We start from the raw sequence: 54964 nt of genomic DNA, 5'->3' as shown, positions 1-54964 counted from the left end.
TCGCTGACGGCCCTCCCGATCATCGAAACGCAAGCCGGCGACGTGTCCGCTTTCGTGCCAACCAACGTGATCTCGATCACCGACGGCCAGATCTTCCTGGAAACCAATCTGTTCAACGCCGGTATCCGCCCCGCCATCAACGCCGGTATCTCGGTGTCGCGCGTGGGTTCGTCGGCGCAGACCAACCTGATCAAGAACCAGTCGGGCGGTATCCGTACCGACCTGGCCCAGTACCGTGAACTGGCCGCGTTCGCGCAGTTCGCTTCCGACCTCGACGAAGCGACCAGGAAGCAACTCGACCGCGGTGCGCGCGTGACGGAACTGCTCAAGCAAACGCAGTACAGCCCGCTGCCGATCTCGTTGATGAACGCCACGCTGTTCGCAGTGAACAAGGGCTTTATGGACGACATCGACGTCAAGAAGGTGCTGTCGTTCGAACACGGCTTCCATCAGCTGCTGAAGTCGAGCCACGCTCCCCTGCTTGCCACCATGGAAAAGAACGGTGCCAAGTGGGACGTCAAGCCGGCCAAGCCCGACGACAGTGCGGAAAAGCAAGCCTTCAAGAAGGTTTGCCAGGACGCCGAAGCCGAACTGCTGGCAGCCGCCACCTCGTTCAAGAAGTCGTTCGCCTGATCGACCCCTTGACCGACGCAAGAAGGAGCTCTTATGGCAGCTGGTAAGGAAATCCGCGGCAAGATCAAATCGGTGGAGAACACCAAGAAGATCACCAAGGCCATGGAAATGGTCTCGGTTTCCAAGATGCGCAAGGCGCAGGAACGCATGCGCGCGGCCCGCCCCTACAGCGAGAAGATTCGCAACATCGCAGCCAATCTCGGCAAGGCGAACCCGGAGTACACGCACGCGTTCATGAAGACGAACGAGGCGAAGGGCGTCGGGTTCATCATCGTGACGAGCGACAAGGGCTTGTGCGGTGGCTTGAACACCAACTTGCTGCGCGCCGTCACGATCAAATTGCGCGAGGCACAGAGTGCCGGCATCGCGATCGAATCGGTTGCCATCGGCAGCAAGGGTCTCGGCTTCCTGAACCGCATCGGCGCCCGCGTGGTCGCGCATGTCACCCATCTGGGCGACACGCCGCACCTCGACAAGCTCATCGGACCGGTGAAGACGCTGCTCGACGCCTATGCCGAGGGCAAGCTGTCTGCCGTGTACCTGTGCTACACCAAGTTCATCAACACAATCAAGCAGGAGCCGATGGTCGAGCAGCTGCTGCCGCTGGCCGCCGAATCGCTGCAGACCGAGCCCGGCGCGCACTCGTGGGACTACATCTACGAGCCCGATGCACAAAGCGTGATCGACGAACTGCTGGTTCGCTATGTCGAGTCGCTGGTGTACCAGGCGGTGGCCGAGAACATGGCGTCCGAGCACTCCGCGCGCATGGTCGCGATGAAGGCCGCCACCGACAACGCCGGCAACGTGATCGACGAACTCAAGCTGGTCTACAACAAGACCCGTCAGGCCGGCATCACCAAGGAACTCTCCGAGATCGTCTCGGGCGCGGCAGCAGCCGCGGGCGTGTAAGCCAGTTTCACGGTCGTCCCCTACAAACAACTTTTATCGGAGCACACATGGCTCAAGCAAACGCAGTGCAAGGCAAGATCGTTCAATGTATTGGCGCCGTGGTCGACGTGGAATTTCCGCGCGACCAGATGCCGAAGATCTACGACGCGCTCAAGTTCGAAGGCAGCGCGCTGACGCTCGAGGTGCAGCAGCAGCTCGGCGACGGCGTCGTGCGTACCATTGCGCTCGGCTCGTCGGACGGCCTGCGCCGCGGCCTGATCGTGACCAATACGCAAGCGCCAATCACGGTGCCCGTCGGCAAGGCCACCCTCGGCCGCATCATGGACGTGCTGGGCGCGCCGATCGACGAGCGCGGCCCGGTCGACCAGACCTTGACCGCCTCGATCCACCGCAAGGCCCCGGCCTACGACGAGCTGTCGCCTTCGCAAGACCTGCTGGAAACCGGCATCAAGGTGATCGACCTGGTGTGCCCGTTCGCCAAGGGCGGCAAGGTGGGCCTGTTCGGCGGCGCCGGCGTGGGCAAGACCGTGAACATGATGGAACTCATCAACAACATCGCCAAGGCTCACTCGGGTCTGTCGGTGTTCGCCGGTGTGGGTGAACGCACCCGCGAAGGCAACGACTTCTATCACGAGATGGCCGACTCCGGCGTCGTGAACCTCGAGAAGCTCGAGGACTCGAAGGTGGCCATGGTCTACGGCCAGATGAACGAACCCCCGGGCAACCGTCTGCGCGTGGCGCTGACCGGTCTGACCATCGCCGAGTCGTTCCGCGATGAAGGCCGCGACGTGCTGTTCTTCGTCGACAACATCTACCGCTACACGCTGGCCGGTACCGAAGTGTCGGCGCTGCTGGGCCGCATGCCTTCCGCCGTGGGCTACCAGCCGACGCTGGCCGAGGAAATGGGCCGCCTGCAAGAGCGGATCACGTCGACCAAGGTCGGCTCGATCACCTCGATCCAGGCCGTTTACGTGCCGGCCGATGACTTGACCGACCCGTCGCCCGCCACCACCTTTGCCCACTTGGACTCGACCGTGGTGCTGTCGCGTGACATCGCTTCGCTCGGTATCTACCCCGCCGTGGATCCGCTGGACTCGACCTCGCGCCAGCTCGACCCGAACGTGGTCGGCGAAGAGCACTACAACGTCGCCCGCGCCGTGCAAGGCACGCTGCAGCGCTACAAGGAACTGCGCGACATCATCGCGATTCTGGGCATGGACGAACTGGCGCCTGACGACAAGCTCGCCGTGGCCCGCGCCCGCAAGATCCAGCGCTTCCTGTCGCAGCCGTTCCACGTGGCCGAAGTGTTCACCGGTTCGCCCGGCAAGTACGTGCCGCTGGCCGAAACCATCCGTGGTTTCAAGATGATCGTGAACGGCGAAGCCGACCACCTGCCGGAACAAGCGTTCTACATGGTGGGCGGCATCGACGAAGCGTTCGAGAAGGCCAAGAAGGTCTCTTAAAAAGGAATCACCATGGCAGGCACCATTCATGTGGACGTGGTCAGCGCGGAAGAGTCGATCTTCTCGGGCGAAGCCAGGTTCGTCGCGCTGCCCGGTGAAGCCGGCGAGCTCGGCATCTATCCGCGCCATACACCGCTGATCACGCGCATCCGCCCCGGCGCCGTGCGCATCGAAACGGCCGACGGCGGCGAAGAGTTCGTGTTCGTGGCGGGCGGCATTCTCGAAGTGCAGCCCAATACCGTCACCGTGCTGTCTGACACCGCCATCCGCGGCAAGGATCTCGACGACGAAAAGGCGAACCAGGCCAAGGCTGCAGCAGAAGAAGCGCTCAAGAATGCCAGGACCGACATCGACATCGCGATGGCGCAGTCGGAACTGGCCGTGATGGCCGCCCAGCTGGCTGCTTTGCGCAAATACCGCCAGAAGAAGTAGCTCGCCCCCAGGTTGGACTCACTTCGTGTAGTCCGCCCACCCCCTACCGGGGGCAACACCAGCGGCCCGGCGAAGCCGGTTCCGCGGTGTTCCGCGAATGGATCAAAAGCCGCCTTCGGGCGGCTTTTTCTTGGGTCATCGTTTGCGGCGGGCGGTTGCTTCGGTCTGAATTTGGTCGAAGTTGAGCCTTGTCCGGCTGAAGCGGCGCACCTAGTATTCGCCTTCGTGCGGCCCGCAGAGGCCGTGCCACAAGACGGAGACTACATTTGACGCGCTGGAGCGGCCTCACTGCCGATGAGATGCAGTTGCTGGAAGCGACCTTCTGGTCGGCCGGCGGCTCGCGCCACGGCATGGCCGAGCGGCTTGGCTTTTCCAAGAGCAAGGCCAATGGCCTGATCGCCGGCCTGGTCGAACAGGGCCTGCTGGCCGAATCCGGTTTGCAGCCCTCCTCGGGTGGCCGCCGCGCCGAAAACCTCCAGCTCCACGGCGGGCTCGGCGTCCTGATCGGCATCGACATCGGCGCGACGAGCCTTGACGTGGCCGTGCTGCGCCCGGACCTCACGAGCCTCGCGCAGCATGCGGAACCGGCCGATGTGCGCCAGGGTCCCGGCGTGGTGCTGGCCCGCGTGCGCACGCTGATGCGCGAACTGCTGGCCCAGTGCGGCTTTGCCGCCAGGGATGTGATGGGCATCGGCATCGGCGTGCCGGGCCCGGTCGACTTTGCCGGCGGGCAACTCGTAAATCCGCCGCTGATGCCGGCCTGGGACAGCTTCTCGATCCGCGACTACTTGCGCGAGGACTATGCGGCGCCGGTGTTCGTCGACAACGACGTGAACCTCATGGCGCTGGGCGAGCTCTGGCGCCTGCGGCGTTCGCTCAGCAACTTTCTCGTGATCAAGGTCGGCACCGGCATCGGATGCGGCATCGTCTGCCATGGCGAGGTCTACCGCGGCGCGGCCGGTTCGGCCGGCGACGTCGGCCACATCTGTGTCGACCAGGAGGGCCCCCGCTGCCGCTGCGGCAACCTCGGTTGTGTCGAAGCCATGGCGGCCGGCCCGGCGATCACGCGCATGGCCACCGAGGCCGCCGAAGCGGGCCAGAGCGCCGCGCTGGCCGAGTACCTGCGCACCCGCGGGCGCATCGACGCGATCGATGTCGGCGAAGCCAGCCGCGCCGGCGACGCCGCGGCCAACGGCATCGTCCAGCACGCCGGCAACCTGATCGGCCAGATGCTGGCGTCGGTGGTCAACTTCTTCAACCCGTCGCATGTGTTCATCGGCGGCGGCATCACGCGCATCGGGCCGCTGTTCCTGGCGGCGGTGCGGCAAAGCGTCTATCAGCGCTCGTTGGCGCTGTCGACGCGGCATCTGGAGATCCAGTACACGCCGCTCGGCGCACAGGGCGGCCTGGTCGGGGCGGGCGTGCTCGCCATGCACGAAACTCTCAAGGTGAGGGGCATCGCGCCATGAGCACCAAGCCCAGCGTGTCGGTCGAGTTCGTCGACATCGTCAAGGCCTTCGGGCCGGTGCAGGTGCTGCACGGCGTGAGCTTCGCGCTCGAGCCCGGCCGTGTCTATGGACTGCTCGGCGAGAACGGCGCCGGCAAGTCCACGATGATGAAGATTCTCGCGGGCTACGAGCAGCCGACTGCCGGCAACGTGCGCATCAACGGCAGCGTGCAGCACTTTGCGAGCTCGCGCGATGCCGAGGCGCTCGGCATCGTGCTGATCCACCAGGAGTTCAACCTGGCGGAAGACCTCAGCGTCGCGCAGAACATCTTTCTCGGCCACGAAAAGAAGAAGGGCTTCTGGCTCGACGACAAGTCGATGGAGCGCGAGGCCGCAGCGGCGCTTGCCCAGGTCGGCCTGCAGATCGACCCGACCACCAAGGTGCGCCGCCTGATCGTCGCGGAGAAGCAGCTCGTGGAGATCGCGAAAGCTATCGCCCGCCATGCGCGGCTGCTCATCATGGACGAGCCGACCGCGACGCTCACGCCGGGCGAGACTGAGCGGCTTTTCCGGCTCATTGCGCAGTTGCGCGCCGACGGCGTGACCATCGTCTACATCTCGCACAAGCTCGACGAAGTGGAGCAGGTGACCGACGACGTGATCGTCATGCGCGATGGTCGCTTCGTCACGCGCGCACCCACGGCCGAGCTCACGCGCCAGCAGATGGCCAACCTGATGGTGGGCCGCGAACTGGCCGATCTCTACCCGCCGCGCGACCCGGTCGTCGTCAGCAGCGCGCCGGCCCTGCAGGTGCGACAGTTCAGCGTGCCGGGTTGGGCGCAGGACGCGAGCTTCGAAGTGCATGCGGGCGAAATCCTCGGCTTCGCGGGGCTGGTCGGGGCCGGCCGCACCGAGCTGTTCGAAGGCCTGATGGGCCTGCGCCCCGCGAGCGGCGAGGTGCAGATGCTCGGCGAGGCGGTGCATTTGCGGAACCCGCGCGATGCCGCGAAGCACGGCTTCACCTACCTCAGCGAAGACCGCAAGGGCAAGGGGCTGCACGTCAACTTCGGGCTGCGCCAGAACCTCACCTTGATGGCGCTCGAGCGCTACGCACAGCCGTGGCTCAAGTCCGAAGCCGAACGCGCCGCGCTGGCCGAAGCGGTGAAAGACTACGGCATCCGCACAGGCTCGCTCGACGTGAAAGCCTCGTCGCTCTCCGGCGGCAACCAGCAGAAGCTCGCCCTCGCCAAGGTGCTGCAACCGCGGCCGAAGATCGTGGTGCTCGACGAGCCGACCCGCGGCGTCGACGTTGGCGCCAAGCGCGACATCTATTTCCTGATCCAGCGACTGGCCCGCGAAGGGCTCGCCGTGATCGTCGTCTCGTCCGAGCTGATGGAACTGATCGGCCTGTGCCACCGCGTCGCGGTGATGCGCGCGGGCCGGCTCGTCACCACGCTGGACGCAGACCATTTGACAGAAGAGGAGCTCATCGCTCATGCCACCGGAACAGCCAGCACCCCCGCAGTCGCCTGAGGCCGCACAGCAGCAGCACCGCAGCGAGACCAAGCCGCGCTGGACCGAGCGCCTGCATGGCCTCGGCCCCGTCATCGGTCTGGTGCTGCTCTGCATTGCCGGCACCTTGCTCAACGGCGACTTCGCCACGCTAGACAACGCGATGAACGTGCTCACGCGCACCGCCTTCATCGGCATCATTGCGGTCGGCATGTGCTTCGTGATCATCTCGGGCGGCATCGACCTATCGGTGGGCTCGATGGCGGCGCTGATTGCCGGCAGCGTGATCATGTTCATCAACTGGGCCGGGCCGGCCACGGGCTCGCCGCTGCTGGCGGTGCTGCTCGGTGCCGGCATGGCGGTGCTGCTCGGGGCAATGTTCGGGCTGGCGCACGGCCTCCTGATCACCAAGGGGCGCATCGAGCCGTTCATCGTCACGCTTGGCACGCTCGGGATCTTTCGCGCCTACCTCACCTACTTCGCCGACGGCGGCGCGCTCACGCTCGACAACGAGCTGTCGGATCTCTATGCGCCGGTGTACTACGCGAGCCTTGCCGGCATCCCGGTGCCGGTGTGGGTGTTCGTGATCGTCGCGATCATCGGCGGCGTGATCCTGAATCGCACGGCCTACGGGCGCTACGTGCAGGCGATCGGCTCCAACGAGCAGGTGGCGCGCTACGCGGCGGTCGACGTCGACCGCGTGAAGATCCTCACCTATGTGCTGCTCGGCGTGTGCGTCGGCATCGCAACGCTGCTGTACGTGCCGCGCCTCGGTTCGGCCTCGCCGACCACCGGCCTGCTGTGGGAGCTCGAAGCCATTGCTGCGGTGATCGTCGGCGGCACCGCCTTGAAGGGCGGCGCAGGCAGCATCACAGGCACCGTGATCGGCGCGATCCTGCTCTCGGTCATCAGCAACATCCTGAACCTCACCAGCATCATCAGCGTGTACCTCAACGCGGCGGTGCAGGGCTTCGTGATCATCATCGTCGCGTTCCTCCAGCGAGGAAAAAGATGAGCTCGCCCCCAGGCTTCGCGCGCTTCGTGTCGCTTCGCCAACCCCCTGCCGGGGGCAACACCAGCGGCCCGCCTGAGCCGGTTCCGCGGTGTTCCACGAACGAGCCGTGCGCCCAGCTTTTCATTCTCGTTCCATCAACCACCAGGAGACATCCCGCATGACCAACATCACACGTCGCATCGCACTCACGGCCGTCGCGGCCGCTGCGTTCGCCAGCCTGCCGGCGCTTGCCGCCGAGAAGGTCAACCTCGGGGTTTCGATCCCGGCTGCCACGCACAGCTTCATGGGCGGCATCAACTACTGGGCCAACCAGGCGAAGAAGGATCTGGAGAAGGAACACAAGGACTTGAAGATCACGATCAAGACTGCCAGCGGCGCGCCGGAGCAGGCCAACCAGCTGCAGGACTTCACGACAGTGACCAAGATCAATGCGCTCGTGATCTTCCCGTTCGAGTCGGCCGCGCTGACCAAGCCGGTTGCACAGGTCAAGGCCAAGGGCGCCTATGTCACCGTGGTCGACCGCGGGCTCACCGACACCAGCGCACAGGATGCGTATGTGGCCGGCGACAACACCGCGTTCGGCAGGATCCCGGCCGAATACATCGTCAAGCAGCTCGGTGGCAAGGGCAACGTGGTGGCGCTGCGCGGCATTGCGACCACGCTCGACAACGAGCGCATGGACGCCTTCAACGCGGTGCTCAAGGGCAGCCCCGACGTGAAGCTGCTGGACGCCAAGTACGCCAACTGGAACCGCGACGATGCGTTCAAGGTCACGCAGGACTACCTCACGCGCTTCAAGAACATCGACGCGATCTGGGCCGCCGACGACGACATGGCAGTCGGTGTGCTGAAGGCCATCGAACAAGCCAAGCGCGACGACATCAAGATCATCTTCGGCGGCGCCGGCGCCAAGGGCATGGTCAAGACCATCATGGACGGCAAGGACAAGCGCATTGGCGCCGACGTGAGCTATTCCCCGAAGTTCATCTACGACGCGATCAAGCTCACCGCCGAAGCGCGGCTGAAGGGCGAGAAGCTGCCTGCGACGACGATCATTCCGTCGGTGCTGATCACCAAGGAAAACGCGAAAGACTTCTACTTTCCCAACTCGCCTTTTTGATTTGTTGCTCGCCCCCAGTCTTCGCGCACTTCGTGTCGCTACGCCAACCCCCTGCCGGGGGCAACACCAGCGGCCCGGCGGAGCCGGTTCCGCGGTGTTTCACGAAGGAATCGGGGACTCTCCAAATGACTTCTGAAAATACTTCCCGCAAGCTGCGCTACGCCATGGTTGGCGGCGGGCGCGACGCCTTCATCGGGGCCGTGCACCGCAAGGCGATCGCGCTCGATGGCCAGGCCGAGCTGGTGGCCGGCGCGCTCTCTTCGAGCCCCGAGAAGGCACGCGCCTCGGGCCGCGATCTTTATCTGGCCGATGACCGCAACCACGGCGACTGGCCGGGCCTTTTGGCCGACGAGCTGAAGCGGCCGGCGCACGAGCGCATTGACTTCGTCTCGATCGTGACGCCCAACCATGTGCACTTTCCGGTGGCGCAGGCTTTCGTCGAGGCCGGTTTTCATGTGGTCTGCGACAAGCCGCTGGTTCATACCTGCGCGCAAGCCGATGCGCTCGTCGCGGCGGTGAAGCGGCGCGGCACGGTGTTCGGGGTCACCTACAACTACACCGGCTATCCGATGGTGCGGCAGGCCCGCGCCATGGTGCAGGCCGGCGAACTCGGCAACCTTCGCAAGGTCGTCGTCGAATACAACCAGGGCTGGCTCGCGAGCCAGCTCGAAGGCGGTGGCAACAAGCAGGCCGACTGGCGCACCGACCCGGCCCGCAGTGGAGCGGCCGGTGCCATCGGCGACATCGGCTCGCATGCCGAAAACCTGGTCGCGACCGTGACCGGCCTCGCGATCGAAAGCCTGTGTGCCGACCTCAGCAGCCTGGTGCCCGGGCGCGCGCTCGACGACGATGGCAGCCTGCTGCTGCGCTTCGTCGGTGGCGCACGCGGCGTGCTCGTCGCATCGCAGATAAACACCGGCGTTGAGAACGACCTGCGCCTGCGCGTGTCGGGCACCCTCGGCACGCTTGAATGGCGGCAGGAGCAGCCGAGCCAGCTCGTGCACCTGCCGAACGACGGGCCCAAGCGCATCCTCACGCGAGGCTCGCCCTGGCTCCACCCATCGGCGCAGCGCGCCAGCCGCCTTCCGGCCGGCCATCCCGAGGGCTTCATCGAGGCCTTCGCCAACGTGTATGGTGGCGTCATGGCAGACATCCGGGCCCACCTCGACGGCACCCCAAGCACCGACCCGCTCGCGGCCGACTACCCGCGCGTGGAAGACGGCGCGCGCGGTGTGCGCTTCATCGAACGTACCGTCGCGTCCGCGGCGAGCGACCGCAAATGGACGCCCTGGTGAAGCCCGGGCGTCGGTGATGGAGTCGTCCTGGCAAGGCGCGCTCGGCCGGCGCTGTGCGACCTTGTGGGCCCTCAAGCTGGTCGGCAACAGTGTCGCGACGGCCGGCTTCTTCGTGCTGTACTTTGGGGTCATGTCGCGCGCGCTGCCACACGCCTGGGTGCTGCCGCTCACGCCGCTCGACCGGTGGATCGAACTGCGCGTGGCGGCGTTGCCGCTCTACGCTTCGCTCTGGCTCTACCTGGCGTTGCCGCCGGCCTTTGCCAAAGACCTGCGGGAACTCACGGCCTTCGCGCTCCATGCCGCGCTGATGAGTGCCGTCGCGCTGGCCGTGTTCTGGTTCATGCCGACCGCGGTGCCGATCTTTCCGGTCGACGGCGAGCAGCATCCCGCGCTCCACTTCCTGAAAACCACCGACGCGGCCGGCAACGCCTTCCCGTCGCTGCACGTTTCCTTCGCGGTGTTCGCCTGCGCCGTGCTGATGCGGCAGTTGCGCGAGGTTGGCGCGCCGGCCTGGGTGCGGGCGCTCAACGTCCTGTGGGCCGTGGGCATCGTCTACTCGACCATGGCGGTTCGCCAGCATGTGGCGATCGACGTGGCGGGCGGGTTGCTGCTCGGCCTGCTGTTCTGCTGGGGCTCGGCGTATGCCGATCGCGCTATTCCGCGCGGGCAGCGCAGCAAGTAGAAAGGTGGACGACTCCCCACTCCCTGCCGCACCCGCCGCGGCACGTCTGCCATGAAACGCTTCGCGAACCTGCGCCTTCGGCGCGCCCTGTTCTGCAGCCTCTGCCTCGGTGGCGTCGCTGGTGCCGGCCTGGCCGCTGACTACCCGCCGCGCAAACCCGGCCTGTGGGAAACCTCGGTGCAAACCGATGCCAAGGGCAGCGAGAAGATGGGGCCGCTCGTCAGCCAGCAATGCATCGACGCCGCGAGCGACAAGGCACTGCGCGAGATGGGCATGGGCATGAGCCAGGGCATGTGCAGCAAGCAGGACATGCGCTCCGAAGGCGGCAGGCTGGTGGTCGACTCGGTCTGCAAGATCGGCAACACCACCGCCACCACGCACGGCGTCATCAGCGGCGACTTCAGCTCTTCCTACCGCATGGAAATGACGTCGACCTACAACCCGCCGATGATGGGCCGCAGCGGCGGCGCTTCGGTGATCGCGGCCCGATGGCTGGGCCCGTGCAAGCCCGATCAGAAACCCGGCGACATGATCATGTCGAACGGCACGAAGATGAACATGCTCGACATGATGAAGAACGCGCCGAAAGGGCCGCCGAAGTAAGCACGATGTCGCGGCTGCGCTGAGGGCCACCCTGCATCCGGTAGCGCTACCGGATCGCTAGAATCTTCCGCATGACCGCTCCCGCCACTCCGGCACGCCGCGCCCGCCGCGGCAGCGGCGCCGTCACACTGCACGATGTTGCCCGTCTCGCCGGTGTTGCGCCGATCACCGCATCGCGCGCCCTGAACACGCCGTCGCAGGTATCGCCCGACGTGCTGAAGAAGGTGACCGACGCGGTCGGCCGCACCGGCTACGTGCGCAACCGGCTGGCCGGCGGGCTGGCTTCGGCGCGCAGCCGGCTGGTGGCCGCCGTGGTGCCCACCATTGCGGGCCCGGTGTTTCTGCAAACCGTTCAGGCACTCACCGAAGCACTGGCCGAACACGGCTACCAGCTCATGCTGGGGCAGAGCGGCTACGTCGATTCGCGCGAGGACGCGCTGCTCGAAGCCATCATCGGCCGCCGGCCCGACGGCATCGTGCTCACCGGCATCATGCATTCGGCGCAGGGGCGCAAGCGGCTGCTGGCGGCCGGCATCCCGGTGGTCGAGACCTGGGATCTCACGCCGACGCCGATCGACATGCTGGTCGGCTTCTCGCACCCGGACGTGGGGCGCGCGGTGGCCGAATTCCTGCAGGCCCGGGGCCGCCGCCGGCTCGCCGTGGTGGCGGGCGACGACGAGCGCTCAACCCGCCGCCTGCAGGCCTTCTCCCAGGCGGCTGCGGCGGCGGGCCTGCGCGAGGTTGCAGTGGTCACGGTGCCGGCGCCGACCACGCTGAAGAGCGGCCGCGTCGCCCTCGGCGAACTGCTGCAGCGCCTGCCGGACACCGATGCCGTGTTCTGCAGTTCGGATCTGCTGGCGCTCGGCGTCATGACCGAGGCGCAGGCGCGCGGCATCGCGGTGCCCGCGCAACTCGCTGTGGTCGGTTTCGGCGACCTTGCGTTCTCTGCCGACCTGTACCCGGCGCTCACCACGGTGCGCATCGACGGCGTGGCCATCGGGCGCCAGGCGGCGCAGTTCATCGTCGACCGCGCCGAGGGGCGCGAGGTGGCGCCGCGCGTGGTAGACATCGGTTTTTCGATCGTGGCGCGCGAGAGCGCCTGATTCGCGTAAACCCCTAGATCATGCGCTTGACGCGGCATTTGGTAGCGCTATCATTGCATCCAGATCATTCTGGTAGCGCTACCGCATGGCGCCCACTTTTGGAGACACCCATGAAACGACTCATCGCCACCCTCGCTCTCGGCCTCGCCGCCATCTCCGCCGCCTGGGCGCAAGCCTGGCCGACCAAGCCCGTCACGCTGGTCGTGCCGTTCCCGGCCGGCGGTTCCACCGACATGGTGGGCCGCGCCATTGGCACCAAGCTCGCGGCCACGCTCGGCCAGCCGTTCCTGGTCGACAACAAGGCCGGCGCCACCGGCACCATCGGCGCCACGCAGGTCAAGCGCGCGGCGCCCGACGGCAGCACCTTCCTGGTGACGTCGCTCGGGCCGCTGGTGATCGCGCCGCACCTGATCAAGGGCATGCAGTACGACGCGCTGAAAGACTTCGACTTCATCACCGTGGCCGTGCAGGCGCCCAACGTGCTCGTGGTGCCCGCCAACTCGCCGCACAAGGACGTGGCCGACGTGATCGCGTTCGAGAAAAAGAACCCCGGCAAGATGACCTTCGCATCGTCGGGCAACGGCTCCAGCGACCACCTGACGGCCGAACTGTTCTGGCAGCAGACCGGAACCACGGGCCTGCACGTGCCCTACAAGGGCGGTGCCCCGGCCATCACCGACCTGCTCGGCGGCCAGGTCGACGGCTCGTTCCAGAACGTCAACGCGGTGGTGCAGAACATCAAGGCCGGCAAGCTCAAGGCGCTGGCGGTCACGGGCGACAAGCGCTCGCCGGTGCTGCCAGATGTGCCCACGCTGGCCGAGGCGGGCGTGAAGAACGTCGAGGTCTATTCGTGGCAGGCCGTGGTGGCGCCGAAGGGCCTGCCGGCCGACGTGCGCGCCAAGGTGAGCAGCGCGATCGTCGCCGCCCTGAACGACCCGGCCATCAAGCAGCAGTTCACCGACATCGGCCTCGAGGTGGTGGCCAACACGCCGGAACAGTTTGCCGCGTTCCAGGCAAAGGAATATGCGCGCTGGAAAAAGGTCATCGAGACCGGCAAGATCACGGTGGATTGAACGCGCCCCAGGTTGCGGCGCACCGCGCGTCGCGACTTCCGCCCCCTGCGGGGCAACACCAGCGGCCCGGCGGCGCCGGTTCCGCGGTGTTTCACGAATTGGACAACTTGACCATGAACGCTTCCTCGTCGTCTTCCACACCCCTCATCACCGAACTGCGCGTGATCCCCGTCGCCGGCCGCGACAGCATGCTGCTCAACCTGAGCGGCGCGCACGGCCCCTTCTTCACGCGCAACATCCTGATCCTGACCGACAGCGCCGGCCGCACCGGCGTGGGCGAAGTGCCGGGCGGCGAGAAGATCCGGCAGACGCTGGAAGATGCGCGCGGCCTCGTCGTCGGCCAGCCGCTCGGCTCGCAGCAGCGCCTGCTGCAGGAAGTGCAGAACAAGTTCGCCGACCGCGACAGCGGCGGCCGCGGCCAGCAGACCTTCGACCTGCGCACCACGATCCACGCGGTGACCGCCATCGAGTCGGCGCTGCTAGACCTGCTCGGCCAGCATCTCGGCGTGCCGGTGGCGGCGCTGCTCGGCGAGGGCCAGCAGCGCGAGGCGGTCGAGATGCTCGGCTACCTGTTCTACGTGGGCGACAAGGCCAAGACCGACCTGCCGTACGCCAGCGACCCCGGTGCCGGCAACGACTGGTTCCGCCTGCGCCACGAGGCCGCGATGACGCCCGAGGCGATCGTGCGGCTGGCCGAGGCGGCGCGCGAACGCTACGGCTTCAACGACTTCAAACTGAAGGGCGGCGTGTTGCGCGGCGACGAAGAGGTGGAAGCCATCGCCGCGCTGCACGAGCGTTTTCCGCAAGCCCGCGTCACGCTGGACCCGAACGGTGGCTGGCTGCTGAAGGACGCGATCCGCCTGATGCGCGACATGCGCGGCGTGGTCGCCTATGCCGAGGATCCGTGCGGCGCCGAAGACGGCTTCTCGGGTCGCGAGGTGATGGCCGAGTTCCGCCGCGCGACCGGGCTGCCCACGGCCACCAACATGATCGCGACCGACTGGCGCCAGCTGAGCCATGCGCTCGCGCTGCAGTCGGTCGACATCCCGCTGGCGGACCCGCATTTCTGGACGATGGCCGGCTCGGTGCGCGTGGCGCAGACATGCCGCGACTGGGGCCTGACCTGGGGCTCGCATTCCAACAACCATTTCGACGTGTCGCTGGCGATGTTCACGCACGTCGGTGCGGCGGCGCCGGGCCGCGTGACCGCGATCGATACGCACTGGATCTGGCAGGACGGCCAGCGCCTCACCAGGGATCCGCTGCAGATCGTCGATGGCCACGTCCAGGTGCCCAAGAAGCCTGGCCTTGGCGTCGAACTCGACATGGTCGAGGTCGAGAAGGCGCACCAGCTCTACAAGCAGCACGGCCTGGGTTCGCGCGACGATGCCACGGCCATGCAACATCTCGTTCCGGGCTGGAAGTTCGATCCGAAGCGCCCGGCGTTCGACCGCTGAACAACGACAATCCGCTGCGCACCGCGCCGGACCCGGCTTCTCCCTCGACTGAAAGGACACTGCAATGAACATCGGATTCATCGGCCTCGGCATCATGGGCGTACCCATGGCGCTGCACCTGGTCAACGCGGGGCACCAGCTCTACTACGTGAAGCGCAGCAAGGTGAACGCGGAGATTGCGGCCAGCAATGCCGTCGCCTGCGCCAGTGCCAAGGAGGTCGCGCAACGGGCCGAAATCGTGATCACGATGGTGCCGGACACGCCCGATGTCGAGGCCGTGCTGTTCGGCGCAGACGGCGTGGCCGAAGGCCTCTCGAAGGGCAAGACCGTCATCGACATGAGCAGCATCTCGCCGATCGAGACCAAGGCCTTTGCCAGCAAGATCAACGATCTGGGCTGCGATTACCTCGATGCCCCGGTGTCGGGTGGCGAAGTGGGTGCCAAGGCTGCCAGCCTGACCATCATGGTCGGCGGCACTGAAGAAGCCTTCGCCCGGGCCAGGCCCCTGTTCGAGCGCATGGGCAAGAACATCACCCATGTCGGCGGCACCGGCGACGGCCAGACCACCAAGGTGGCCAACCAGATCATCGTGGCGCTCAACATCGCGGCGGTCGGCGAGGCCCTGCTGTTCGCCAGCAAGGCGGGTGCCGACCCGGCCAAGGTGCGCCAGGCCCTGATGGGCGGCTTTGCATCGAGCCGCATTCTCGAAGTGCATGGCGAACGCATGATCAAGCGCACCTTCGACCCGGGCTTTCGCATCGCACTCCACCAGAAAGACCTGAACCTGGCACTGGCCGGCGCCAAGGCCATCGGCGTGGCGTTGCCGCAGACGGCCAACGCGGCACAGCTGATGCAGGCCTGCGCCGCCAACGGCTGGGATCAGCTCGACCACTCCGCACTGGTCAAGGCGCTGGAGCTGATGGCGTCGCACGAAGTGGCCAAGAGTTGAGGGTCGCTGCACGTTGGTCGCTGCCGGCACGTTAAAGTCATCGATGTCTGTCGCAGGGGGCGACATAGGTGCCGAAGGAGTCGACGTGAAGACGTGGTTGGTGTTGCTGCTGTTCGGCTCGGTGGGCGCACAGGCGTCCGCCCAGACCCACTGGTTCACCGTCACCGGCAATCTGCAGGATCCGGCGGTCAACACGGTGCAGGTCGACCCCATCGCCGTGTCGACCTCGAGCGACCGCAAGATCATGAACGTGCGCGTCAGCCGCTCGGCCGACCGCGTCAACTGGGACGGCGTGCCCTACCGGTCGTACGAGTCGCAGGTGGCGTTCGACTGCCGTGCCGGAAAAGCCGTGTACCTGAGCGCGACCTACTACCTGGCGCCTTTCTGGACGGGCACCCCGCACAACACGTCCGACTACGCGTCGAGCCCCCGGCCGATGCTGTTTCGCGATGTCGAGCCCAACCCTACCCACCGGCTGGTGCGCGCGGCGTGCCGCACCCGGATGGGCTGAACCGGGCCACGCACCGTCCGGCCGTCGGATGAAGCCGGCGTAGTCCGCAGCCCACAGCGCTTTGCGGCGGGCCTGCGGCGCAGCGACAGGCGCCGCGGCCTACGATGGCGGGCGATGCCCGAAACGTCCATTCCCCGCGCTGCCGATCTGGTCGTGGCGAGGCCAGAAGGCCTTTACTGCCCCGCCGGCGACTTCTACATCGACCCCTGGCAGCCGGTGGAACGTGCCGTCATCACGCATGCGCACTCCGACCACGCGCGCGTCGGCCACGGCCACTACCTGGCGCACACCGACAGCGCAGGCACGCTGCGCAACCGGCTCGGCGCCGACATCCGCCTGCAGACGCTGCCCTATGGCGAGGCGATCGAGCACCACGGCGTGCGCGTGTCGCTGCACCCGGCCGGGCATGTGCTCGGCTCGGCGCAGGTGCGGCTCGAACACGGCGGCCGCGTTTGGGTTGCTTCGGGCGACTACAAGACCGAGCCCGATGGCACCTGCACGCCCTTCGAGCCCGTGCCCTGCGACACCTTCATCACCGAATCGACCTTCGGCCTGCCGATCTACCGCTGGCCGACGCAGGCGGTGCTGTTCGCAGAGATCGACGAGTGGTGGCGCCGCAATGCCGAAGAGGGGCGCGCATCGGTGCTGTTCTGCTATGCCTTCGGCAAGGCGCAGCACATCCTGCATGGCGTCGACGCAGGCATCGGGCCGATCGTGGTGCATGGCGCGGTCGAGCCGCTCAATGCCGTGTACCGCGTGGCCGGCGTCGCGCTGCCGGCGACGCTGCGTGTGACCGATCCGGGCGTCGACGCCCGGACGCTGCAGCGTGCGCTGGTGCTGGCGCCGCCCTCGGCGCAGGGCACGCCGTGGATGCGCCGCTTCGGAAACTACGCGGATGCGTTCGCCAGCGGCTGGATGCAACTGCGCGGCACGCGGCGTCGGCGCGGCGTCGATCGCGGCTTCGTCATGAGCGACCACGCCGACTGGCCGGGGCTGCAGCAAGCCATCGCCGGCACCGGCGCCGAGCGCGTGCTGGTGACGCACGGCAGCGTCGCGGTGCTGGTGCGCTGGCTCACCGAGAACGGGCTGGAGGCGCAGGGCTTCAAGACCGAATACGGCGACGAGGACGTGGCGGATGTTGCTCCCTCCCCTACCGGGGGAGGGCAGGGGAGGGGGCCAGCGGCGGTCGACGAAGACCCCCATCCCAACCTTCCCCCGGAAGGGGAAGGAGCAAATCCATGAGGGCCTTCGCCGCCCTCTATCGCGAACTAGACGCCACCACGTCGAGCCTCGCCAAGCAGGCCACCCTGCAGCGCTACCTGCATGCCACAGCCCCCGAGGACGCGGCCTGGGCGGTGTACTTCCTTGCCGGTGGCAAGCCGCGGCAACTGGTGCCGACCAAGCTGCTGCGCCTGCTCGCGCAGGAGGCGGCCGGCCTGCCCGAGTGGCTGTTCGACGAGAGCTACGAGGCGGTCGGCGACCTGGCCGAGACCATCTCGCTGCTGCTGCCGCCCCCGACCGCGCAGCACGACCGGGGGCTTGCCGCGTGGGTCGAGCAGCACCTGCTGCCGCTGCGCAAGACACCACCCGATGAGTTGGCGGACACGTTGCGCGCGCAGTGGCGCCAGCTTGCGCCCGACGAGCGCCTCGTCTACTTCAAGCTCATCACCGGCGCCTTCCGCGTTGGCGTGTCGAAGCTGCAGGTCACGCAGGCGCTGGCGGCCGTCGGCGGCATCGATGCCAAGCGCGTCGCGCAGCGCCTCATGGGCTACACCCACATCGGCGGGCAGCCGACCGCGATCGACTACGCGAAGCTGATCGCGCCCGAGAGCGACGGCGAGCAGAACCAGCAGACCAGCGGCCAGCCGTACCCGTTCTTCCTCGCGCACCCGTTCAACGAACCGGTCGCGCGATTCGATGCGCTGCTCGGGCCACCGGCCGATTGGATCGTCGAATGGAAGTGGGACGGCATCCGCGCGCAACTGGTCAAGCGCGCAGGCCAGGTGTGGCTCTGGTCGCGCGGCGAAGAACTCGTGACCGACCGCTTCCCCGAACTCGCGACCATGGGCGAAGCACTGCCCGACGGCACCGTGCTCGACGGCGAGATCGTCGTGTGGCGGGATGACAAGGTGCAGCCGTTCGCCGAACTGCAGCGCCGCATCGGCCGCAAGACGCTCGGCCCCAAGCTGCTGCGCGAGATCCCGGTCGTGCTGCTCGCCTACGACCTGCTCGAATGGCAGGGCCGCGACCAGCGCGCGCTGCCGCAGGAAGAGCGCCGCGCGCACATGGACGAGCTGGTCTCGCAGCTGCAGCACCCGCAATTGATCGCGAGCCCCATGCTCACCGGCGACGACTGGAGCGGCCTCGCACGCCAGCGCGAGGCCGCGCGATCGATGGGCGTCGAAGGGATGATGCTCAAGCAGCGCCGCGCCGCCTACGGCGTGGGCCGCACCAAGGACGTTGGCATCTGGTGGAAGTGGAAGATCGACCCGCTCAGCATCGACGCCGTGCTGATCTACGCGCAGCGAGGCCACGGCCGCCGCGCCAGCCTCTACAGCGACTACACCTTCGCCGTGTGGGACGGCCCGCCGGCGCAGGCCGACCGCAAGCTCGTGCCCTTCGCCAAGGCCTACTCCGGCCTTACCGATGCAGAGATGGGCCGCGTCGACGCAGTGATCCGCAAGACCACCATCGAAAGCTTCGGCCCGGTGCGCAGCGTCAAGCCGACGCTGGTGTTCGAGCTCGGCTTCGAAGGCATCGCGAAGAGCACGCGTCACAAGAGCGGCATCGCCGTGCGCTTTCCGCGCATGTTGCGCTGGCGGGAAGACAAGCCGGTGGAAGAGGCGGATACGCTGGAGACGCTGGCGGCGTTGTTGCCGGGGTGACCTTGTGGAGGGCCTGCCTTTTGGCTACGGCGCTGTTGCAGATCGTCGAGCCTCCGGTGGCTTTGCGGCGTCCGCATGCGCCGCGATCTGCTTTACCTGCTCATGTCGGAGGATGATGGTTTCGTTGCCGGTCCAGAACGCGCAGTGTGTCGCGCCGCAGATGACTTGCTTGGCCTTGATGGCCATCGGTGTCATGTCGGCTAGAAGCTGAACGTAGTTTCCTTTGCCTTGCGAAAAGCTATCGATCTCTCGTTCAGCCTGTTCCTTGCCTGTGCGGGAAGATAGAACAACCAGCAGCACAAGAAGCAGTGCAATCGCGAACGTACCTAGGGCATAGACATAGATCGTTTCCCCCTTGTCCAGCAGTGCGTTGACCACAGGCGATGGCTTTCTATCGGAACGCAAGTTGCCGACCTTTTTAGTCAGGATCGTTTGCCAGCGCTGGACACGAGGTACGGATGACAGCACCGCAGCAATTAGTACTGCCGCGACAAGGGCCAGCATCGCCAGAAACGCGTACACATAGGGCACAAGTCCAAACGTTACGAGCGCGATGAATCCGGAGAAGAGCAGACGGTCAATCGATGCTGGAAACATCGAGTCGTCAACTCCGAACGCATTCAAGTACCCTTGAAGATAGGTTGCCCCAAAAAGATACAAACCAGCTGAGAGCACGGGTAATACGGTCAGAAGCGTTTTAAGGCGGGAGTCATTCATGACCAGAATTGTGCTGGCGCGGGCGCGTTGCGCTGATACGTTGGTCGTTCATTTAGTGTGAAAGATCAGAATATTCACCGAGAAGCCGGCATAGTTGTCACGGAATCTGTCGCCGCGTTTCGGGTGAACAATTTTTCTTTCACATGAACCGTTCACTCACCGCTTGGTTCGGCACCAGGAACTGGAAGCCCTTCAAGTTCCAGCGCGAGGTGTGGAAGGCGATTGGCGACGGCCACTCGGGCTTGCTGCATGCGACCACGGGCGCGGGCAAGACCTACGCGGTATGGCTCGGCGCGCTGAAGGCGTTCGCCGCGGCACCGAAGGCACCCGCACGCGCCACGGCGAAAAAGGTCGCACCGCCACTCACCGTGCTGTGGATCACCCCGATGCGCGCGCTGGCCGCCGACACCTTGCGTGCGCTCGTGCAGCCGATCGAAACACTCGCGCCGGACTGGTCGGCCGGTGCGCGCAGCGGCGACACCTCCAGCGCCGAACGCAGCGCGCAGAACGCGCGTCTGCCCACCGTCCTCGTCACCACACCCGAGAGCCTGTCGGTGCTGCTTTCGCGGGCCGATGCGAGCGAGGTGCTCGGCACGGTAAAGATGGTCGTGGTCGACGAGTGGCACGAGCTGCTGGGGAACAAGCGCGGCGTTCAGGTGCAGCTGGCGCTGGCGCGGCTGCGGCGCTGGAACCCGGGCCTGTGCGTCTGGGGCATGTCGGCCACGCTCGGCAACCTGCCCGAGGCGATGCGCACCTTGCTTGGCCGGGACGACGGCACGCTGGTCCAGGGCCAGGTGCCGAAGAAGCTGGTGATCGATTCTCTGCTGCCGGGCCGCGCCGAGCGCTTTCCGTGGGGCGGGCACCTCGGGCTCACGATGCTGCCGCAGGTGGTCGACGAGATCGCGACGAGCAGCACCACGCTGGTCTTCACCAACACCCGGTCGCAGTCGGAGATCTGGTACCACGCGATCCTCGAAGCGAAGCCCGAGTGGGCTGGGCTCATCGCGCTGCACCACGGCTCGCTCGACCGCGGCGTGCGGGAGTGGGTCGAGGCAGGCCTGAAGAACGGCGAGCTGCGCGCGGTGGTCTGCACGTCGAGCCTCGATCTCGGCGTGGATTTTCTGCCGGTCGAGCGCGTGCTGCAGATCGGCTCGCCCAAGGGCGTCGCGCGGTTGCTGCAGCGCGCCGGCCGATCGGGCCATGCGCCGGGCCGGCCCTCGCGAATCACGCTCGTGCCGACACACAGCATCGAGATGGTCGAAGGCGCGGCCGCGCGCGATGCGATCGCGGCCGGCCACATCGAGGCGCGCAGCACGCCCGAGCAACCGCTAGACGTGCTGGTGCAGCACCTTGTCACCGTCGCGCTCGGTGGTGGCTTCCGGCCCGAGGATCTTTACGACGAAGTGCGCAGTACCGCGGCCTATGCCCACCTCGGCCGCGAGAGCTGGGAGTGGTGCCTGTCGTTCGTGGCGCAGGGCGGCCCGTCGCTTGCGGCGTACCCCGACTACCGGCGCGCCGTGCCCGATGCCGAAGGCGTGTGGCGCGTGCCCGATGCCCGGCTCGCGCGGCGCCACCGCATGAACATCGGCACCATCGTGAGCGACGCGAGCATGGCGGTGCAGTACGTCGGCGGCGCGAAGCTCGGCACGGTGGAAGAGAGCTTTGCCGCGCGCATGAAACCGGGCGACTGCTTCCTGTTCGGCGGTCGCCTGCTCGAACTCGTGCGAATCCGCGAAATGACTGCCTGGGTGCGGCGCGCGAGCGGCAAGCGCCCGGCCGTGCCGCGCTGGAACGGGGGCCGCATGCCGCTGTCGACCACGCTGGCCGACGCGGTGGTGCAGCAGCTTGCGCTGGCAGGCGCGGGCCGCTACGACTCACCCGAGCTGCAGTGCGTGCGCCCGCTGCTGGAGATACAGCAGCAGTGGTCGGCGCTGCCGACACCGCAAACGCTGCTGGCCGAGTTGCTCAAGACGCGCGAAGGCTGGCACCTTTTTTTGTACCCGTTCGCCGGCCGGCAGGTGCACCTCGGCCTTGCCAGCCTGATAGCCTGGCGCGTTGCACAGCACGCACCGCGCACCTTTTCGATCGCGGTCAACGACTACGGCTTCGAACTGCTGAGCGCCACGGAGGTCGACTGGCCCACGCTGCTGCCGCAGGTGCTGGCGGCGCGCGATGAAGCGACGCTGCTGCACGAGGTGCTGCAAAGCCTGAACGCCGGCGAACTCGCGCAGCGCCGCTTCCGCGAGATCGCACGCGTGTCGGGCCTGGTGTTTCAGGGCTACCCGGGCGAGAAGCGCAGCAACAAGCAACTGCAGGCCTCGTCCTCGCTGTTCTGGGAGGTGTTCCGAAAGTACGACCCGCAGAACAGGCTGCTGCTGCAGGCCGAGGCCGAACTGCTCGCGCAGGAGCTGGAACTCAGCCGCCTGCGCGCGAGCCTGGCGCGCATCAACACGCAGCAACTCGTGATCCAGTCACTGGCAAGGCCCACGCCCTTCGCGTTTCCGCTCATGGTTGAGCTGTTCCGCGAAAAGCTCACCAACGAGAACGTGGCCGACCGCATCGCGCGCATGGTCGAGCAACTGGAGAAGGCCGCAGGCGGCGCGGTGCCGGTCGGCGATGCAGAAGCCGTCAGAAGCACGCTGGCGTTCGGGCAAGAGGGCGACTCGGAGCGCGGCGGTGCGCGCTCGGCGGGCAAGCCACGGCGGAAGCGCAAGCCCTCGCGGCCGTTGCCGCCGCTGTGAGCGTTTCAACCGGCTCCGTTCGCCTTCACCCACCGCACGATGTCCGCCGCGCTCATCGCCCCGGCCTGCCGCGCCACCTCGCGCCCGCCGCGGAACAGCGCCAGCGTCGGAATGCTGCGGATGTTGAAGCGTGCGCCCAGCGCGGGCAGCGCCTCGGTGTCGACCTTGGCCAGCCGCACCTGCGGTTCCAGCTGCGCCGCAGCCTGCTCGTAGCCCGGCGCCATCTGGCGGCAGGGGCCGCACCAGGGCGCCCAGAAGTCGACCAGCACCGGGATCTCGTTGCGCGCGATGTGGCGGTCGAAGGTCGCTTCGTCGGCCAGCGCGGTGGAGTGACCGGCGAACAGCGGGCGGTGGCAGCTGCCGCAATCGGGCGCGCTGCCCAGCTGCGCCGCGCGCACGCGGTTGGTGGTGTGGCAGTGCGGGCAGACGATGTGCAGCAGCGAAGGCGATTCGGTCATTCGAAAGAACTGGGGCTGGCCGGGGCGGATTGCAAGGTGGTCGCCGCAGTCGCCGCAGCCGCAGTCGCCGCAGCTGTCGCCGCGACGCGATCCGCAATCCACGCCTGAAACTGCCGCTCGGCCTGCAGCTTGAATTCGTTGCGCATGCGGTTGCAGACGGCATGTGCCAGCCGCCGGTGCTTCGGCTTGCGGATGCTGCCGAGCGGGGCATCGAGCAGGTGCTCGATGGTGGCCGAATCGGGCTGGCTGCGCGGCTCCGAAAAATCCATCGGCAGGCCACACCAGTGGCAATTGCCGCCAAAAGAAGACTTCAGTGCTTGCACGCTCATGGGCCGTATGTTCGCCGATGCCAAGACCCCTCTGCCCCGTGGTGGCGCGTCTTTTTTGCGACACTCATGGCCCGTGATGTCCCCGAACCTCCCCACCTCGCCGTTCCCGATCCGTTGGGCGGACGAACTGCTGCACCTGCTGCCCGAGCGCGCGCTCTGGTGGCCCGAGAGCGGGACGTTGTTCGTGGCTGACCTGCACCTTGGCAAGGCGGCCACCTACCGCGCACTCGGCCAGCCGGTGCCGGGCGGCACCACGCTGGAGAACCTGGCGCGGCTCGACGACCTGATCGCACGGCATGCACCGCAACGCATCGTGTTCCTCGGCGACTTTCTGCATGCCGCGCAGGCGCGCACGGTGCTCGTCGCGGTCGAAGCCTGGCGCGCACGCCATGCCGGCATCGCGATGACGCTGGTGCGCGGCAACCACGACAGCCGCGCCGGCGACCCGCCCGCGTCGCTCGCCATCGACGTGGTCGACGAGCCGTATCTGCTCGGCCCGTTCGCCTGCTGCCACCACCCGCAGACGCACCCCACGCACTTCGTGCTGGCCGGCCATCTGCATCCGGTGTGCCGGCTCTACGGCCGTGGCCGCGACAGCCTGCGGCTGCCCTGCTTCGTGAGCGAGCCGGGCCAGGCGATCCTGCCGGCCTTCGGAGAATTCACCGGTGGCTGGCCCATGGAGCCCGCGCCTGGCCGACAATTCCATGGTGTCGGCGGTGCGGCTGTCTGGGCGCTGCCGGCGTCCCTCCCTTGAACCCGCGTTTCTATTTCGCATGCCGCTCACCGATCCTTCCCTTGCCACGTCCGATCTGCGGGAGCGCGCCGCCAGGCTGCTGATGGCGGCCGCGCCGTCGACGCACATGAGCCTGGCCGAGGCCACGATCGTGGTCAACCTGATGGAGCCCGCCTTCGTCAGCATCGGCACCGTGCTGATGGAAGAGGGCGAGGCCGAAGATACCGACTACATGGCGCTGGTGCTCGAAGGCGAAGTCCGCGCCGAGAGCGCGGGCGGCATTCCGGGCGAGGAGGTCGTCATCTCGGTGCTCGGGCCGGGCAGCCTGATCGGCGAGATGGGCATGCTCGACGGCTCGCCGCGCTCGGCCACCTGCACCGCTTTGACCGACCTCAAGATCGCGACCTTGTCGGGCGCCATGCTGCTGGCCTTGATCGACACGCAGCCTTCCGCGGCGGCACGCCTGCTGCTGGGCATTTCGGTGGCGCTGTCGGCCCGCCTGCGCGAAAGCAACCGCCGCCTGCGCGCCCTGTCGAACGTGAGCCGCGCGGTGCGGCTCGAGCTGGACGCGACGCACGCGGTCAACCGGCGCCTGCTCGATCGCTAAATTCCCGTTTCGCTCGTCTCAGTCGTTCCGGCCGCCTTTCGCAGGTGCAGCGCGCGGTGGTTGCACAGCGCAGGCGGTACGTTCACGGCACGCTCACAGCACGACAGGTGCGTCGGGCAGCTCGTTGCGGTTGTTGCTGCCTTCGGTCGCGGGGAAGTGCGTGACCAGCAGGGCCGATACCTCCTCGAGCGCCTGCGTCAGCCCGTCCTCGAAACGGCCTTCATGAAAGGCCGCGCCCATGCGCCGGGCCATGGCGGACCATTCGGCCGCATCGACATGGGCGTCGATGCCGCGGTCGGCCACGATCTCGATCGCGTGCTCGGCCAGCAGCAGGTAGACGAGCACGCCGTTGTTCTGCGCGGTGTCCCACACGCGCAGCTTGCCGAACAGCATGATCGCGCGTTGCCGCGCCGGCGCGTCGCGCCAGAGGTAGGACATCGGCAATCCGGCCTCGACGCAGATGCGGATTTCGCCAGTGTGGCGATGCTCGCTGGCCGCGACGCGCCGCTTGAGCCGCTCCAGCGTGTCGGCCGGCAGCACGCGCCGCACCTGCGCCTCGTCGATCCAGCGATGCCGCCAGATGCGGCCAAGCGTTTTGAAAGAGAACCCGGCCATCGCTACCAGTCCCCCGAGGCGCCACCGCCCCCGAAATCGCCACCACCGCCGGAGCTGAAGCCACCGCCCCCACCGCCCGACGAGCCGCCGCCGAAGCCGCCGCCAAAGCCACCACCGCCGCCGCCAAAACCGCCGCCACCGCGCCCGCCGCCGAGCGAGGGCAGGGCAATGGCGCCTGAGAACAGCGCGAACAGCAGCGCGACGAATCCGGCGATCACGGCCAGCACCACGCTGGCGGTGACGACCATCGCGATCGCGCCAGCGCCAAGGCCGGTGACCAGTGGCCCCAGCTTGTTGCCGAAAATCGAGCGCGCGACGCGGCCGATCACGAGCACGCCGAAGAACAGGAAGATGCCGAGCTCGGCCCAGTCGATGTTGAGATCGCCGAACAGGCCGCCGACACCCTTGCCACTGGCGTCATCACTGACTTCGGGCAGCGCCTCCCCGTTGATGCGCGCGATGAGCTGGTCGGTCGCCGCGCTGAGCCCACCCGCGAAGTCGTTGTTGCGAAAGCGCGGCTTCATCTCGTTGTCGATGATGCGGGCCGCCGCCAGGTCGGGCACCGCGCCTTCGAGTGCCTTGGCAACCTCGATGCGCATCTTGCGGTCGTCCTTGGCCACAATCACCAGCACGCCGTCGCCCACCTCCTTGCGCCCGATCTTCCAGGTGGCGGCGACGCGGTTCGCATAGCTCGCGATGTCTTCCGGCGCCGTGGTCGGCACCATCAGCACCACGATCTGCGAACCCTTCTTCTGCTCGAAACCGGCGAGCTTGGCCTCGAGCACCTGCAACTGCGTTGCATCGAGCGTGCCGGTCTGGTCGATCACGCGGGCCGTGAGCGCCGGCACCGGCAGCACACCCTGCGCGAATGCCGCGGCCGGCACCAGCACGAAAAAGAAGCAGGCCGCCAGCACCCATCGCAAGAAGGCCGCCGCCGAAGGCGCGGCCAGTTCGGGGAACACCGCGGAACCGGCTTTGCCGGGCCGCTGGTGTTGCCCCCGGTGAGGGGGTTGGCGAAGCGACACGAAGTGCGCGCAGACTGGGGGTGAGCCTACTTTTTATTGAAGTCGACGGTAGGCGGCTTGGAGATCTCGGCCTCGTTCTGCACGCTGAAGGTCTGTTTCGCCGGGTAGCCGAAGATCTTGGCAGTCACGTTGGTCGGAAAGCTGCGCGAGAGCACGTTGTACTCCTGCACCGTCTTGATGTAGTTGTTGCGCGCCACGGTGATGCGGTTCTCGGTGCCTTCGAGCGTCACGCGCAGGTCGCGAAACGCCTGGTTGGCCTGCAGCGTCGGATAACGTTCGGCCACCACCATCAGCCGCGACAACGCGCCCGACAACTCACCCTGTGCCTGCTGGAACTTGTTGAACGCCTCGGGGTTGTTCAGCGTCTCGGGCGTGACCTGGATCGACGTGGCCTTCGAGCGCGCCTCGATCACCTTGGTGAGCGTCTCCTGCTCGAAATTGGCCTCGCCCTTAACGCTGGCGACGATGTTCGGCACCAGGTCGGCACGGCGCTGGTACTGGTTCAGCACCTCGCTCCAGGCGGACTTGCTCGCCTCGTCGAGCTTCTGAAAGTCGTTGTATCCGCAGCCCGTCAGCGACAGGGCCAGCACCATCATTCCAAGCCAGCGTTTCATCATCGAGCGATCCTCCTGAGTGCCACAAGGCGGCGAAGTTAGCATAGATGGATGGCGGTCGATCCCTTTCAGGCACTGCAGGCGGCGCAACGCAAGCTGCCGTCCTACACCGGGGCTGCCGCGGCCACTTTGCTGATCGCCGGTGCCACCGGTGCGCTCGGCAACGAACTGTTGCGCCGCATGGCCGGCGCGCAGCGCCATGCCCACACGCTGGTGCTCGCGAAAGAGCCGATCACCGACGGGCTGCGCGGCGTGGAAACGGCCGTCGTGCCGGCCCTGCCGATCGCCCAATGGCCGTTGCTGAAGGCCGATGCGGCGCTGGTGTCGTTCGACCCGCCGCGCCTCTATCACGACCGCGAGCGCGCGCTTTGGACGCCCGCGCCGGCCGACCTGCCCGAACTCGCGCGCTGGCTCAAGGCCTGCGGAGTGCACACGCTGGCGATCGTGCAGCCGCACGCGCAGGGCCGGATGCCCGAGGCACTCAAGCGCGGGCTGGCCAGCCTCGACGAACAGGCCGTGGTGGCGCTCGGCTTCGAGCGCGTGTTGCTGGTGCGATCGGCGCAGAAGCCGGCCGCGCAGCGGTTCGCCAATCCGGCCGAGCGGCTGGCGGCATGGATGCTGTCGATCTTCCGCTTCATGGTGCCGAGCAGCGAGCAGCCGGTGCGCGCGAGCAAGGTGGCCGAGTTCGTCGAACTGGCGCTGCGCACTGCACCGCCCGGCGTGCACATCGCAGCGCCAGAGGTCGTTTGGCAGGCAGCGCAGGGCAACTTGCCGGCAGTGGTGCAGGGCTGGCTCGGCGCGCGGGGTTGATCAGCCGCCGCGCCACTGGGCCAGCAGATCCTGCGACTCCATCACCAGGCCGAGGTGCAGCGACACCATGGTGAGCGCCGCGGCTTCGAGCGCCGCGTCGGTGCCGCGCACCAGATCGCGCAGCACGATCACGCGGTAGTTGTGGTTGTTGGCATCGAACGCGGTGTTGAGCACGCAGCAGTCGGTGAAGCCGCCATCGAGCACCACCGTCGTGATGCGCTGGTTGCGCAGCAAAAAATCCAGATCGGTCGGGTAGAAGGCCGACAGGCGCCGCTTGTTCTCGACCCGCATGTCGCCGGGCTCCACGCGCGTGACCCATTCGGTCCACGGCGAGCCTTCGATCGCGTGCGCATCGGCATTCGGGATCGGGCCCACATGCAGCGGAAAGGTGCGGCGCCAGGCGGATGGAATGCCGCGCACGTCGTCGACCCCATCGGGCCGCAACGTCGACTTCACGTGCACGATGCGGCCGCCGAGTGAGCGCACGGCGTCATGGAACGCATCGATCGGCGCCACCACGTCGCGTGCGCGCGGTGCAGGGCAGGGGCAGTCGGGCGAATCGTCGAGGTGGCCGCGGTGCATGTCGATCGAGATCACCGCCGTGGTGGCCGGGTCGAGGTAGTCGGCGAACTGCGCCGCGTCCAGTTCGCGCGGCTGTTCATAGACGAAGGCGCGCAGGGGCATCGGGCTCATCGGCGTTGTCGGCGTCATCGGCGCTCTTCCCGCAGGTAGGGCTGGCCCAGCGCCCCGGGTTCGCCGTCGCCGCCGCGGCGTGCCACCGCCACCCACACCATCACGGCCAGCGTCACCGCGTAGGGCGTCATCAGCACGAAGTACTGCGGCAGCTGCACGCCGGCGGCGGCGAGTTGCGGAATGAGCGCCTCGATGCAGCCGAACAGCACCGCGCCGGCCAGTGCCTTCCACGGCGACCAGCGCGCGAAGATCACGAGGCCGACCGCAATCCAGCCGCGCCCGCCGGTCATGCCCGCGATCCACAGCTTGGTGCTGACGACCGAGATGTAGGCGCCTGCCAGGCCGACCAGTGCAGCGCCCGCGAGCACGGCCGCAAAGCGCCATGCCGTCACGCTGATGCCGGCTGCATCGGCCGCCTGCGGGTTCTCGCCGACCGCGCGCAGGCGCAGGCCGGCGCTGGTGCGCGTGAGATACCAGACCACACCAATGAAGATCGGCAGCGTGAGGTAAACCACAATGTTCTGCGCGAACAACCGGCCGACCAGCGGCAACCCGGACAGGGGCCACAGCGGGATCGCACTGAAGCTCGTGACCGCGACGTTGGTCCAGCCGAACAGCGTCCCCATGAGACTGGTGAGCCCCTGGCAGAAGAACACCAGCGCGAGCCCGGCGATCACCTGGTTCACGCGCAGCACGATCACCATCACCGCAAACAGCAGCGACACGCCGCTGGCCGCCAGCATCGCGATCACCAGCGAGATGCCCGGCTGCCCCAGCACGATCTGCGCGCCGATGCCGGCCAGCGCGCCGACCAGCATCAGCCCCTCGGCGCCGAGTGACAGCACGCCCGCGCGTTCGGTGAGGATCAGGCCCAGCGCGGCCAGTGCGTAAGGCACGGCGAAGTCCGGCGCGTTGCCGAGCCAGTTGGTGGCGATGGCGAAGGCGTTCATCGGACGTTGCGGATGCGGTGGCGGATGAAGAAGTCCGACGATGCCACGCAGATCACCACGATCGCCTGGATCAGCTGCACCATCGAGAACGGGATTTGATAGAAAACCTGCAGGTTCCGTCCGGCCACGAACAAGGCCGCCACCAGCACCGCGACCACGGTTGCCGCCAGCGGGTTGTTGCGCGCAAGGAAGGCGATAAGGATGCCGGAGAAGCCGTAACCCGCATGGAAGGCCTGCGTCAGCCGGCCTTCCTGGCCCGCCACGACGACGAAGCCGGCAATGCCCGAGAGCGCGCCCGACAGCAGCACCGCTGACAGGATCATCCGCCGCACCGGCACGCCCACGGCATCGGCCATGCGCGCATTGGCATCGACGAAGCGCAGGTACAGCCCGGCGCGGCTGACGCCGACGAACCACCAGGCCAGCAGTGCCACGCACAGCGCCAGCCCGATGGCGGCGGTGCTGACATTGCCGAACCATTCCGGCAAGCGCTCGAAGGCGCGGAACTGCGGCGAGTACGGAAACGAATCCTTCGGGTCTTTCCAGGCCCCGTACACCAGGTGCAGCAGGAAGTTGCCCGCAATGTAGTTGAGCATGAGTGACGAGATGATCTCGTTCACGCCCAGCCTGAGCTTGAGCAACGCCGGCGCCAGCGCCCAGAGCAGGCCGAACGCGATCGCCATGGCCAGCATCAACGGCAGGCGCAGCGCGGGCGGGCCGAGGTCGAAGAAGGAGATCGCCGTCGCGCCGATCGCGCCCCAGATCATCTGGCCCTCGAGCCCCAGGTTCCAGAAGCGTGCGCGGAACGCCAGCGACGCCGCGATGCCGACCAGGATCATCGGCGCGGCCTGGAACAGCACGGCCTGCAGGCTCTGTTTGTCGAACAGCGTCTGCAGCACGAATTCGTTGAGCAGTTCGTTGGCGGGCACGCCGGCCGCCACCAGGATCGCGGCCGAGATGCCCATGCCAATGGCGAGCGACACGGCCAGGATCAGTGCCTGCCGGGACCAGGCCATCTGCTGGCGGATTTCAAGCGCGAAACGGCGGCTGGCCAGCGGTCGGGCCTGCGCGGTGGGCTCCTTGCCGGAAACACCGCGGCTCCGGCTTTGCCGGGCCGCTGGTGCTGCCGCCTGCAGGGGGGTGGGGTTCATCTGCTCACCATCGCTTGCCCTATTACCTGCCGATCGGCCGGCTGTTCGAATTCGGCCACGATGCGCCCGCGCGCCATCACGCCCACGCGATCCGCCAGGGCCAGCACTTCATCGAGGTCTTCGCTGATCAGCAGCACTGCGGCGCCCGCATCGCGCGCGGCCAGCAGCCGCGCATGCACCTCGGCACTGGCGCGCACGTCGAGGCCGCGGCTCGGGCTGTGCGCCAGCACGATGCGCGGCGTGCGGCCGAACTCGCGCGCAAGCACCAGCTTCTGTGCGTTGCCGCCGGACAGCAGCGCGGCCTTCTGGTCGAGCTGGCGCACGCCCTGCACGTCGAACGCCGCGACGGCCGTCTTCGCATCGGCTTCCATCTGCTTCGTGTCGAGCCGCCACGGCGAACCGTAGCGCCCGTCATGCACCTGGCCGATGCCGAAGTTCTCGGCCACCGACAGGGCGCCCGCCAGTGCAATGCCATAGCGATCCGCCGGGATGGCCGCGAACTGCAGCGCACGGCGCCCGGAAGTGGTGGCGGCCCGCAGGTCGCCGAAATCCTGCAGCGTGATGCTGCCTTCGATCGCGGGGTCGAGCCCCATCAGCGCCGCGGACAGCTCGCTTTGCCCGTTGCCGCCGACACCGGCCAGGCCGTATATCTCGCCGGCATGCAGCGTGAGGTCGACGCCACCGAGCGCCGGGCGGCCGGCGGCCGGGGCCGAGCGCAGCCCGCGAACCGTGAGCCGCGCCTCGCCGGCCGGCGTGCGCGTGCGCTGCCCGCCGCCGGCCAGCGCGATCGATTCGCCGACCGTGAGCTGCACCAGCTCCGCGATCGCCACTGTTCGGGGATCGACCGTCCGGACCGTGCGGCCGCCGCGCATCACGGTCACGCGGTCGGCCCAGGTCTTTACGTCGGCCATCTTGTGCGTGACCAGCACCACCGCAGCGCCATTGCGCGAGAGCGCATGCACGGTCGACAGCAGGCGCTCGGCCTCCTGGTCGGTCAGCACGGCGGTCGGTTCGTCGAGGATCAGGATGCGCGCGCCGGCCAGCAGCACCTTCAGGATCTCGACGCGCTGCTGCTCGGCGATCGACAGGCGCTCGGTGCGCTGCCGCGGATCGATGTCGAAGCCCAGCGCCGCGGCCTTGGCGCGGATCTCGGCCTCTAGCGTGCCGAGCCGCTTGCGATGGCTGCCCTCGCCAGTGGCGAGCGGATGGCCCAGCATGATGTTCTCGGCCACGGTGAACGGCTTCACCAGCTTGAAGTGCTGGTGCACCATGCCGATGTGGTGGCGCGCCGCGTCGCGCGGGCCGCTGAACTGCACCGGGTTGTCGTCGACCAGGATCTGGCCGGCCTCGGGCGCGTAGAGCCCGGCCGCGATGTTCATCAGCGACGACTTGCCCGCGCCGTTCTCGCCGAGCAGCGCATGCACCTCGCCCCGGCGCACGCTGAAGTCCGCATCGATCAGCGCCTTGAAGCCGTCGAAGGACTTGCCGATGCCCGTCAGTTGGAGTGCGGTCGCCATCCCTGCCTTGTGCCGTGCCTTGTGTCCTGCCTCGTGCGCCTACTTCTGCGTGACCACGCCCTTGACGTACCAGTCCATCTTCCAGAGGTCGGCGTCCGACAGGGCGGCGCCGGTGGCCACGCGTTCCTTGCCGTCGCGGTCTTTCAGCGGGCCGGCATAGACCTGCTTGCCCTTGAGGATTGCATCGCGTTCCGCGGTGATCAGCGCGGCCTTTTCCTTCGGCACGCCCGCGCCGAAGCCGGCGATGTCGGTGCCGCCGTCCTTCATCTCGATGAAGGCGCCGTACTGCGAAGGCTTCCAGTTGCCCGCCATGATCTTCTTCAGTTCGGGCGTTAGGAACTTGTCCCAGACCCAGACCGACGAACACAGCGTGGCCTTGGGCGCGAACTGGCGCAGGTCGCGGTGGTGGCCGGTGCCGTAGACGCCGCGCTCCTGCGCCACGATCTGCGGCGTGGGCGAGTCGACGTGCTGGCCGATCACGTCGGCACCCTGGTCGATCAGCGCCATCGCGGCTGCGCGCTCTTTCACCGGGTCGTTCCAGGCGCCGGTGTAGATCACGTTGACGGTGGCGTTCGGGTTCATCTTCTGCGCGCCGAGCGCGAACGCGTTGACGGTCCAGTTCACCACGCCGAACGGGTTGGCCGCGACGAAGCCGAGCTTGCCGCTCTTCGACGCCGCGCCGGCGGCCATGCCGCAGAGGTACTGGCTTTCGTAGGTGCGGCCGTAGAACGATTCGAGGTTGGTGCCGTTGGTGGTGCCCGAACCGTTCAGGAAGGCGACGTCCGGGTACTTGGCGGCCAATTCCTTGAAGGTGTCGGAGTAGCCGAAGGCGGTGCCGATGACGATGTTGGCCCCGCGCGAAATGAAGCGCTCGGCGGCCGGCTTGATGGCCGACGCATCCTCGGGCACGTTCTCGACGAACTGGATCTTCTTGCCCAGCGCGGTCTCGACCTTGATGCGCGCCTCGTCGAAGGCCTGCGTCCAGCCGCCGTCGTTCTTGGGGCCGAAATACAGCATGGCAATCTTCGGTTCGCCCTTGAGGGTGAAGCCGTCGGCGGCCATGGCCGGCGCCGCCAGCACGGTGCAGACGGTCAGCGCCAGAGCGGCGCCTGGAGAAAGAGTGCGGAACATGGAAGAACCTTTCGTGGTGGGCAGGGGGAGGACTTGAAAAAAACGGCTGGCGAAGACGCTCGTCACATCATGAAATTGATGCGGAACACATTGCCTTCGGGGTCGAGCAGTACCGACTGGTACCAGTTGTAGTAGGTGACATAGGGCGCCTTGACCAGCGTGGCGCCGGCCTCGACGGCGATGGGCACCATGCGGTCGACCTCGGCCTGGCTGTCGACGTCGATGTTCAGCAGGAACTTGACGCCGCGCGTGTCCGAGAACTCGGCCAGGTGCAGCAGCTCGTAGGCGTCCAGCGCGTTGAAGCCGAGGCTGGATCGGCCGGTGTCGAGCCCGCGAAAGATCGGGGAGCGGATCGCCTCGATCTCGGGAAAGCCGAACACGCGCTGGTAGAAGCCGCTGAGCGCGACCACGTCCTTCGCGAATACGTTGACGTACGACAGGTGGGCCATGGGGTCGTCGGGTTCAGGCCGCGGCCTTGGTGCCGCCGAAGGTGGTCTGCTTGACGAACTTCGACATCAGGTGGTCGCCGGAAGAGATCGGTGCGTACTTGGGTTTTTCACCGGGCGCGAGGCAACTGCGCAGGCACTCCACCATCGCGTCGTAGTTGGGCTGGTGAAAGAACACCAGCGACTGGCGGCGGTTGGTGCTGGCCGCCTCGAAGGGCGGGTTCACCACGCGGTGCAGGGTCGACACCCACAGGTCGTTGGTCCACTGCATCATGAGGTCGGCAATGTTCACCACCAGGCCACCGGGGATCTGCGGCACGTCGACCCATTCGCCGGCCTTGTTGCGCACCTGCAGGCCCTTGTCGTCCGGCAGCACGATGGTGAGGCTGCCGTAGTCGCTGTGCGCGCCGGCACGCAACTGGCCGGGCAGCGGCGCCTCTTTCTGCGGCGGGTAGCTCAGCACGCGGAACATGCTGATGTGTTCGTTGATCTTGTCGTCGAAGAAGTACTCGGGCAGTTCGAGGGCGAGCGCGAAGATCCGCATCAAGGAGCGCGCGAGATCGCTCATCGCCTCGAAGTACGCCTCGCAGGCCTCGCGGAAGCCGGGAATGTCGGGCCAGCTGTTGGGCTCGAAGTGCGGGCCGGCCGCCGGGCCGCGGTGGTATTCGTCATCGGGCACGTTCGACGGGCCGGTCGAGAACGACTCCTTCAGGTCGCCCGGTGCTTCCTCTTCGAGGCTGTACGACAGGCCCTCCTCGCCGACCGCGCTGTAGCCGCGCACCGCGTCTTCGCGCGGACGGTCGACCTTGCGCTTCTCGGCCAGCGGCAGCTCGAAGAAGCGGCGCGACAGCGCCGACACGCGCGCGATCAACTCGGGCGAAATGCCGTGGTTGGTGATGACGAGGAAGCCGATGCTGCGGCAGGCCTCGTCCACCTTGCGCGCGACCTCGGCGCGGCCGGCTGCGGTGCCGGAGAAATAGGGCGCGAGATCGATGATCGGTACGGAGAGCAATGTCATGCCTTGAATCCTTGGGGCGACGCAGGAACGGGGGCGTCGGCCCGACTGGTACGCAACGTCTGTGCCAGTTGGACCAAATGGACAAATGCGCTAGCCTGCGTCCGTGTGGTGCATCGGGCGTGCACGTGCCTCCCGGTGGTGCGCGGTGCGGGTATGACTCGTGCGAGCATGCGTTGCACCGGACAGAGAGCAACCCCGAAGAAAGCAACACGACATGCCAAAGACCACAGGTGGGGCGGCCGCCGCGCGCGGCGGTGCGGCCGGCAAGCCGGCGACCAGGCCCTCGCAGCGCGCACTGGCCAAGCGTGCACCCGGCACGCGCAGCCCGGCCGCCGTGAGCCGCCGGCTGCGCCAGATCGAGGACAAGCGCAGCGTCATCCTCGCGGCCGCGCTCGGCCTGTTCTCCCGCTTCGGCCTGCAGGGCACCAGCCTCGACCAGGTGGCCGCACGCGCCGATGTCTCCAAGAGCAACCTGCTCTATTACTTCGCGAACAAGGAAGAGCTCTACGTCAGCGTGCTGCGCGAGCTGCTCGCCGTGTGGCTCGAGCCGTTGCGTGGCTTCAGCGCCGAGCAGGATCCGCGCGAAGCCATCAGCGACTACATCCGCCGCAAGCTGGTGATCTCGCGCGACCGGCCCGAAGCGTCGCGCCTGTTCTGCCTCGAAATGATCCAGGGCGCACCACTGCTGCGCGACGAACTCGGCCGCGAGCTGCGCACGCTGGTCGAGCGCAAGTCGGATGTGATCCGCGCCTGGGTCGAGGCCGGCAAGCTGGCGCCGATGGATCCGCACCACCTGATCTTTGCGCTGTGGGCGATCACGCAGCACTACGCGGATTTCGGCGTGCAGGTGCAGGCCATCACCGGTCGCACGCTCGACGATCCGGAGTTCTTCGAGCAGACGGTGGACAACGTGCAGCGCATCGTGCTCGGAGGCATCGCCCCGCCGCCCTGAAATCAGTGCGGCGGCAACAGGTCGTGGTAGCGGCGGTCGAAGTAGATGAGGCCGTGCGCGGCCGCACCCACGGCGATCGCCACCACTTCGCAGAACAGCACGTCGTGCGTGCCGACGCCGGTGCTGCGCACCACGCGGCAATCGAACGAGACGGCCGCGCCGTCGAGCACAGGCGAGCCGGTGATGCAGCGGCGCCAGTTCGCGCTGGCAAAGCGCTCGTCCATGGGCGTCTTGCCGCCAAATACGCCCGACAGCGTCTGCTGGCCTGCGGCCAGCACGTTCACGCACAGCACGCCGTTGGTCTGGAAAGCCGGGTACACCGATGCAGTGCGGTTCAGGCACAGCAGCAGCGTCGGCGGGTCGTCCGTCACGCTGCACACGGCCGAGGCGGTGAAGCCGGCCCGGCCGGCCACGCCGTCGGTGGTGATGATGTTGACCGCAGCGCCGAGCCGCGCCATGGCATCGCGGTATTCATTGCGGGGCAGCGCCGCGCCGAGCGCCGGGGGCGGGGCGACGGGGCTCGTGGCGGAAACGGTCGGGTTCAGCATGGGAGTGCTCCGGCGGCGTGGGGTCAGGCCAGCGTGCAGGCTTCGTCGAAGTCCAGCCGCGGCAGGCGGCTGAAAATCTTCGACGAATCACCGTGACCGAGGTTGATGAGGAAGTTGGCAGTCCAGGTGGTGCCGGCGAAGAAGGCGGCGTTGACCTTCGCCTTGTCGAAGCCCGACATCGGACCCGCATCGAGCCCCAGCGAGCGGGCGGCGAGCATCAGGTAGGCCGCCTGCAGGGTGCCGTTGCGGAACGCCGTTTCGTGCGCCATCTCCGGGCTGCCGGTGAACCAGGGGCGGGCATCGGTGTGCGGAAAGAGCTTGGGCAGCTTGTCGTAGAACGCGGTGTCCCAGGCGACGATCACTGTCACCGGCGCGGTCATCGTCTTGTCGTAGTTGCTGGCCGACAGCGCCGGTGCCAGCCGCTGTTTGGCCTCGGGCGTGCGCGCGAAGACAAAGCGGCCCGGCGAGCAGTTGGCCGAGGTCGGGCCCATGCGCGCGAGCGCGTAGATCTGCGCCAGCAGTGCGTCGGACACGGGCTCGGCCGTCCAGCCGTTCTGGGTGCGCGCTTCGGTGAACAGGGCTGCCAATGCGGTGGTGTCGAGTGCGGGGCTCATGCGGTAATTCCGGTCAGATTGGTTTGCTGCGCCAGGAAGGCGAGCAGCGTGCGGTTGAAGTTGTCCGGGTCGGTCACGCTGTGCGCATGGCCGCCATGCGGCACTAGGTCGAGCGTGGCATGCGGCAGGCCGTCGGCCAGGCGCTGCGAGCAGGTCCAGGGCACCAGCACGTCGTCCTGCGCTGCGGCCACCAGCGTGGGTGTGGCGATGTCCGCGAGCCGTGCATCGGCATCGAAGGCGCGCAGTGCCGCGATGCGCGCACGCATGTTGGCTTCGCCCGGGAAATGGGCCACCGCGTGTGCGACCTCGGCGTCGACCTGTGCGGCATGCGCCGCGGCCCAGGCGGCTGGGTACAGGAAGATCGGCTGCGCCTCGACATACGCGCGTGCGCCGCAGGCGCCGAGCAGCGCCAGCCGGGCGTCGAAGCAGCGCGCCGAATGCGGGTTGGGCTTGGACCATGCGTTGATCAGAACGAGCCCGGCAACGCGCTCGGGCGCATCCAGCGCGAGCTGCAGGCCGACCAGTCCACCCAATGCATGACCGATCAGGATGCATTGCGCGGTGCCGGTCGCATCGAGCACCTCGGCCACGTCGCGCGCCATGTCGGCGATCGTGTGGCCGGTGGGCAGCGCCTCGGGGCTGCGCCCGGTGCCGCGCTGGTCGTATGCAACCACGCGCCAGCCGGCATCGACCAGCGCAGGAATCTGCGGCTTCCAGAAAGCGGCCGAGCCGCCAAGGCCCGAGGACAGCAGCACGCTGGGCGCGCCGGCCTTTGCCTTGCCGTGGACTTCGATGTGCAGCGCCATGGGCTCAGGGCTTGCCGACGTGGGCTATTGAAGCGATCTCCACCAGCGCGTCAGGCTTCACCAGGCCGCACTGGATGCAGTAGCGCGCCGGCTTCACGCCCGGAAAGTACTCGGCATACACCGCGTTGACCTTGGCGTAGTCGGCCCAGTCCTTGATCATGATCATGTTGAAGGTCACGTCGTCCATGGTGCCGCCGGCAGTCGTGATCACGCTCTTGATGGTTTCCAGCACGTGGCGCGTCTGCGCCGTCGCGTCGCCGACGTGAACCACGTTGTTGTCCTTGTCGAATGGCAGCGTGCCCGACACGTAGACAACGCCGTCGGCCATGGTGCCGGGCACGAAGGGGGCGATCGGCGTTGTGGTGCCGGGCGGGATGATGGCTTGCTTGGGCATGGTTGTTCCTTCTTGAAAAATGAAATCAGGCGCTGAGCGCAACGGTCGACGCGGGCGCTGCTGCTGCGGCGGTCGGCGCGAAGGTGCGGATGAAGTCCTCGACGCTCGACACCCAGCCGAAGAAGGTCTCGACGTTGTAGACCGACGCCTGCTGGATCGCTGCGCCGCCGAGTTCGTGCGTTGCGTCTTCCAGCATCACGGCGAAGTATTCGAGGTGGAAGGCATCGCGCAGCGTGGACTCGACGCACACGTTGGTCGCGATGCCGGTGAACACCAGGTTGCGGATGCCGCGCGCGCGCAGCGTGCTGTCGAGCGTGCTGTTGAAGAAGCCGCTGTAGCGCGTCTTCGGGATGACGATGTCGCCGTCCTGCGGCTTCAGTGCATCGACGAGTTCGTAGTCCCAGCCGCCTTTGGCGAGAAACTTGCCCTGCAGTTCGGGCTTGCGGCGCATGGTCTTGAGCGCGTTCGACTTGTACCAGTTGGGCGAGCCGGGGCCGCCCGCTTCCACGTACGCCGCATCCCAGCCGTTCTGCAGGAACACCACGAGCACGCCGGCAGCGCGTGCCGCGGCGATGGTGCGGCCGATGTTGGCGATCACGCCCTGCGCGCCGGAGATGTCGAACCCGGCCGAGTCCACGTAGCCGCCGATCGAGGCATACGCGTTCTGCATGTCGACCACGATCAGCGCCGAGTTGGCAGCGTGCAGCGCGAGCGGCTCGGGGCGTGCCGGCAGCACCAGCGGCGCCGGGGCGCCGGGTGCGTTCGGCACGCCAACGGGCCGGGTCGATGTGAGGGTGGTGTTCCTGGGCGTGCTCATGGAACGCCTCACGCTGCGAGTGCCTGCGGCTGCACCTGCGACGGCACGGGCGTGTCGACGTTGACGCGGCTCTTCATCAGCGGCTGGATGCGTTCGCCGAAGGCTTCCACGCCGGCGACGAAGTCGTCGAAGGTCAGCAACACGCCCTCGGTGCCGGGCACCTCGGCCATCTCGTCGAGCATGTGCGCGACGCTCGCGTACGAGCCCACCAGCGTGCCCATGTTGATGTTGACCGCCGAGGTCGGGTCGGTCATCTGGCGCACGTTGGTGTCGGCACCCGACTTGGTGTCGGCTGCGCCCTGCGCGCCCAGCCAGCGGATGGCTTCCTGGTCGGCGCCGGCCTTGTAGTGCTCCCACTTGGCGCGCGCGGCCTCGTCGGTCTCGTCGGCAATCACCATCATCAGCACGTAGGTGGTGACGTGGCGGCCGGTTTTCCGGGTGGCCTCGATCAGTTTCTCGGCAGCGGGCGCGAAGGCCTTGGGCGTGTTCACGCCCTTGCCGAAGCAGAAGTTGTAGTCGGCGTATTTCGCGGAGAAGTCCATGCCCGCATCGCTCTGGCCGGCGCAGATCACCTTCATGTCGGCCTCGGGCTGCGGGCTCAGGCGGCAGTCGTCCATCTGGAAGTGCTCACCCTTGAAGTCGGACTGGCCCTTGCCCCAGAGGTCGCGCAGCACCTGGATGTACTCGGAGAGGTACTCGTAGCGCGTGCCGAAAAACTCGTCGCCCGGCCACATGCCCATCTGCGAGTACTCGGGCCGCTGCCACCCAGTCACCAGGTTGAGGCCGAAGCGGCCGTTCGAGATCGAGTCGATGGTCGAGGCCATGCGCGCGACGATGGCCGGCGGCATCACCAGCGACGCGGCGGTGGCGAACAGCTTGATCTTGGTGGTGACCGCTGCAAGCCCCGACATGAGGGTGAAAGACTCCAGGTTGTGATCCCAGAACTCGGTCTTGCCGCCAAAGCCGCGCAGCTTGATCATCGACAGCACGAAGTCGAGGCCGTAATGCTCGGCCTTCAGCGTGATCTCCTTGTTGAGCGCAAAGCTGGGCTTGTATTGCGGTGCGTTCTCGGACAACAGCCAGCCGTTGTTGCCGATCGGGATGAAGATGCCGACGTTCATGCGATGCACTCCTGGGTCAAAAGGTGGATGGCGTCGTCCCATGCATGGCCCGTGCCAGCCTGCAAGTCTTTTTAAATCAACGACTTGCATGCGTTCTGCGCTACTCGTCAGACCAAATGGTCCAAAATGGAGCGCCTGCTCTTTCTGCGCATGGAACGCATTGGTGCAAATGGCGTCTGACGGTGCATGGCCGCGCCGGTGCAAGCGGCACAATCGTCGACTTCTGCCCCGGCCATTCCTCTTTTCCTCTCCTCCCATGCCCAAGTCTCCCTCTCGCACCGCGGTCAGCGTCGGCGGCACTGCCGACGACCTCGAGGCCGCCTTCTACGAAGCGCTGCAGCGCGGCGACATCGAGGCGCTGATGGCATGCTGGGCCGACGATGACGAGATGTTCTGCGTGCACCCGGGCGGGCCGCGGCTGGTCGGGCCGGGCGCGATCCGTGCGGCGTTCGAGCAGATGTTCGGCAATGGCGCGATCCATGCCACGCCGGCGCGCGTGCGCAAGGTGGAGTCGCTGGCGAGCGCGGTGCACAACGTGCTGGAGCGCATCGAGGTGCTCACGCCCGACGGCCCGCGCCACGCCTACGTGCTTGCCACCAACGTCTATCACAAGACCGCGCAGGGCTGGCGCATGGTGGCGCACCATGCGAGCCCCGGCGCCGCACACGCGCCCGACGAGGCCAGCGACCCGCCGCAAACCCTTCACTGATCTGGCGCCACGGATGCAGCAATACACGGCACCGCGCTGGTTACCCGGCGGCAACCTGCAGACGATCTGGCCCGCGCTCTATGCGCGTCGCCTGGACGGCCCTGCACCGGTCTACCGCCGCGAGCGCTGGCCCACGCCGGACGGCGACTTCATCGACGTCGACTTCATCGACGGGCCTGCGGCATCGGGGCCCAGGCCGCTGCTGGTGCTGTTTCACGGGCTAGAGGGCTCGTCGCGCAGCCACTATGCCGAGGCGTTCGCCGCCTTTGCCGCCGCGAACGGCATGGCCTTCGCCGTGCCCCATTTCCGCGGCTGCAGCGGCGAGCTGAACCTGGCGCCGCGTGCCTACCACTCGGGTGACTTCGAGGAGATCGGCTGGATCCTGGCGCGCCTGCGTGTGCAGCACGATGCGACAGGCGGCGGTGCGCTGTTCGCGGTCGGCGTGTCGCTCGGCGGCAATGCGCTGCTGCGCTGGGCCGAGGAGGCCGGCGACAGCGCCAGCCGCATTGCCAGAGCCGTGGCTGCGGTGTCGGCGCCAATCGACCTCGCCGCCGGCGGGCGCGCGATCGGGCAGGGCTTCAACCGGCTGGTCTACACGCGCATGTTCCTGTCGAGCATGAAGCCGAAGGCGCTGGCCAAGCTGGCGCAGCACCCGGGCCTGTTCGACCGCGAGCGCATGCTGGCTGCACGCGATCTCTACGCCTTCGACAACGTCTTCACCGCGCCGCTGCACGGCTTTCGCGACACCGACGACTACTGGTCGCGCGGCTCCGCCAAGCCGCACCTGCATGCGATCCGCATTCCCGCGCTGGTAGTCAACGCCGCCAACGACCCCTTCGTGCCGGCCGCGAGCCTGCCGCGCCAGGCTGACGTCGGCCCCCACGTCACCTTGTGGCAGCCGCCGCATGGCGGCCATGTCGGCTTTCCGCAGGGCCTTCCTCCCGGCCATGTAGGCGCGATGCCCGAAGCGGTAGGCGCCTGGCTGCTGGGCGCGCAAAATCTGCCCCATGGATGACATCGTCAAACAGGCGCTTGCCAAGTGGCCGAACGTGCCGCATTGCTACGGCTGGCTCGGGCTCGACGCACGCGGCAACTGGTACATGCGCGACGACCGCACGCAGGCCGCCGGCCCATTCGCGACGGCCAAGGGTTCGCTGCTGCGGCACGACAAGCTGATCGACTTCATCCAGCGCAACTACGAGCACGACGAGGCCGGCCAGTGGTTCTTCCAGAACGGGCCGCAGCGCGTCTACGTCGAGCTGGAGGCGGCACCGCTGGTGTGGCGCATCGGCGAGCCCGATTTTTCGGTCACAGCCCACACGGGCGTTGCGGCCCTGCCGACCGGTTGCCTGCTCGACGAACTGGGGCGGCTCTACCTGGTGGCGCCGATCGGGCTGGGCCTGGTGCACACGCAGGACGTGGGGCTGGCTGCCGAGGCGATCGAGCAGGGGCGCTGGCAGCCCGAAGATGTGCTGGCGGCCGACCTGCCCGCACGCTTCGGCCATGTCATGAGCCCGGCGGCCGGGCACGCCGTGTCCCAGGCGTAGCGATCCAGGAACAGGCCGGAACAGGCACAAAAAAGCCGGCCACGAGGCCGGCTTTTTGATGGGCGTGCGCCGAGCCTACTTGGCGGCGCCTTCGGCGGCAGGTGCTGCGGCAGGCGCTGCAGGCGCGGCGGCGGTCGTTGCGGGTGCCGCAGCGGTCGTCGCAGGCGCGGCAGCCGATGCGGCGCCTTCGGCCGGTGCCGCAGCGGCGGCCGGACGGTCCGGCACTGGGAACTTCGCGCCAGCCGAGTTGGCCAGGTAGACCACGGCACGGCCGATTTCGAGGTCTTCGAAGTCGCCGCCGCCTTGCGCCGGCATCGCGCCCTTGCCCTTGAGCGCGTGTTCGAGCAGCGTGGCATAGCCCTGGCCGATGCGCGGCGCCCAGGCGGCCGCGTCGCTCAGGTGCGGTGCACCCGGGATGCCGGGCGCGCCATGGCAGGCGACGCACTGGCCCTTGAACACTGCCTCACCGAGGGCGAGCGGGCGATTCGCATCGCGGATCTCGATCGAGCCGACGCGCTTGAGGCGCTCTGCCACATCGCGGTCGCGCCCGTCCTTCGAGACGCCGTACAGGTCGAGCTCGGTGGTGGTGGTGCCGGCTGGGTGCGACTCCGACACCACGTACGAAACCAGCCCGACGATGATCAGGATGGGGGCAACGAAGGAGAAAAAAACCGCCAGCAGCAGCTGCTTGGGATTCTTGATCGGGCCGGTATGGGCGTCTTCGGTGGCCTGGTAATGCGGGTCTGCGCTCATGGCGTCCTCAAAATCGGGGGCTTCTTCGGGGGCGTGGGGTCAACCGGCGGATTATAGAGAGGGCCTTCGGAGCCCCCTCAAGACAGCCGCCGGGCCGCCACTCATTCCTTCCAGCCGCCGCCCAGGGTCTTGTAGAGCACCACCTGGTTCTGCAGCAGTTGCAGTTGCACCTGCACCGCGGCCTGCTGCGCCGTGAACAGCGAGCGCTGCGAATCGAGCAGGTCGAGCGAACTCGCGATGCCGTTGCGATAGCGCAGGTCGGCCAGTTTGTAACGCACGGCTTCGGCATCCGCCGTGGCGCGCAGCGCGCGCGCCTGCTCGCCCAGCGTCACCCGGCCGGCCAGTGCGTCGCCGACCTCGCGGAACGCGCTCTGGATCGACTTCTCGTATTGCGCCACCGCGATCTCCCGGCCCGCGCGCGCCGAGTCCAGGTTGGCCTGGTTGCGCCCGGCATCGAAGATCGGCAGCGTGATCTGCGGCGCGAAGCTCCATGCCTTGGTGCCGCTGTCGAAAAGGCCCGAGAACTGGCTGCTCGCGGTGCCGATGGAGGTCGTCAGCGACACCCTCGGAAAGAACGCCGCACGCGCCGCGCCGATGTTGGCGTTGGCCGCGATCAGTTGCTGTTCGGCGGCGCGGATGTCCGGCCGTTCGATCAGCAGGTCGGAGGGCAGGCCGGCCGGCACATCGGGCATCGGCGCCGCACCGGCCAGGCCGCGCGCGCCTGCCAATGCCTCGACCGGCACCGGCGCGCCGAGCAGCAGCGCGAGTGCGTTTTCGTCCTGCAGGCGCGTGCGTTGCTGCTGCGCATAGGTGGCGCGTGCGGTTTCGGCCAGCGAGTTGGCGAGCTGGAAGTCGATTTCCGACGAGACCCCGTTGTCGAAGCGCATCTTCGTGAGGCGCAGCGTGTCGTCGCGCGTGGTCAGCGTCTGGCGCGTGATGTCGAGCAGCTCTTCGTCGGCCAGGAGCGTCAGCCAGCCGTTCGCCACCGAGGTGATGAGGCTGATCTGTGCGGCCTTACGCGACTCCTCCGTGGCCAGGTACTGGGCCAGTGCGTTGTCCTTGAGGCTGCGGATGCGGCCGAAGAAGTCGAGCTCCCAGGCCGTGATGCCGAGGTTGACGCTGTACTGCGACGACACACTGCCCAGGCTGCTGTCGAAGGCCTGGAAGGCGTTGGGGCTCGAGCGCGAACCGCTGCCCGTCAGCCCCACCGCCGGAAACAGCGCGGAACGCTGAACCTGGAACTGCGCGCGCGCCTGCTCGATGTTGAGCACCGACACGCGCAGATCCCGGTTGTTGGCCAGCGCGGTATCGATCAGCTTCGCCAGGCGCGGATCGGTGAAGAAGCTTTGCCACGGCACCGAGGCGGCAGCCGGGCCGGCCGGCTGCGCCGGATCGCCCGGAAACACGGTGGGCACCGGCGCAGCCGGGCGTTCGTAGGTGGGAATCAGCGAGCAGCCGGTTGCCAGCAGCGCCGCTGCCAGCAGCGTCGGAATCAGTTTCTTTGGGGTCATGCTTTTTCTTCCTCGATGCCGGCGGCGGCCGCATGGCGCTTGTCGGCCTCACGTTGCCGCGCGCTGCCCTTGAACACGGTGCGCACGACCACGAAGAACACGGGGACGAAGAACACCGCGAGCGCGGTGCCGGTCACCATGCCGCCCAGCACGCCGGTGCCGATCGCGCGTTGGCTTGCCGAGCCGGCGCCGGTGGCCGTCACCAGCGGCACGACGCCAAGCCCGAAGGCGAGCGACGTCATCACGATCGGGCGGAACCGCAGGTGGGCCGCAGCGAGCGCCGACTCGACCACGCCCTTGCCGGTTGCCTGCAGGTCTTTCGCGAACTCGACGATCAGAATCGCGTTCTTCGCCGAGAGCCCGATGATGGTGATCAGCCCGACCTGAAAGTACACGTCGTTCGAGTAGGCACGCAGCATCGTCGCCAGCAGCACGCCGAGCACGCCGAGCGGCACCACCATGATCACCGAGAGCGGAATCGTCCAGCTTTCGTACAGCGCGGCCAGGCACAGGAACACCGCCAGGATCGCGAAGCCGTACAGGATGATGGCCTGCGAGCCGGCGAGCTTTTCTTCGCGCGACTGGCCGGTCCATTCGAAGCCGAACCCGGGCGGCAACTGCGCGGCGAGCTTTTCCATCTCGGCCATCGCCGCGCCCGAGCTGTTGCCCGCCGAGGCCGAGCCCGAAATGCGCACCGCCGGGTAGCCGTTGTAGCGCACCGTCTGCTGCGCACCGTTGACCCAGCGCGTCGTCGCGAAGGTCGAGAGCGGCACCGGGTTGCCCTGCGCGTTGCTCGCGTTGAGCTTCAGCAGATCCTGCGGCTGCATCCGTGCCGGCGCATCGGCCTGCACCACCACGCGCTGCAGACGCCCCTGGTTCGGGAAGTCGTTGATGTAGGTGGAGCCGAGCGCGGTCGACAGCGTCGTGTTGATCGCGTCGAACGTCACGCCCAGTGCACTGGCCTTGTCGCGGTCGATGTCGATCTGCAGCTGCGGCGCATCTTCAAGGCCGTCCGGGCGCACCTGCGCCAGCAGCGGGCTCTTGCTGGCCATGCCGAGCAACTGGTTGCGTGCGTTGATGAGCGCCTCGTGGCCGGCACCGCCGCGATCCTGCAGGCGGAAGGTGAAGCCGCTGGCATTGCCCAGTTCGGGAATGGGCGGCGGGCTCAGCGGATAGATGAACGCATCGCGCACGCTCGAAAGCGCCCCGAACGCCCGGCCCGCGAGCGCCTCGGCCGACTGGCTCGCTTCCTTGCGCTGATCCCAGTCCTTCAGCGTCACGAACGCGAGGCCGGCATTCTGGCCCTGGCCCGAGAAGCTGAAGCCCAGCACGCCCACCATGCTCTGCACTTCGGGCTGCTTGAGGATGAAGCCTTCGACCTGCTCCATTACCGACAGCGTGCGCTCTCGCGTCGCCCCCGGCGGCAGCTGCACGTTCACGATGATGTTGCCCTGGTCTTCCTGCGGAAGGAACGAGGTCGGCAGGCCGCGGAAGATGACCACCACCGCGGCGGCGATCGCCACGTAGATGATCAGGTAGCGCGCCGCGCGCTTGAGCATGCGCGCCACCCAGCTCTCGTAGCCCTTGGCCGTGCGCGAGAAGCCGCGGTTGAACCAGCCGAAGAAGCCCTTCTTCTCATGATGGCTGCCCTTCTCGATTGGCTTCAGCAGCGTGGCGCAGAGCGCCGGCGTGAGCGACAGCGCCATGAAGGCCGAGAAGCCAATCGACGCGACCATCACCGCGGAGAACTGGCGGTAGATGTTGCCGGTGGAGCCGGCGAAGAAGGCCAGCGGCACGAACACCGAGATCAGCACCACGGTCACGCCGATGATGGCGCCCGAGATCTGCTTCATGGCCTTGCGCGTGGCATCGAGCGGCGACAGGCCCTCCTCGGTCATGATGCGCTCGACGTTCTCGACCACCACGATCGCATCGTCCACCACGATGCCGATCACCAGCACCATGCCGAACATGGTGAGCACGTTGATCGAGAAGCCCAGTGCCGACAGCACGGCAAAGGTGCCCAGCAGCGCGATCGGCACCACGATGGTGGGAATGATCGTGTAGCGCCAGTTCTGCAGGAACAGGAACATCACCACGAACACCAGCGCCACCGCCTCGAACAGCGTCTTCACCACTTCCGTGATGGAGATGCTCACGAAGCGCGAGCTGTCGTACGGAATCGTCCACTTCACGCCTTCGGGGAAGTACTTGGCGAGCTCGGTCATCTTGGCGCGGATCGCCTTGGCCGACTGCAGCGCATTGCCGTTCGGTGCCAGCTGCACGCCGATACCCACGGCCGGCTGGCCGTTCAGGCGGGCCGAGGTCGCGTAGGCCTGGCCGCCGAGTTCGATGCGCGCCACGTCCTTCAGGCGCACGGCCGAGCCGTCGGTGTTGGCACGCAGCACGATGTTGCCGAACTGCGTCACGCTGGTGAGCTGGCCGTTGACAACCACGGTGGCTGCGATGCTCTGGCCGGTGATGTTCGGCAGATCGCCGATCGAGCCCGAGGACACCTGTGCGTTCTGCGCGCGAATGGCGGCGTTGACGTCGGCTGCCGACAGGTTGTAGCCCTGCAGCTTGGCCGGGTCGATCCAGATGCGCATGGCGCGCTCGGTGCCGAACAACTGCGCCTGGCCGATGCCGGCCACGCGCTGCAGTTCGGGCACGACGTTGCGCGAGGCGTAGTCGCCCAGCGCAATCGGGTCGATCGCCGGATTGTCCGAAGACAGGATCGTGAACAGCAGGAAGTTGTTGCGCGACTTGTCGACGCGCACGCCCTGTTGCGTCACCGCAGCCGGCAGGCGGGGCGTGGCGCGCGACAGGCGGTTCTGCACGTCCACCTGCGCCAGGTTGGCGTCGGTGCCGGTTTCGAAGGTAACGGTGATCGTGCCGGTGCCGTCGGCTTGCGCCACCGACTCCATGTAGATCAGGCCGGGCGAGCCGTTCATTTCACGTTCGATCACCGACAGCACGCTGTCTTCCAGCGTCTGGGCCGAGGCGCCCGGGTACGCGGTGGTGATCACGATGGCGGGCGGTGCCACCGGCGGGTACTGCGAGATCGGCAATTGCGTGATCGCCACGCTGCCCATCACGATGACGAACAGCGCGATCACCCACGCGAAGATCGGGCGCTCGATAAAGAACTTGGCCATGCGGGCGCGCTCCTTACTGCTTCGCCGCCGGCGCGGACGCGGCAGCGGCAGGTGCGGCCGGCGGCGTTGCCGCAGCCGGAGCCGGCGCCTTCCACGGCACGGCCTTCACCGGCGTGCCGGGCGGCATCATCTGCAGCTTCTGGAAGCCGTCGACCATCACCTGTTCGCCGGTCTTCAGGCCGTCGAGAACCACCCACTGGTTGTTTTGCGCGGCGCTGATCTTCACGCTGCGCTTGTTGATCTTGCCTTCGGCATCGACCACCGACACCGTGTCGCCCTGCTGCGTGCGGGTGACCGCCTGCTGCGGCACCGTGATCGCGTTGCTGACCTGGGCCTGCTCGATGCGCACGCGCACGTAGAGGCCCGGCAGCAGGTCGCCCTTCGGGTTCGGCACCTCGGCACGCAGCGTCACCTGGCCGCTGGTGGGGTCGACCGTCAGGTCGGTGAACAGCAGCTTGCCGGGCAGGGCGTATTCGCTGCCGTCTTCGAGCACCACGCGGATGCTGGCCGCTGCGGAACCGTCGGCCTGCTTGAACTGGCCGTCCTGCATTGCGCGGCGCAGCTTCAGCACCTCGGAGGCCGACTGGGTGAAGTTCACGTAGAGCGGGTTGATCTGCTGGATCACCGCCAGCTCCGTGGCATCGCCCTGGCCGACCAGCGCGCCTTCGGTGACGAGCGCGCGGCCGATGCGGCCCGAGATCGGCGCCGTGACCGATGCGTAGCCGAGGTTGATCTTCGCGGTGGCGACCGACGCGCGGCCCACCGCCACGTCGGCTTCGGCCGATTTGGCCGAGGCGACCGCCGTGGCGTACTCTTGTTTACTCACCGCGTTGGCTTCGACCAACGGCTTGTAGCGCTCGGCCAGGGCCTTGGCTTGGGCCGCGTTCGCCTCCGCCCGCGCAAGGCTGGCGGCAGCGCTCTGCGCCGCGGCCGCGTAGGGCGCCGGATCGATCTTGAACAGCGCCTGCCCGGCCTTCACGTCGCTGCCTTCACGGAACAGCCGCTCCTGCAGGATGCCGGCCGCCCGTGCCCGCACCTGCGAGACGCGCGAGGCTTCGAGCCGGCCGGGAAGTTCCGTCACCAGGCCGACATTGCCCGGCGTGGCAATCACCACGCCCACTTCGGGTGCCGGCGGCTTGCCGCCTCCCGCACCACCCGGCGCGCCGCCTGCGGCGGCTGGCGCCTCGCTTTTGCCGCAGGCGGCCAGCGAGAGCAGCGCCACGGTGGCGAGGACGGCCACGACGGCACGCAGCGGAAACGACGAACGATGAGAAACATGCGAGACGGGCATGCGATTCCTTCCAGTGAGGCACGAAAAGACGGGGTGGGGCGCTGCGTGCCAGGCAAAAGCAAAAACCATGGCAACGCCGCGACCTAGGGCAAGCCCGCTAGTTTACATACATTCATGGATGTATAGTGACAGCCGGCAAAGCCCCCACGATAAGGGAGGGGCGCTGTATTTACAAATCAGGAAATTTGGTGGCACGACGTACGAAAGAAGAAGCATTGGCCACGCGGCATCGATTGCTCGATGCCGCGGAGCTGCTGTTTCAGGCGCAAGGCGTCTCGCAGACCTCGCTGCAGCAGATCGCGCATCAGGCCGGGGCTACGCGCGGCGCGATCTACTGGCACTTCAAGGACAAGGCGGATCTGTTCAACGCGATGATGGATCGCGTCAAGCTGCCGCTCGAGGCCGCGGCGCGCTTCACCGACCACCCGGCGCAGGATCCGCTCGATGCGATAGAGAACGCAATGGTCGGCGCGCTGCGCCAGGTGACCACCGACCCGCAGGTGCGCCGTGTGTTCGAGGTGGCGATCCACAAGGTCGAATACGCGGGGGAAACCGCGTCGCTGCAACTGCGCCACCTCGAGAGCCGCGATGCCTGCATCGTCGACTTCGAGAAGGCGCTGCGGCTGGCCTCCCGCCGCGCAAAGCTCAAGCTGCCGCTGCCGGCCGGCATGGCAGCGCATGGCCTGCACGCCCTCATCAGCGGCCTCATCCAGAACTGGCTGCTCGATCCGGTGGCCTTTGCGCTGGTGCCCACCGGCCGCCGCACCTTCAATGTCTACCTTGCCGGCCTGGGCTTCGACCGGCCAGGCCTGCGCGCCGACCTCCCCGCGCCGGAGACCGAGCCCAGCACAGGGCCGCGCAGCACCAGCCCGGCGCGATAGGCGATAATCCAGAGCGCTGGCCCAGGCCGGCGCACCCCTCTCTCGCTGTATTTCAACGGATAGAATTCGGCCCTCCGAAGGCTGAGATCCAGGTTCGATTCCTGGCGGCGGGACCAGATACCGACATCACGCCGTATCACCAAGCATCAGAAACCCGCACGTTCCCCAGCGTAGCGGGTTTTTCTTTGCCTCAGGCTGTCTCACCGCGTAGCATCCCATGTCGGTACTTTGTCGGTACTTCTGCCGGTATCTGGCGGATGCCAACAAACCAAGTACCGACAGCAAGGCGAGATATGGCACTCACGGACACGTTCGTCAGGCAGGTTAAGCACAAGGGCTCCTTGATAGGCGAGCGCTATGCGGACGGCGGCGGGATGTACCTCCGGGTCAAGGCGGCAGGCAAGTATTGGCGTCTCGACTATCGGATCGAAGGCAAGCCGAAAGTCTTGGCGCTGGGCGTCTATCCGGAGGTCACGCTTGCTGAAGCCCGCGACCGCCGCGACAAGGCCCGAAAGGCGCTGGCGCACGGGACCGATCCCAGCGTGGCCAAGCGTGTTGAAAAGCAGGCCCGTGCCGAGGCGGCTGCCAACACCTTCGAAGCCATCGCGCGTGAATGGCTCGTGAAGACCTCCAACAAGCGAGCGGCGGTCACGCAGGCCAAGGTCACAAGCTGGCTGGAGAAGGACGTGTTCCCGTTCATCGGCTCGATGCCGATCGCCGGCATCAAGGCGAAGGACGTTCTAGACAAGGTGGCGCGTCGGATGGAGGCACGGGGCATCCATGAGAGCGCACACCGAATCGTGCAGATCTGCTCGCAGGTTTTCCGCTATGCAGTTGCTACCGGAGTAGCTGAGCGCGACGTGACGGCCGACCTTCGCGGCGCATTGATCGCGATCGAGAAGACAAACTACGCCGCTATCACGGAGCCCAAGCAGGTAGGGGGCTTGCTGCGATCGATCTACGCCTATGCAGGCCATCCGTGCGCCGTGGCGGGCCTGAAGCTGTCTCCGCTCGTGTTCGTTCGTCCTGGCGAGCTTCGCGCCGCTGAGTGGGCCGAGATTGATCTTGATGCTGCGGAGTGGCGCATCCCGGCCGCGAAGATGAAGATGAAGGTTGAGCACCTGGTGCCGCTCTCCAAGCAAGCGGTCGAGATCCTGCGAGAGCTAAACCGGTTCAGCGGGCACGGTCGGTACGTCTTTCCGAGTATTCGCACGGGCGAGCGCTGCATGAGCGAAAACACGATCAATGCGGCGCTTCGAGGCATGGGCTACCCGAAGGACGTGATGACTGCCCACGGATTCCGGGCTATGGCCCGCACCATCATGGACGAGGTGTTGGGCGAGCGTGCTGACCTCATCGAGCATCAGCTCGCACACACGGTGAAGGATCCAAACGGTCGCGCCTACAACCGCACTGCGCACTTGCCCGCTCGGCGGGAAATGATGCAGCGTTGGGCCGAGTATCTGGACAAGCTCCGTGTGGGCGCGGATGTGATCGCACTCAATCGAGCTGCCTGAGGCATAGCGTTTCACTATTGAGGCGTGGCATATTTGGCACGCGGGTGGTTGCCAAGCCGGTTTGAGTCGCTATGATCGACCGTAATACGCCCCTCACCTCTGTCCCCGGCGCAAGCGCGGTGTGTCATGTGGGGGGTTTCTCTTTTGCGCGGCATTATTCATGACCGGCAACGTCCAACTCAAGCCGCACCTCACTCACGAATTGCAACTCGATCGGCTCGTGGAGCGCTCCATGGGCATCGGCGACATGGCGGATGCGGTCCGGTTGCTGAAGCGCTTTGGCTACTACCGGCTGTCAGGCTATTTCTACCCAATACGGAAGACCAAACCGCGAGGTGAAGCCGGCCGACTTGACGATTTTGTAGACGGCGCCACGCTGCAATTGGTGGTGAACCTTGCCGAATTCGACAAGACGCTGCGCGTCCTTGTGATGCATGCGGTCGAGACGATTGAGGTCGCCGTGCGCGTCGCCATCGCCCACACCTTGGGACCGTACAGCCCGGAGGCGCATCTCGATCCTGCCGTGCTGGACGGGCGGTTCACATTGAAGCCCCGCACGGGCGGCGATTCACCTCACGATGAATGGATCGATCGCTTCCACGAGCTTTGCGAACGATCCAGAGAGGATTTCGTGAAGCACCACCGGCAAAAGTATGGTGGGCGCATGCCAATCTGGGTCGCTATCGAACTGTGGGACTTCGGTTTGATGTCGAAGTTCTTCGCAGGTTTGCAGCGCCGCGATCAAGCAAAAATCGCCGGCGCATATGGGGGACTAGACGGCCCTATCTTGGCCTCTTGGTTGCGAAACTTTTCTTTCGTCCGGAACGTGGTGGCCCACCATGGCCGACTTTGGAATCGAACGAACACTGGCCAACTGCAGTTACCGTCCAAGGGTCGGGTGCCGCTGTTAGATCACCTCCATGACATGCACCAACAGCGCGCCAAGCTCTATGGAAGTCTGGTCTGCATGCGTTACCTTCTGCGGACAATTCAACCTACATCGGAATGGCATTTGCGTCTTAAAGAGCACGCCTTGACCTTCCCCCAAACGCCCCTGATCGCTCTCAGCGCAGCCGGCTTCCCTGATGGATGGGAAGCCTCACAAATCTGGCAATAGCTGGGTCATTGCGCGCCTTGCGACCTATTCTTCCGGCGGCGAGGTGCTGAAAGAGGCCGAGGCGACCAAGGCGCTGCCGTAACGGGGTGCCTGGAAGCTGAAGTGGCAGGATTTCAGACGCCCAGCGCGCGCGATCGACAGCAAGGTATCGAACTGCCTCAATGACAACTCTATCCCCGCCTGCAGCTTGGGCTTCATGCCAATAATCGAGCCAACGCATGGGATCTCAGCTCTGCCTGCCGTCGGAGAGGTCGAGCCGGTGATCTGGAAGTCAAACGCGAGGACGCCATTGACCGCCTCCGTCAGAGTCCCCCGGATGCTCATGTAGATCTGTTCCTCCCGCCTGCGGTCCTCGATCACTTTGCCACCTTGTGAGATCGCATAGAGGCTGAGATCCCAGTCATCGATCACGCCTTCTCGGGCCATGATTTCGCGTCGAGCGCGGTGCGTCTTCTTCTTCGCGGTGGTCATGGACGATGGAGCGTCAGTACGAGCGGGCTTGGCACTGTAGATCGAAGTCTGGCTGATCGTCTAGCCGGCTCGATGTGGCTTGCCGCGCCGTTGTGGATAACTTTCCCTCAGGCGGATCGCTGCGGCAGTGCTTATAAAGTGAGCAGCGATGGCCAAAGGGGTAACTGCGCGCGCCCGTTGAAGTTTTCGCCTGCGGCCCGAAAAGTTGCCCACAGTCTCGTTCATGTACAACGGGCGTTATGTTAAACATATTGCTGCTGAAATATTATATTGTTGCAGCATTAAGGTGATTTAGTCTATGATGCGACAACTGCAAATCGCATCTCCTAGGCAATCCATGACGGCAGAAGAATTTACTGAAGCGCTTGCAGCGGTGGGCTGGAAGCAATCCGACCTATGCCGCAAGACCGGGCTCGAGCGCAACACGCCGAGCCGCTGGGCTACCGGTGCGGTGCCCGTGCCTGGCTGGGTGCCTGCGTATCTCGGCGTGCTTCTCGAACTGAAGCGCATGCACACCAAGTACCTGGACCCGAAGGACAGCAGGGCGTCCGACTGAAAACGCCGTGTCTCCGGGCCGAATTGAGATGCCGATGCATTCAATTCAACTGAGCACTTCGAACCTTGCGGCCAAATTGGCCGTACCCAGCCCAACATAGATCGAGCGCGACATGACCTCCAGAAACTTGAAAGCCGGCGTACGACCGACATCATCGACCAACGTTGTCCCATTGTTCAGTGCGATGGCACCGCGTGGCGGCACCCTGCCTGTGGATCAGGGAACCGTGGAAGCATTGGAGACGTTGCTCGGGTATGCGAGAACGGGCCAGATCAATGGTGTGGCGTTTGCCTTCTGCCGGCCGGGCATGAAATACATGACGGATGTGACCGGATTCTTTGCGGAGCATCCAACATTTGCGCGCGGCGCGATCGAGACGCTTGCCGACGAGTTGGCAGGGATCGTCCACCGTCGAGATCCTGACGGCGTCCGATAGAGAACTGTTTTTGCCGGCCCTAGGCTGATCCCCGAAAACCCGTTTCCCTGACGGGCTGGGCTGGCATCCTTATCAGGGCGCGAGGGACGCGTAGTGGACCGTGACGAACAGGCGAAGCGATACCGGGCGGCGCGCAAGCGCGATCGCGAGCTTCGCGCAGAGATCAAGCGCGACCAATTTCTGCAGGAATGGCTGGCGGAGATTGACCAGTATCAGCGGGAGTTTCGGGAAGAAGCGGCATCTATCCATGACCTGGAGCAAACCGCGGAATCTGCCGGGTTTCGCACTGCGCGTGCGTGGATTGATGCGAGGAATGACCTCGCGAAGCTCTACAAGAACTTTGTTGTAGACGATGCGTTCAAGAAGTTTTGGAAGTTCGTGAGGGACAACCAAGATCCACAAGATCTGTTTTGGGGATATTCACCAACGAATGGAGGCATTCCTCGCCGCCTCATCGAAGCAATGACGACTTGGCATCAGGCGCCAAGGTTCACAGCGAGTGAAAGGCGGCAGCACTCAAAGAAGATCGCCGCTGCAGCCCAAGCGTTGGAGGACTTACTCGTACAACTTGAACCGAGTCACGATCTGGACGGTCAGTACTCACGATTCTGGTTTGACGATCTTGAACAAGGCCGAGCGTTGTATAGAGCTTTTGGCGACGCTGAAAAGGCAGAAAAAGCTTACAGGCAGGACATCTCGTTTCGCCTGAGCCGGTGTGGAGTTGCGCCTTTATGGGCTGTGAGAAACATCAAAAATAGTGCGCTCACGAGAGCGCCCACTTCTAATCCGCTGCCTGGAAAGGTTCGAGCGAAAAACGCTAAGAAGACCTTCTTCATCCATGCGGTCTTAGGCGCCCTCGACAACGCTTCACGCTTTGGAAAAAAGCTTTCGGCAAGCCCTCAGTTAGTTGCGGATGTTGTGGCATTGATGGCGTCAATGGACTGCTTCGCTGACGACGTACGTAAGATTGTGTCCAAGCGGAAAACGGAACTTTCTGCCCGTTAAACCTAGGGAAGGTCTGAACAGGTCGCCAATTGGCGCGCGATGAAGCCCAATGGCGTGCATGGTGATGAATCGCGCCGCCAGATTCCCCGAATCGATGATGTCTGCCCCTCATCCAACGC

56 protein-coding genes and 1 tRNA gene (1 of these 57 cut by a window edge) are annotated in these 54964 nt (G+C 66.6%); 33 read left to right on the top strand and 24 right to left on the bottom strand.

Annotated elements, in window-relative coordinates:
* The 18 genes from atpA to ACSFA8_RS25325 all read left to right on the top strand — a co-directional run.
* Positions 1-633, top strand: the final stretch of a protein-coding gene (gene atpA / locus ACSFA8_RS25410; protein ID WP_435482246.1) for a F0F1 ATP synthase subunit alpha. It extends 981 nt beyond the left edge of the window; only the last 633 of its 1614 coding nucleotides appear in the window; its start codon lies beyond the left edge, outside the window; its stop codon occupies positions 631-633.
* Between the two features lie 33 nt (positions 634-666).
* Positions 667-1542 (top strand): F0F1 ATP synthase subunit gamma, encoded by an 876-nt coding sequence (gene atpG, locus ACSFA8_RS25405; RefSeq protein WP_435482245.1) that lies wholly within the window; start codon positions 667-669, stop codon positions 1540-1542.
* Between the two features lie 47 nt (positions 1543-1589).
* A complete protein-coding gene (gene atpD / locus ACSFA8_RS25400) occupies positions 1590-3005 on the top strand; it encodes a F0F1 ATP synthase subunit beta (protein ID WP_286541051.1) in 1416 nt (471 codons plus the stop codon).
* A gap of 12 nt (positions 3006-3017) precedes the next feature.
* Positions 3018-3437, top strand: coding sequence for a F0F1 ATP synthase subunit epsilon (locus ACSFA8_RS25395; RefSeq protein ID WP_435482244.1), 420 nt, complete (start codon positions 3018-3020; stop codon positions 3435-3437).
* 299 nt (positions 3438-3736) lie between these two features.
* On the top strand, positions 3737-4906 hold the full coding sequence (locus ACSFA8_RS25390) for an ROK family protein (protein ID WP_435482279.1): 1170 nt from the start codon (positions 3737-3739) through the stop codon (positions 4904-4906).
* On the top strand, positions 4903-6417 hold the full coding sequence (locus tag ACSFA8_RS25385) for a sugar ABC transporter ATP-binding protein (protein WP_435482243.1): 1515 nt from the start codon (positions 4903-4905) through the stop codon (positions 6415-6417). Before ACSFA8_RS25390 ends, ACSFA8_RS25385 begins: the two co-directional genes overlap by 4 nt.
* On the top strand, positions 6380-7411 hold the full coding sequence (locus ACSFA8_RS25380; protein ID WP_435482242.1) for an ABC transporter permease: 1032 nt from the start codon (positions 6380-6382) through the stop codon (positions 7409-7411). Before ACSFA8_RS25385 ends, ACSFA8_RS25380 begins: the two co-directional genes overlap by 38 nt.
* Before the next feature lie 157 nt (positions 7412-7568).
* Complete coding sequence (locus tag ACSFA8_RS25375) at positions 7569-8531, top strand: substrate-binding domain-containing protein (RefSeq protein WP_435482241.1); 963 nt, start codon at positions 7569-7571, stop codon at positions 8529-8531.
* Positions 8532-8656: 125 nt separating this feature from the next.
* Positions 8657-9826, top strand: a complete 1170-nt coding sequence (locus ACSFA8_RS25370) for a Gfo/Idh/MocA family protein (RefSeq protein WP_435482240.1) — start codon at positions 8657-8659, stop codon at positions 9824-9826.
* A gap of 16 nt (positions 9827-9842) precedes the next feature.
* The gene (locus tag ACSFA8_RS25365; protein WP_435482239.1) at positions 9843-10508 is read left to right on the top strand and encodes a phosphatase PAP2 family protein; all 666 of its coding nucleotides are present in this window, start codon (positions 9843-9845) and stop codon (positions 10506-10508) included.
* 51 nt (positions 10509-10559) lie between these two features.
* Entirely contained in the window at positions 10560-11111 is a 552-nt protein-coding gene (locus ACSFA8_RS25360) for a DUF3617 domain-containing protein (RefSeq protein WP_435482238.1), read from the top strand.
* A 71-nt stretch (positions 11112-11182) separates the two neighbouring features.
* A complete protein-coding gene (locus tag ACSFA8_RS25355) occupies positions 11183-12214 on the top strand; it encodes a LacI family DNA-binding transcriptional regulator (RefSeq protein WP_435482237.1) in 1032 nt (343 codons plus the stop codon).
* 110 nt (positions 12215-12324) lie between these two features.
* A complete protein-coding gene (locus ACSFA8_RS25350) occupies positions 12325-13287 on the top strand; it encodes a Bug family tripartite tricarboxylate transporter substrate binding protein (RefSeq protein WP_435482236.1) in 963 nt (320 codons plus the stop codon).
* 113 nt (positions 13288-13400) lie between these two features.
* Positions 13401-14744, top strand: a complete 1344-nt coding sequence (gene gudD, locus ACSFA8_RS25345; protein ID WP_435482235.1) for a glucarate dehydratase — start codon at positions 13401-13403, stop codon at positions 14742-14744.
* 64 nt (positions 14745-14808) lie between these two features.
* On the top strand, positions 14809-15693 hold the full coding sequence (locus tag ACSFA8_RS25340; RefSeq protein ID WP_435482234.1) for a 2-hydroxy-3-oxopropionate reductase: 885 nt from the start codon (positions 14809-14811) through the stop codon (positions 15691-15693).
* Between the two features lie 85 nt (positions 15694-15778).
* Entirely contained in the window at positions 15779-16204 is a 426-nt protein-coding gene (locus tag ACSFA8_RS25335; protein ID WP_435482233.1) for a surface-adhesin E family protein, read from the top strand.
* A 114-nt stretch (positions 16205-16318) separates the two neighbouring features.
* Entirely contained in the window at positions 16319-17446 is a 1128-nt protein-coding gene (locus ACSFA8_RS25330) for a ligase-associated DNA damage response exonuclease (RefSeq protein ID WP_435482232.1), read from the top strand.
* Positions 17443-19089 (top strand): ATP-dependent DNA ligase, encoded by a 1647-nt coding sequence (locus ACSFA8_RS25325; protein ID WP_435482231.1) that lies wholly within the window; start codon positions 17443-17445, stop codon positions 19087-19089. The genes ACSFA8_RS25330 and ACSFA8_RS25325 overlap by 4 nt, the downstream gene beginning before the upstream one ends.
* Positions 19090-19113: 24 nt before the next feature.
* Here ACSFA8_RS25325 and ACSFA8_RS25320 read toward each other — a convergent pair whose 3' ends face one another.
* Positions 19114-19806: a hypothetical protein gene (locus ACSFA8_RS25320; protein ID WP_435482230.1), complete on the bottom strand. Its 693-nt coding sequence runs from the start codon at positions 19804-19806 to the stop codon at positions 19114-19116.
* Between the two features lie 143 nt (positions 19807-19949).
* Between ACSFA8_RS25320 and ACSFA8_RS25315 the strand changes: the two genes are divergently transcribed.
* On the top strand, positions 19950-22547 hold the full coding sequence (locus tag ACSFA8_RS25315; protein WP_435482229.1) for a ligase-associated DNA damage response DEXH box helicase: 2598 nt from the start codon (positions 19950-19952) through the stop codon (positions 22545-22547).
* Positions 22548-22552: 5 nt separating this feature from the next.
* Here ACSFA8_RS25315 and trxC read toward each other — a convergent pair whose 3' ends face one another.
* Positions 22553-23005 carry a thioredoxin TrxC gene (trxC, locus tag ACSFA8_RS25310; RefSeq protein WP_435482228.1) on the bottom strand — a complete coding sequence of 151 codons (453 nt, stop codon included), beginning with the start codon at positions 23003-23005 and terminating at the stop codon, positions 22553-22555.
* Positions 23002-23334, bottom strand: a complete 333-nt coding sequence (locus ACSFA8_RS25305) for a hypothetical protein (protein ID WP_435482227.1) — start codon at positions 23332-23334, stop codon at positions 23002-23004. Before ACSFA8_RS25305 ends, trxC begins: the two co-directional genes overlap by 4 nt.
* A 76-nt stretch (positions 23335-23410) precedes the next feature.
* Between ACSFA8_RS25305 and pdeM the strand changes: the two genes are divergently transcribed.
* Positions 23411-24088, top strand: a complete 678-nt coding sequence (gene pdeM, locus ACSFA8_RS25300) for a ligase-associated DNA damage response endonuclease PdeM (RefSeq protein ID WP_435482226.1) — start codon at positions 23411-23413, stop codon at positions 24086-24088.
* Positions 24089-24107: 19 nt separating this feature from the next.
* Positions 24108-24674: a cyclic nucleotide-binding domain-containing protein gene (locus tag ACSFA8_RS25295; RefSeq protein ID WP_435482225.1), complete on the top strand. Its 567-nt coding sequence runs from the start codon at positions 24108-24110 to the stop codon at positions 24672-24674.
* A 93-nt stretch (positions 24675-24767) separates the two neighbouring features.
* Here ACSFA8_RS25295 and ACSFA8_RS25290 read toward each other — a convergent pair whose 3' ends face one another.
* The 3 genes from ACSFA8_RS25290 to ACSFA8_RS25280 all read right to left on the bottom strand — a co-directional run bounded on the left by ACSFA8_RS25290 (position 24768) and on the right by ACSFA8_RS25280 (position 26928).
* Complete coding sequence (locus ACSFA8_RS25290; protein ID WP_435482224.1) at positions 24768-25289, bottom strand: TPM domain-containing protein; 522 nt, start codon at positions 25287-25289, stop codon at positions 24768-24770.
* Between the two features lie 2 nt (positions 25290-25291).
* Complete coding sequence (locus tag ACSFA8_RS25285) at positions 25292-26251, bottom strand: TPM domain-containing protein (RefSeq protein ID WP_435482223.1); 960 nt, start codon at positions 26249-26251, stop codon at positions 25292-25294.
* Positions 26252-26340: 89 nt separating this feature from the next.
* Entirely contained in the window at positions 26341-26928 is a 588-nt protein-coding gene (locus tag ACSFA8_RS25280) for a LemA family protein (protein ID WP_435482278.1), read from the bottom strand.
* A 51-nt stretch (positions 26929-26979) separates the two neighbouring features.
* Between ACSFA8_RS25280 and ACSFA8_RS25275 the strand changes: the two genes are divergently transcribed.
* Positions 26980-27738, top strand: a complete 759-nt coding sequence (locus tag ACSFA8_RS25275) for a hypothetical protein (protein ID WP_435482222.1) — start codon at positions 26980-26982, stop codon at positions 27736-27738.
* Here the strand turns inward: ACSFA8_RS25275 and ACSFA8_RS25270 are convergent, their stop codons facing one another.
* From ACSFA8_RS25270 to ACSFA8_RS25240, 7 genes are all read right to left on the bottom strand, one after another.
* Positions 27739-28416: a cysteine hydrolase family protein gene (locus ACSFA8_RS25270; RefSeq protein WP_435482277.1), complete on the bottom strand. Its 678-nt coding sequence runs from the start codon at positions 28414-28416 to the stop codon at positions 27739-27741. It lies immediately after the preceding gene.
* Positions 28417-28445: 29 nt separating this feature from the next.
* The gene (locus ACSFA8_RS25265; protein ID WP_435482221.1) at positions 28446-29381 is read right to left on the bottom strand and encodes an ABC transporter permease; all 936 of its coding nucleotides are present in this window, start codon (positions 29379-29381) and stop codon (positions 28446-28448) included.
* Positions 29378-30532 (bottom strand): ABC transporter permease, encoded by a 1155-nt coding sequence (locus ACSFA8_RS25260; RefSeq protein WP_435482220.1) that lies wholly within the window; start codon positions 30530-30532, stop codon positions 29378-29380. The genes ACSFA8_RS25265 and ACSFA8_RS25260 overlap by 4 nt, the downstream gene beginning before the upstream one ends.
* Complete coding sequence (locus tag ACSFA8_RS25255) at positions 30529-32049, bottom strand: ABC transporter ATP-binding protein (RefSeq protein WP_435482219.1); 1521 nt, start codon at positions 32047-32049, stop codon at positions 30529-30531. The genes ACSFA8_RS25260 and ACSFA8_RS25255 overlap by 4 nt, the downstream gene beginning before the upstream one ends.
* Positions 32050-32088: 39 nt before the next feature.
* Positions 32089-33180: a BMP family ABC transporter substrate-binding protein gene (locus ACSFA8_RS25250; protein WP_435482218.1), complete on the bottom strand. Its 1092-nt coding sequence runs from the start codon at positions 33178-33180 to the stop codon at positions 32089-32091.
* Positions 33181-33242: 62 nt separating this feature from the next.
* Positions 33243-33629 carry a VOC family protein gene (locus ACSFA8_RS25245; RefSeq protein ID WP_435482217.1) on the bottom strand — a complete coding sequence of 129 codons (387 nt, stop codon included), beginning with the start codon at positions 33627-33629 and terminating at the stop codon, positions 33243-33245.
* Between the two features lie 13 nt (positions 33630-33642).
* Positions 33643-34644, bottom strand: coding sequence for an isopenicillin N synthase family dioxygenase (locus tag ACSFA8_RS25240; RefSeq protein ID WP_435482216.1), 1002 nt, complete (start codon positions 34642-34644; stop codon positions 33643-33645).
* 214 nt (positions 34645-34858) lie between these two features.
* On the opposite strand from ACSFA8_RS25240, the gene rutR reads away from it, so the two are divergent.
* Positions 34859-35596, top strand: coding sequence for an HTH-type transcriptional regulator RutR (gene rutR, locus ACSFA8_RS25235; protein ID WP_435482215.1), 738 nt, complete (start codon positions 34859-34861; stop codon positions 35594-35596).
* A 2-nt stretch (positions 35597-35598) separates the two neighbouring features.
* Here rutR and rutF read toward each other — a convergent pair whose 3' ends face one another.
* The 6 genes from rutF to rutA are packed head-to-tail and all read right to left on the bottom strand — an operon-like array spanning position 35599 to position 39896.
* The gene (rutF, locus tag ACSFA8_RS25230) at positions 35599-36144 is read right to left on the bottom strand and encodes an NADH-dependent FMN reductase RutF (protein WP_435482214.1); all 546 of its coding nucleotides are present in this window, start codon (positions 36142-36144) and stop codon (positions 35599-35601) included.
* A gap of 23 nt (positions 36145-36167) precedes the next feature.
* On the bottom strand, positions 36168-36758 hold the full coding sequence (locus tag ACSFA8_RS25225) for a malonic semialdehyde reductase (RefSeq protein ID WP_435482213.1): 591 nt from the start codon (positions 36756-36758) through the stop codon (positions 36168-36170).
* Positions 36755-37564, bottom strand: coding sequence for a pyrimidine utilization protein D (rutD, locus tag ACSFA8_RS25220; protein WP_435482212.1), 810 nt, complete (start codon positions 37562-37564; stop codon positions 36755-36757). Before rutD ends, ACSFA8_RS25225 begins: the two co-directional genes overlap by 4 nt.
* Positions 37565-37568: 4 nt before the next feature.
* Positions 37569-37958: a pyrimidine utilization protein C gene (gene rutC / locus ACSFA8_RS25215; RefSeq protein ID WP_286541097.1), complete on the bottom strand. Its 390-nt coding sequence runs from the start codon at positions 37956-37958 to the stop codon at positions 37569-37571.
* A gap of 25 nt (positions 37959-37983) precedes the next feature.
* On the bottom strand, positions 37984-38775 hold the full coding sequence (rutB, locus tag ACSFA8_RS25210; protein ID WP_435482211.1) for a pyrimidine utilization protein B: 792 nt from the start codon (positions 38773-38775) through the stop codon (positions 37984-37986).
* 8 nt (positions 38776-38783) lie between these two features.
* A complete protein-coding gene (gene rutA, locus ACSFA8_RS25205) occupies positions 38784-39896 on the bottom strand; it encodes a pyrimidine utilization protein A (protein WP_435482210.1) in 1113 nt (370 codons plus the stop codon).
* 256 nt (positions 39897-40152) lie between these two features.
* On the opposite strand from rutA, the gene ACSFA8_RS25200 reads away from it, so the two are divergent.
* From ACSFA8_RS25200 to ACSFA8_RS25190, 3 genes are read left to right on the top strand one after another with little or no spacing between them, the layout of a single operon-like run.
* Entirely contained in the window at positions 40153-40605 is a 453-nt protein-coding gene (locus tag ACSFA8_RS25200; protein ID WP_435482209.1) for a YybH family protein, read from the top strand.
* 13 nt (positions 40606-40618) lie between these two features.
* The gene (locus ACSFA8_RS25195) at positions 40619-41620 is read left to right on the top strand and encodes a YheT family hydrolase (protein WP_435482208.1); all 1002 of its coding nucleotides are present in this window, start codon (positions 40619-40621) and stop codon (positions 41618-41620) included.
* Positions 41613-42152 carry a DUF2946 family protein gene (locus tag ACSFA8_RS25190; RefSeq protein WP_435482207.1) on the top strand — a complete coding sequence of 180 codons (540 nt, stop codon included), beginning with the start codon at positions 41613-41615 and terminating at the stop codon, positions 42150-42152. The genes ACSFA8_RS25195 and ACSFA8_RS25190 overlap by 8 nt, the downstream gene beginning before the upstream one ends.
* Positions 42153-42227: 75 nt before the next feature.
* On the opposite strand, the gene ACSFA8_RS25185 is transcribed toward ACSFA8_RS25190, so the two are convergent.
* From ACSFA8_RS25185 to ACSFA8_RS25170, 4 genes are all read right to left on the bottom strand, one after another.
* Positions 42228-42905, bottom strand: coding sequence for a c-type cytochrome (locus tag ACSFA8_RS25185; RefSeq protein WP_435482206.1), 678 nt, complete (start codon positions 42903-42905; stop codon positions 42228-42230).
* A 101-nt stretch (positions 42906-43006) separates the two neighbouring features.
* Positions 43007-44416 carry an efflux transporter outer membrane subunit gene (locus tag ACSFA8_RS25180; protein ID WP_435482205.1) on the bottom strand — a complete coding sequence of 470 codons (1410 nt, stop codon included), beginning with the start codon at positions 44414-44416 and terminating at the stop codon, positions 43007-43009.
* Positions 44413-47571 carry an efflux RND transporter permease subunit gene (locus tag ACSFA8_RS25175; protein ID WP_435482204.1) on the bottom strand — a complete coding sequence of 1053 codons (3159 nt, stop codon included), beginning with the start codon at positions 47569-47571 and terminating at the stop codon, positions 44413-44415. The genes ACSFA8_RS25180 and ACSFA8_RS25175 overlap by 4 nt, the downstream gene beginning before the upstream one ends.
* Before the next feature lie 13 nt (positions 47572-47584).
* Positions 47585-48862 carry an efflux RND transporter periplasmic adaptor subunit gene (locus tag ACSFA8_RS25170; RefSeq protein WP_435482203.1) on the bottom strand — a complete coding sequence of 426 codons (1278 nt, stop codon included), beginning with the start codon at positions 48860-48862 and terminating at the stop codon, positions 47585-47587.
* Positions 48863-49050: 188 nt separating this feature from the next.
* On the opposite strand from ACSFA8_RS25170, the gene ACSFA8_RS25165 reads away from it, so the two are divergent.
* From ACSFA8_RS25165 to ACSFA8_RS25150, 4 genes are all read left to right on the top strand, one after another.
* The gene (locus tag ACSFA8_RS25165) at positions 49051-49743 is read left to right on the top strand and encodes a TetR family transcriptional regulator (RefSeq protein ID WP_435482202.1); all 693 of its coding nucleotides are present in this window, start codon (positions 49051-49053) and stop codon (positions 49741-49743) included.
* A gap of 41 nt (positions 49744-49784) precedes the next feature.
* Positions 49785-49859, top strand: a tRNA-Arg gene (locus tag ACSFA8_RS25160).
* A gap of 177 nt (positions 49860-50036) precedes the next feature.
* Positions 50037-51260: a tyrosine-type recombinase/integrase gene (locus tag ACSFA8_RS25155; RefSeq protein ID WP_435482201.1), complete on the top strand. Its 1224-nt coding sequence runs from the start codon at positions 50037-50039 to the stop codon at positions 51258-51260.
* 160 nt (positions 51261-51420) lie between these two features.
* Positions 51421-52377, top strand: a complete 957-nt coding sequence (locus ACSFA8_RS25150) for an Abi family protein (protein WP_435482200.1) — start codon at positions 51421-51423, stop codon at positions 52375-52377.
* A gap of 24 nt (positions 52378-52401) precedes the next feature.
* On the opposite strand, the gene ACSFA8_RS25145 is transcribed toward ACSFA8_RS25150, so the two are convergent.
* Complete coding sequence (locus tag ACSFA8_RS25145) at positions 52402-52848, bottom strand: hypothetical protein (protein WP_435482199.1); 447 nt, start codon at positions 52846-52848, stop codon at positions 52402-52404.
* 337 nt (positions 52849-53185) lie between these two features.
* Between ACSFA8_RS25145 and ACSFA8_RS25140 the strand changes: the two genes are divergently transcribed.
* The 3 genes from ACSFA8_RS25140 (at position 53186) to ACSFA8_RS25130 (ending at position 54845) form a co-directional block, all read left to right on the top strand.
* Positions 53186-53404: a hypothetical protein gene (locus ACSFA8_RS25140; RefSeq protein ID WP_435482198.1), complete on the top strand. Its 219-nt coding sequence runs from the start codon at positions 53186-53188 to the stop codon at positions 53402-53404.
* A 112-nt stretch (positions 53405-53516) separates the two neighbouring features.
* Complete coding sequence (locus ACSFA8_RS25135) at positions 53517-53840, top strand: hypothetical protein (protein ID WP_435482197.1); 324 nt, start codon at positions 53517-53519, stop codon at positions 53838-53840.
* Between the two features lie 93 nt (positions 53841-53933).
* The gene (locus tag ACSFA8_RS25130) at positions 53934-54845 is read left to right on the top strand and encodes a hypothetical protein (RefSeq protein ID WP_435482196.1); all 912 of its coding nucleotides are present in this window, start codon (positions 53934-53936) and stop codon (positions 54843-54845) included.
* Positions 54846-54964: the final 119 nt, after the last annotated feature.

It is taken from the genome of Variovorax nitratireducens (assembly GCF_051216545.1).
GTDB lineage: Bacteria > Pseudomonadota > Gammaproteobacteria > Burkholderiales > Burkholderiaceae_C > Variovorax.
This window is presented reverse-complemented; position numbering and strand designations above follow the sequence as displayed.

Coding starts and splice junctions, on each gene's coding strand:
- ACSFA8_RS25135 (WP_435482197.1), top strand. CDS start 53,517: ATGACCTCCAGAAACTTGAAAGCCGGCGTACGACCGACATCATCGACC.
- ACSFA8_RS25320 (WP_435482230.1), bottom strand. CDS start 19,806: ATGAATGACTCCCGCCTTAAAACGCTTCTGACCGTATTACCCGTGCTC.
- ACSFA8_RS25150 (WP_435482200.1), top strand. CDS start 51,421: ATGACCGGCAACGTCCAACTCAAGCCGCACCTCACTCACGAATTGCAA.
- rutC (WP_286541097.1), bottom strand. CDS start 37,958: ATGCCCAAGCAAGCCATCATCCCGCCCGGCACCACAACGCCGATCGCC.
- trxC (WP_435482228.1), bottom strand. CDS start 23,005: ATGACCGAATCGCCTTCGCTGCTGCACATCGTCTGCCCGCACTGCCAC.
- ACSFA8_RS25275 (WP_435482222.1), top strand. CDS start 26,980: ATGGCGGTCGATCCCTTTCAGGCACTGCAGGCGGCGCAACGCAAGCTG.
- gudD (WP_435482235.1), top strand. CDS start 13,401: ATGAACGCTTCCTCGTCGTCTTCCACACCCCTCATCACCGAACTGCGC.
- ACSFA8_RS25290 (WP_435482224.1), bottom strand. CDS start 25,289: ATGGCCGGGTTCTCTTTCAAAACGCTTGGCCGCATCTGGCGGCATCGC.
- ACSFA8_RS25385 (WP_435482243.1), top strand. CDS start 4,903: ATGAGCACCAAGCCCAGCGTGTCGGTCGAGTTCGTCGACATCGTCAAG.
- ACSFA8_RS25180 (WP_435482205.1), bottom strand. CDS start 44,416: ATGACCCCAAAGAAACTGATTCCGACGCTGCTGGCAGCGGCGCTGCTG.
- ACSFA8_RS25280 (WP_435482278.1), bottom strand. CDS start 26,928: ATGAAACGCTGGCTTGGAATGATGGTGCTGGCCCTGTCGCTGACGGGC.
- ACSFA8_RS25175 (WP_435482204.1), bottom strand. CDS start 47,571: ATGGCCAAGTTCTTTATCGAGCGCCCGATCTTCGCGTGGGTGATCGCG.
- ACSFA8_RS25240 (WP_435482216.1), bottom strand. CDS start 34,644: ATGACATTGCTCTCCGTACCGATCATCGATCTCGCGCCCTATTTCTCC.
- ACSFA8_RS25200 (WP_435482209.1), top strand. CDS start 40,153: ATGCCCAAGTCTCCCTCTCGCACCGCGGTCAGCGTCGGCGGCACTGCC.
- ACSFA8_RS25245 (WP_435482217.1), bottom strand. CDS start 33,629: ATGGCCCACCTGTCGTACGTCAACGTATTCGCGAAGGACGTGGTCGCG.
- ACSFA8_RS25185 (WP_435482206.1), bottom strand. CDS start 42,905: ATGAGCGCAGACCCGCATTACCAGGCCACCGAAGACGCCCATACCGGC.
- rutB (WP_435482211.1), bottom strand. CDS start 38,775: ATGAGCACGCCCAGGAACACCACCCTCACATCGACCCGGCCCGTTGGC.
- ACSFA8_RS25325 (WP_435482231.1), top strand. CDS start 17,443: ATGAGGGCCTTCGCCGCCCTCTATCGCGAACTAGACGCCACCACGTCG.
- ACSFA8_RS25190 (WP_435482207.1), top strand. CDS start 41,613: ATGGATGACATCGTCAAACAGGCGCTTGCCAAGTGGCCGAACGTGCCG.
- ACSFA8_RS25260 (WP_435482220.1), bottom strand. CDS start 30,532: ATGAACCCCACCCCCCTGCAGGCGGCAGCACCAGCGGCCCGGCAAAGC.
- ACSFA8_RS25330 (WP_435482232.1), top strand. CDS start 16,319: ATGCCCGAAACGTCCATTCCCCGCGCTGCCGATCTGGTCGTGGCGAGG.
- ACSFA8_RS25390 (WP_435482279.1), top strand. CDS start 3,737: ATGCAGTTGCTGGAAGCGACCTTCTGGTCGGCCGGCGGCTCGCGCCAC.
- ACSFA8_RS25195 (WP_435482208.1), top strand. CDS start 40,619: ATGCAGCAATACACGGCACCGCGCTGGTTACCCGGCGGCAACCTGCAG.
- ACSFA8_RS25140 (WP_435482198.1), top strand. CDS start 53,186: ATGACGGCAGAAGAATTTACTGAAGCGCTTGCAGCGGTGGGCTGGAAG.
- atpG (WP_435482245.1), top strand. CDS start 667: ATGGCAGCTGGTAAGGAAATCCGCGGCAAGATCAAATCGGTGGAGAAC.
- ACSFA8_RS25255 (WP_435482219.1), bottom strand. CDS start 32,049: ATGGCGACCGCACTCCAACTGACGGGCATCGGCAAGTCCTTCGACGGC.
- ACSFA8_RS25170 (WP_435482203.1), bottom strand. CDS start 48,862: ATGCCCGTCTCGCATGTTTCTCATCGTTCGTCGTTTCCGCTGCGTGCC.
- ACSFA8_RS25225 (WP_435482213.1), bottom strand. CDS start 36,758: ATGAGCCCCGCACTCGACACCACCGCATTGGCAGCCCTGTTCACCGAA.
- ACSFA8_RS25380 (WP_435482242.1), top strand. CDS start 6,380: ATGCCACCGGAACAGCCAGCACCCCCGCAGTCGCCTGAGGCCGCACAG.
- ACSFA8_RS25395 (WP_435482244.1), top strand. CDS start 3,018: ATGGCAGGCACCATTCATGTGGACGTGGTCAGCGCGGAAGAGTCGATC.
- ACSFA8_RS25250 (WP_435482218.1), bottom strand. CDS start 33,180: ATGTTCCGCACTCTTTCTCCAGGCGCCGCTCTGGCGCTGACCGTCTGC.
- ACSFA8_RS25375 (WP_435482241.1), top strand. CDS start 7,569: ATGACCAACATCACACGTCGCATCGCACTCACGGCCGTCGCGGCCGCT.
- rutA (WP_435482210.1), bottom strand. CDS start 39,896: ATGAACGTCGGCATCTTCATCCCGATCGGCAACAACGGCTGGCTGTTG.
- rutD (WP_435482212.1), bottom strand. CDS start 37,564: ATGGCGCTGCACATCGAAGTCCACGGCAAGGCAAAGGCCGGCGCGCCC.
- ACSFA8_RS25145 (WP_435482199.1), bottom strand. CDS start 52,848: ATGACCACCGCGAAGAAGAAGACGCACCGCGCTCGACGCGAAATCATG.
- ACSFA8_RS25340 (WP_435482234.1), top strand. CDS start 14,809: ATGAACATCGGATTCATCGGCCTCGGCATCATGGGCGTACCCATGGCG.
- ACSFA8_RS25315 (WP_435482229.1), top strand. CDS start 19,950: ATGAACCGTTCACTCACCGCTTGGTTCGGCACCAGGAACTGGAAGCCC.
- ACSFA8_RS25350 (WP_435482236.1), top strand. CDS start 12,325: ATGAAACGACTCATCGCCACCCTCGCTCTCGGCCTCGCCGCCATCTCC.
- ACSFA8_RS25360 (WP_435482238.1), top strand. CDS start 10,560: ATGAAACGCTTCGCGAACCTGCGCCTTCGGCGCGCCCTGTTCTGCAGC.
- ACSFA8_RS25295 (WP_435482225.1), top strand. CDS start 24,108: ATGCCGCTCACCGATCCTTCCCTTGCCACGTCCGATCTGCGGGAGCGC.
- rutF (WP_435482214.1), bottom strand. CDS start 36,144: ATGCTGAACCCGACCGTTTCCGCCACGAGCCCCGTCGCCCCGCCCCCG.
- pdeM (WP_435482226.1), top strand. CDS start 23,411: ATGTCCCCGAACCTCCCCACCTCGCCGTTCCCGATCCGTTGGGCGGAC.
- rutR (WP_435482215.1), top strand. CDS start 34,859: ATGCCAAAGACCACAGGTGGGGCGGCCGCCGCGCGCGGCGGTGCGGCC.
- ACSFA8_RS25355 (WP_435482237.1), top strand. CDS start 11,183: ATGACCGCTCCCGCCACTCCGGCACGCCGCGCCCGCCGCGGCAGCGGC.
- ACSFA8_RS25155 (WP_435482201.1), top strand. CDS start 50,037: ATGGCACTCACGGACACGTTCGTCAGGCAGGTTAAGCACAAGGGCTCC.
- ACSFA8_RS25370 (WP_435482240.1), top strand. CDS start 8,657: ATGACTTCTGAAAATACTTCCCGCAAGCTGCGCTACGCCATGGTTGGC.
- ACSFA8_RS25265 (WP_435482221.1), bottom strand. CDS start 29,381: ATGAACGCCTTCGCCATCGCCACCAACTGGCTCGGCAACGCGCCGGAC.
- atpD (WP_286541051.1), top strand. CDS start 1,590: ATGGCTCAAGCAAACGCAGTGCAAGGCAAGATCGTTCAATGTATTGGC.
- ACSFA8_RS25305 (WP_435482227.1), bottom strand. CDS start 23,334: ATGAGCGTGCAAGCACTGAAGTCTTCTTTTGGCGGCAATTGCCACTGG.
- ACSFA8_RS25365 (WP_435482239.1), top strand. CDS start 9,843: ATGGAGTCGTCCTGGCAAGGCGCGCTCGGCCGGCGCTGTGCGACCTTG.